Here is a 57,671-nt window from a genome sequence, read left to right as displayed (position 1 = left end):
CAGCCCTGGATGTCGCCGATCGCGTAAGTGGCCATGGCCTCCCGAGCTCAGAGGTTGTGAAGGAATCTACTGCGCGGCCAATCTGCGGCTTTGCTCAGTCGCTCGCCCGACGGTCGGCTTTTCCCTGCTGGCCAGCTGCAGTGGCGCGCAGCATGCTGCCCGAAACCCCGCCTTCGCCCTGGCCCATCCGTTTGACAGGTCTCGTCGTTCGCTCCCGGAGGGAAAGCAAGGGACCGCCCCTTCCATCGCGCCTGGCCTATCGGCCTGCTCGTGACGATGTCTGTACGACCTGTCAGCCGGCCGACCGTTGCTGCCAGCGCCAGGTGTCGCTGCACATTTCGTCGATGCCGCGGTGTGCCCGCCAGCCGAGCAGAGCGGAAGCCAGTCGGGGGTCGGCGTAACATTCCGCGACGTCGCCTGGCCGTCGCGGGGCAATGACACAGGGTATCGGCCGGCCACTGGCCGCAGCGAAGGCACGAACCATCTCGAGCACCGAATAGCCGCGACCGGTTCCGAGGTTTACGCTCAGCAGCCCCCCCCGGTCGAGCAGGTAATCGAGTGCCGCGAGGTGGCCTTCGACGAGGTCCATGACGTGGATGTAATCACGGACACCTGTGCCATCGGCAGTCGGATAATCGTCTCCGTAAACGTTGAGGTGCGGGCGTCTGCCTTCGGCTACCTGGGCAATGTAGGGCATGAGGTTGTTCGGAATTCCGTTGGGTTCCTCGCCGATCAAACCGCTGTCGTGCGCGCCGACCGGGTTGAAGTAGCGGAGGCGGGCGATTCGCCAGTCACGGTCGGCCGCGGCGAGGTCGGCGAGCATCTCCTCGATCATCAGCTTGCTCGCCCCATAAGGGCTGGTCGCCGAACGTGGAAAATCCTCGCCGATCGGCACGCTCGCCGGATTGCCATAAACCGTTGCCGATGAACTGAATATCAGCGTCCTGACGCGGGCTTCGGCCATCACCGTGCACAGCGCGATCGCTCCGCCGACGTTGCAGTCATAATAGCGCAACGGCTGTTCCACCGACTCGCCGACAGCCTTGAGGCCAGCGAAGTGGATTACCGCGTCGATCGCCGCCGCGGCGAACACGCTGCGCAGCAGCGAACGATCGCGAACATCACCCTGGCAGAAGCTCGGGGCTTTTCCGGCAATCCGCTCGATGCGCTCGAGTACTTCGATGCGGCTGTTCGAGAGGTCGTCGACGATGGTTACCTCGTGGCCCGAAGCGAGCAGTGCGACGCAGGCATGCGAACCGATGTAACCCGTGCCGCCGGTTACCAGGATGTTCATGGGCTGAATGAGCCTTCACTGCGGCGCTTCAGGTCACGACATGCGCCGGACCTGAAGCGCCGCTAATCGACAGGGCTTGTCCGGGGCCTGGCCGCGCGCGACAAGGCTCGGCCAGGCAGCTAGACGAGGAATTCGTCGCGTGTCCGCCCGGACGCCTCGAGACTGGTCAGCCAGTTCGGCGCCTTGCCGCGACCCGACCAGCTCTCACCATTCGGCCCTCGATACTTGATCGCCACAGCCGTGCGCGCCTTGGTTGCCGGAAGCAAGCCGCCAGTCCGGAAGCCGAGGTCTGCCGCAGTCAGTCCGTGTTCGGCGATCAGCCGCTTTGCCTGGGCGATGGCCTCGGCCAGTTCAGCCTTGCGTGCCTCTTCTATTTCTTTTTCGAGCATTGCCCGCTGGGCAAGCAGCTCCTTGTAGGTGGCCATACGCTTCTCCTTGAAGAAAGCCGCTTTATACACCAAAAACTGATAATTGCAAGATGCCGCCGAGCCGCTGCCCGGATCGCCGATCGGGGAGTAAACAGGGATTATGGTGGTTTTCCGGATAACCGATCGGAAAGCCTGTGACAAACGCTCCGGGACGAGGCGGAGTATCCGTCGGGATGGGCCCGGCGCTGGCCGGTGGCGCGTTCGGCGAACCGCTCAGCGGTTATCGGCGCGCAGTTCGCGATAACGCCCTCCGTGGAAGACGAGCGGCTCGCTGGTCGCCCCGCGGGCAAAGCGCTCGACCTCCCCGACGAAGATCAGGTGATCGCCTCCGGGGTAATGAGCCGCGTTGCGGCATTCGAACCACGCTGCGCAGCCGTCGATCAGCGGCAGTCCGCTGCGTCCTCTGCTGATGCGGACCTCGTGAAAAAGCTCGTGGTCGCGGCTCGCGAAACAGTCGGAGATCCAGGCCTGGTCGAGGGCCAGGACATTCACCGCATAATGGCTGGCCTGGCGGAAGGCCGCGAAGCGTGGCGAGGCCAGGGACAGGCTCCAGAGAATCAGTCTGGGGTCCAGGGAAACCGAGTTGAACGAGCTGATCGTCACGCCGATCAGTTCCCGGCTTGCCGTGCTGGTGGTGACCACGGTGACCCCGGTGGCAAAGCTGCCGAGGGCATCGCGGAAGTCGCGACCGGGGAGTGTCTCGATCAGGCGCTGCGCAGCACGGTCGGGAGCCGCCTCGCGAGCGGCCAGAGCGTCCGCTTCGACAGCGTCGGGTGCATCGAGAGGAGGGCGCATCAGCGACTCCTGAAGTGCGCTGCGCCGCTGGTAGAATTCATCGTCAGCAATGATCGGCGAGTGGAACGATGGTCGGTGAAGCTTCGGTATCCGGCAAAGACCTCGCGCCGCCTTGTTCGCGATGCCCCGTCGCTTCCGTTCTGGCTTGCTGAAGGGTGGCGCCGGGGACGGCGTCCAGGAGACCGTCGAGCGAACGATTATCGCTGTCCGGTCAGCACCTGTCGAGACCGTCAGCCCGCAGGTCGGCGACGAGTTCTCGAAGCGGGTGATCGTCTGGCAAAAGGCCCATGGCCGTCACGACCTGCCCTGGCAGGGAGTCGGCGACGCCTACCGCGTCTGGCTGTCCGAGATCATGCTCCAGCAGACGCAGGTGCGGACGGTGATTCCTTATTTCCTGCGCTTCATCGAACGTTTTCCGGATCTCGAGACGCTCGCTGCGGCGCCACTGGAGGGAGTTCTCGAAGCGTGGGCAGGACTCGGCTACTACGCCCGGGCACGCAACCTGCACCGCTGTGCGCAACTGCTGCTCGTTCACCGGGAAGGAAAGTTCCCGGCTGATCCACTGGACAGCGCGGCCCTCCCCGGAATCGGCCGCTCGACCGCGGCAGCGATCAGCATCTTCGCCTTTGGCCGCCGGGCGGCGATCCTCGACGGGAACGTGCGGCGCGTGCTGGTGCGCTGCTTTGCCCGTGAGGGAACGGGGACTTCTCGGGGGCCGGGTACGCGGGAGCTCTGGGCGCTCGCCGAAGCGCTCTTGCCCGTCGACGACGTCGCAGCCTACACGCAGGGCATGATGGACCTCGGGGCGACGATCTGTACCCGCCGCAGACCACGTTGTGGCGTCTGTCCGCTGAGTGACCAGTGCGTCGCGGCCCGCGAGGGCCGGCAGGAGGAGTTGCCGACGCCTGCGCTGAAGCGATCGCGGCCGCTGCGCACGTCGCGCCTGTTGCTGCTCACCGATGGCCGGGCTGTGCTGCTCGAGCGACGTCAGCCGAGCGGGGTCTGGGGCGGCCTGCTGAGCCTGCCCGAGGCGGTCGCCGGCGAATCCGAAGACAGCTTCGTCGCGCGCCAGGGTTGCCGTCTCCTCGAATCCCGGACGCTGGCGCCGATCAAGCACGACCTCAGCCACTTTCGCCTGTGCCTCGAGGTCGTGCTCTGTGCAGTCGAACGGCTCGGGTCATCGGTCCGGGAGACCGGCGGCGAGTGGGTCGACCTGGCAGAAATCGACGGAGCGGCGCTGCCGGCACCGCTCGGAAGACTCCTCGCGTCGCTGTTTCCCGACTGCCGGTCGACTGCTTCACCGGGCTGACGCCGGCAGGGCTGCACGATTCGCGGGTCACGGCCACCGCGGCCATTCCGCTGATGGCGGATGGTCCGGACGGGAGAATCTTTGGCCAGGGTGCGGAGGGCTGCCCGAGCGCCGCCTGCGCGCGCTCCCGATGCCCTCGGCGAGGGCCACGCAGCGACGATCGAGCATCGTCGGCCGCGCACTTCGCCTTGCCCGGCGACGAGTCAGACGCGGCCCAGCGCAGGTCGCCGGTCGCTGCGGCCGATCGCCCACCGTCCGAAGCTCACGCCACAGGCCAGAGAGACGAAGCCGGCCGCCCACCCGGCCGTGAGGCTCCGGCCGAAGAGGTCGAGCGCCAGGCCGAAGGCCACCGGTCCGATCAGCGCGCCGATGAAGCCGACCGAAGAGTATAGGGCGAGCGCCGTGCCGCGCTTTTCGTGTGGCGTTTCGGTCAGCAGACCGGCGGTCAGTGCAGCCGAGTCGAGATTCATGCTTGCTGCGTAAACGAGGAGCAGTGGCACGAGCAGCGCGCGCGAGAGGTCTGCCGACAAGCCGACGGCCAGCGCCAGCGCCGCCGACAGGGGCATCACGCTGCACAACCAGCGACGACGTCCCCAGCGCTGCGCGCCCTCGTTGCCGAGGATACTCGCCGGGACGGCCAGGAAGGTCGCCGCCGCGGCGATCAGCCCCGGCAGCGCCGTCAAGGCATCGGGGGATCTCGCGTGCGTCCAGCTGACATAGGCGACGAGCCATGCCCGAAAGCCGAAGAGTTCCCAGTTGTGACCGAAATAGCCGCCGCAGTAGGCGAGGGTCCGGCGGTCTCCGAGCACGCTTCGCCAGCGGCCGCGCGGCACCCCGTTCTTGCCCGGAGACCCGAGGGGCGCGACTCCGAGCCAGATCAGGGCGACCGACAGAGCGGCGCAGACAGCCGCCGCGGCGAACAGCCAGCGCCAGGGCAGGAGCGCCCTGGCCAGTTCGATCCACAGATACGACGCTCCCGCACCGACCCCGAAGGTCGCCGTGTAGAAGGCCGTTCCGCGTGATTGCCGGGCTATCGGCAGCCGGTCGGTCAGTGCTTTCAGCCCGGGCATGTAGGTGCCGGCCAGGCCCAGACCGGCCAGCCACCACCAGGCCAGCGCCAGGGCATAGCCGTGGGCACCGGCGGCGAAGCCGGCCAACGCCAGGCCGGTCAGCGCGGCACTGGCGAGGTGGATCGATCTCGCGTCGACCCGGTCGGTCAGGCCGACCAGCAGGGGTACGGCGAGCAGGTAGCCGAGAAAGAAGATCCCGCCGAGCCAGCCGGCTTCGGTTGCCGAAAGCGCCCATTGCTCGGCAAACTGCGGGAGCAGCGAGGGAACGAGCGCGAAGCCAGCCATCGACAGGGCTTCGGCGCAGCAGAAGATCAGTACCAGGACGGCCGGGGAGCGCGCAGCAGACATATGCAGGAGGGGCACAGCGGGCACGCGGGATCATTCTCCGGGCAGCCTGGCGAGTCCTCGATCATTGTCGTATTCCGGACGGGTGTCGGCAGTCGACGCTGGCGTGCAGCAGGCGCAGCACGTCGACGAATCGCTGGCCCCTGATCGTCGTCGTGCGAAAAACGACGAGGTGCCGCACCTTGCCCGGTTGTCCAGCGTGCTCGATCGTCCGGATTGCACGGCCGATCTCGCTGCGCTCCATCGAGGCAGGAACCAGGGGATCGGCACACAGCTGCTCGAGGACGTCAGCGAGGGTTTTCGCGGCCGAGCGCGCGAGCGGCTCGCCCGAGTGTCTCGCAGTCCACCGCAGGATCAGTCGATAATCGTTCTCGGCGGCAGCCGACAGGCGAAGCGTCCACGGCGTGCCACCCACTATTCGCCGAGCACTCCGGAGGCGACCGTAGCCAGATGCTGAGCAAGTTCCGGCGCAGAGTCGAAGGCATGCAGGAAGCCAGCGTCGATGTCGGCGATGCCGATTCCGATCGCCAGGCGCAAGGCGGCGAGTCTTGCTTCGTCTTCCTGCTCTCGGCGCTCGACGAGCCGCAGACCTTCGCGCAGAACCTCGTCGGCATTGTGGTAGCGACCCGAAGCGACGAGTCGCTCGACGAAGCGCGCCTGATGTTCGGTGAGCACGATCTGGCAAACGGGCATGGGTGCATCGGGACGCGGACGATTTCCTTCGGCCAAGTATGCCACAAGCCGATTGGGACAGGCCTGAGACGCTTCCCGCTCGGCCGCCGGACGGCTCACTGGCGGATCAACGACAGGTGCTCCCTGAGCCAGCCGGCCAGAGCCCGGAGACGCACGAGCGGATCGTCGATTTCGAGAAGCTTCTGCCGGCTTTCGGCACTCATCGGGAGAAGTTCGGCCAGGCGATAGCCGACCCACGCTGCATCGTCGAAGGCGTGAGGCTCGGGGAGTGGCTCGGGCGCCATTTCGTCGGCCAGAGCCTGGAGCAGTGAGCGCAGCCCTGCTTCTTCGGGAGGCACGGGCTGCACCTGTGTTTCGTCGAGAATCCGCAGATCGCCGTGCTGCAGCCCGCCGCGGCCGACCGTCCGTTCGGCGATGCGGAAACGGCGGCCGCCGCGCACGGCGACGACCATGATGCCGAGTTGGGGGACATCGACATCGACGATGTGAGCGAGCGTGCCGACCGGATGGGGCTCCGCAGGCGGGCCGACTTCATTGCCGTCGCGGATCAGGCAGACGCCGAAAGGCTGATCGGCCCGCAGTCGTTCGGCGACCATGTCCAGGTAACGCTGCTCGAATACTTTCAGCGACAGGCGGCTACCCGGAAACAGCACGGTGCCCAGGGGAAAGAGCGGGATGCGGTTCATTGCCGGTCACTCTGCCGATCGCCCCAGCGCGGGACCAGCGAATGGGGAAGCCGCAACTGGTCGAGGATGCGGGCGACGACGAAGTCGACGAGTTCCTCGACACGCTGCGGGCGGTGGTAGAAGCCCGGGCACGGCGGCAGGATCAGCGCGCCGACCCGGGTCAGGCGGAGCATGTTCTCGAGATGGATCGCCGAGAGCGGCGTTTCCCGCGGGACCAGGATCAGCCGGCGACCCTCCTTGAGCACGACGTCCGCGGCGCGCTCGATCAGCGTCCGCGACAACCCCTGGGCAATCGCCGCGAGGGTGCCCATCGAGCAGGGACAGACGACCATCGCGTCGGGGGGGCTCGAGCCGCTGGCTAGCGGTGCGAACCACTCCTCGCGGCCGTGGACGGCGAGGACTCCGGGCCGGTTGCCAAGGCGTTCGCCGAGCAGCCGACGCGCGTCGCTGGCCCGCGAGGGCAGGTCGAGGTCCATCTCCTGCCGGGCGACGACCTGTGCAACCTGTGAGTAGAGCAGTTCGACGCGGCAGCCGGCGTCGAGGAGGCATTCGAGCAGCCGCAAGCCGTACGGCATTCCCGAGGCGCCGGTCAGCGCCAGGCAGACGGTTTCAGCCATGGATCCTTTCGTTGGCCCGGGCTGGCAGGCCCGAGAAGGATGGCGAAGAAATCGCGGCGAGCAGCCCCGCAGGGTCGGCCGCGCCGTCGATTCAACAATCTATGCCGAGCAGTCGCGCGGCGATCAGCCCGTTGATGATACCGAAAACGAGGGCTGCCGCCGCGAAAACCGGCACGAGGAGAAAGAGCGCGTCGTGGGGAATCAACCACCATCGGGCGAGTATCAACTGCCCGGCGATGTGCGCCAGAGCGGCGACGATGCTCCAGCTCACCGGCCCGAAGAACCGCGTCGGCAGGCGTGCGGCGACGGCCAGCGCCAACAGGCTGCAGACGGCGCCAGTCAGGCTCAGGAAGAACCCCGGGGCCAGGAAGTGCCCGAGCACCAGTCCACCTGCGAAAATGCGCAGCCCGGTGACCCAGGCGGCGGCCGTCCAGCCGTGTCGGGCGAGAACGACCAGCGTGACGATGTTCGCCAGGCCAGGTTTGACCCCTGGCAGGGGCATCGGGATCGCCGCGTCGATCAGCGATAGGGCGATCGCCGCGGCGGCCAGTCGGGCGATCCGCAGGTCGTCACGGGTTGCCGTCAGGCGGATCGACGGCGGGTCCGTCGCGGCCGGTGAGGCCGTGGCTCCCGGTTCGGGATGCAGCGGAGCAGCCCGCGGGTCCGGCTCCGACGAAGCAGGCGAGCGGGCGGCCAACCCGGCGTGTGTCTTGCGCGCTCCTGGCACGCTGGTCTGCTCGCGACCGCTTCCTGGCAAGTTCTCAGGGCTCCGAGATCGCCCGGCCACGAGAAATGAAGGCCACCGAGTAGCCCGCCTGGAAGCGGGAGTGGAGGGCTTCGATCTGTGGCGGCGAGACCGCGCTGTCGGCTTCCCAGCGTATCGCGTAGTTGGCACCCGAACCGCCGATGTTCTCGCGCGTCTCGATGAACAGTTCGAAGGTCCCGAACGGCGGGATGCTCGTCGGCCGGGTCACCGAATTGCGGATCAGCCGACCATCGGTGCCATAGTAGGGTGCAGCGACCACACGGATCTCGTTTTTCGGATCGGTGTTCCGGACGCTGACCAGAACCGAGAGCAGCGTATTGTCCGACTTGCCCGAGGAGCCGATGTTGCCGTGCCGGATTTCCGAATAGATCGGCACGTAGACCGTCTGTCCTTTCGAGGAGGGTTCGATTCCTTCGCCGAGTGTCGGCGTGAAGGCACCGGCCAGAGCCAGCGCGACGACTGCCTGGCGGGTCGATCCGGCGATGACGGTCGGCGAGGGAGGGGCGATGTGCCTGAGACTCACTGGGGCTCCTTTGCTGTCGAGGTTGGAATACGTTCCGTCGTGCGCTCGCGTCGGGCATATCGGCCAGCTCACGACGATGTCTTGACGCGCTCTCAGACGATACGCGCGATCAGCTCGCCGAGGCCGGCGACGCCAGCCTCGATCTGGTCGCCTCGGGCCAGCGTGGACACTCCGGCCGGCGTGCCGGTGAAGATCAGGTCGCCCGGAGCGAGAGTGACCAGGCCCGACAGGCGCGCGATGACCTCGGCGACGGACCACGACATCTGCCGGAGGTCGCCGTTCTGCCGCAACTCGCCGTTGACCCTGAGCCAGATCGCGCCGCTGGTTGGATGACCGGCGATCGACAGCGGATGGATCGGGCCGATCGGCGCACTCTGGTCGAAGCCCTTGGCCATGTCCCAGGGATGTCCCTTCTCCTTGGCCGCCTGCTGCAGATCGCGTCGGGTCAGGTCGATGCCCACCGCGTAGCCGAGCACCAGGTCGAGCGCGCGGGCGACGGGGACCTCGCGACCCCCGCCGGCGAGCGCAACGACCAGCTCGACCTCGTGCTGCAGGTTGGCCGTCGCCGGCGGATAGGCGACGGTGCCGCCGCCGGGGACCAGCGCATCGGCAGGCTTGCCGAAGAAGAACGGAGGCTCGCGAGTGTCGGCGCCCATTTCAGCGGCGTGATCGGCGTAGTTGCGCCCGACGCAATAGACCCGGCGGACGGGAAACAGGGCATCGCTGCCGGCCAGAGCTACGGCGACAGTCGGGGGTGGCTCGAAAAGATAGGACATGGCGGGTTCCTGATTCTCACCGTCACTAGACGGGGTTGTCGATATCGACGAACTGGCAGTCGAGGCCAAAGCGTTCCGCGAGATGTCCGGCCAGCGCCAGCACGCCGTAGCGCTCGGTGGCATGATGTCCGGCGGAGAGATAGGCGACTCCCGACTCGCGCGAGAGATGCACGGTCTGCTCCGAGATCTCGCCGCTGAGGTAGAGGTCGACACCGCTCGCGATGGCCTGTTCGAACAGCCCCTGCGCCGCCCCCGAACACCAGCCGACGCGGCTCACCGGGCGCTGGCGGTCGCCGACCAGCAGTGGCTCTCGGCGCAGTGCGCCGGCGACGCGGTCGGCGAGTGCTCCGACCGTGGTCGGCTGGTCGGGACGACCGAGCCAGCCGAGATCCTGCTCTGCGAAGCGGCCATCGGCGAGCCAGCCGAGTCGTCGTGCGAGTTGGGCATTGTTGCCGAATTCCGCGTGGTCGTCGAGCGGCAGATGATAGGCGATCAGGCTGATCTCGTCGCCAAGTAGCGTCTGCAGGCGGCGCTTGCGGATTCCGGTGATCCGGCCATCCTCGCCACGCCAGAACCAGCCGTGGTGCACGAGGATCGCGTCCGCGTCGCGGTGGACGGCCTCGTCGAGCAGCGCCTGGGTCGCCGAAACGCCGGCGACGAGGCGCCGCACTTCGCGGCGTCCTTCCACTTGCAGGCCGTTTGGGCAATAATCGCGGAAGCGTCCAGCGTCGAGCAGCTGGTCGAGATAGCGTGTCAGTTCCTCACGTTCCATTTGCCGGCTCCGGTTGAGTTCATGCGCAGGCTGTGGCTGATTTTTGCACAAACGGTGACCATCAGTCTCGCCGTCGTGTTCGTCGTGAGCACGCTGAGACCCGAGTGGCTCGGCAAGCCTTGGCCGGGTGGGGCGAGCGTCGTGGCCGTTCAGGAGTCGCCGGTCGAGGCGCCGGCAGCCGCCGCTTCCGCCGCGCCACCGTCGTTCCGCGAAGCCGCGCAGAAGGCGCTGCCGTCGGTGGTGCACATCTTCACTTCGCAGAAGGTCAGGGCGCGGCGCCATCCGCTGCTCAACGACCCGGTATTCAGGCACTTCTTCGGGGAAGGCGGCGAAGGGCAGCGAACGGCCGGTCTGGGCTCCGGGGTCATCGTCAGCCCGAGCGGTTACATCCTGACCAGCCTGCACGTCGTCGAGGCTGCCGACCAGATCGAGGTGACGCTCAGCGACGGTCGCAACCTCAGCGCGCGAGTCGTCGGCAGTGATCCCGAGTCGGACCTGGCGGTGCTGCAGATCGACGAGCCGAGCGGCAAGGATCTGCAGCTGCCGGCGATCACCCTTGGCCGGATGGACAACGTCGGCGTGGGCGACGTAACCCTGGCGATCGGCAATCCCTTCGGGGTCGGGCAAACGGTCACCATGGGAATAATCTCGGCTCTGGGACGATCGCACCTCGGCATCAATGCCTTCGAGAACTTCATCCAGACCGATGCGGCGATCAACCCGGGCAATTCGGGGGGCGCCCTGGTGGACAGCCAGGGCAACCTGATCGGCATCAACACGGCGATCTACTCGCGCTCCGGCGGATCGCTGGGAATCGGTTTCGCGATCCCGATTTCGACCGCGCGCAACGTGATGGAGCAGATCATCCTCAACGGGTCGGTCACGCGCGGGTGGATCGGCGTCGAGGCGCAGGAGATAACCGTCGACCTCGCCGAGTCCTTCGGTCTTCCGGACACCCGCGGTGCGCTGATCGCAGGCGTCCTGCGCGGCAGTCCGGCCGACGCGGGCGGCATCAGGCCCGGCGACATCCTGCTCGCGGTTGCCGGACAGCCGGTCAGGGATCCGCAGGCGATGCTCGATCTGATTGCCGGCCAGACCCCCGGCGAGACGATCGCCTTCCGGCTGCGCCGGCAGAACAACGTGCTCGAAACGACGGTCAGGATTGGCAAGAGGGCGCCCCAGCGGCGTGAGCGCTAGCGGGAGTGCAGCGATGTGTCAGTTGCTGGCGATGAACTGCAACGTGCCGACTGACGTCTGTTTCTCCTTTGCCGGGTTCCAGGCCCGCGGCGGCGCAACCGACGTGCATGCCGACGGCTGGGGGATCGCCTTCTTCGAGGATCGTGGTGCGCGGGTCTTCCTCGACCCGCAGCCGTCCTGCGTATCGCCGGTCGCCGAACTGGTGCGCAACTACCCGATCCACTCGAAGAACGTCGTCGCGCACATCCGCAAGGCGACGCAGGGAGGCGTCGCCCTCGAGAACACGCATCCGTTCATGCGCGAGCTCTGGGGTCGTTACTGGATCTTTGCGCACAACGGTCACCTGCCCGATTTCGTTCCGGTGCTCGATGGGCAGTTCACACCCGTCGGCGAGACGGACAGCGAACGTGCGTTCTGCTGGCTTCTGCAGAGCCTCCATCGGCTTTTCGGCCGACAGCCGCCAGCCCGGGAGGCGCTGTTCGACGCGCTCCATCGGTTGAGCCTCGACCTCGGCGCGCGCGGCGTGTGCAATTTCCTGCTCTCGAACGGTGACTGCCTGGTCGCCCACTGCTCGACGCGCCTGAGTTACATCGTCCGCCAGGCGCCGTTCGCCGTGGCGCACCTCTGCGATCAGGATTTGAGCATCGATTTCCGCGAAGTGACCAACCCCGACGACCGGGTGGCCGTCATCGCGACCGTGCCGCTGACCGACAACGAGCGCTGGGAAGCGATGCCCCGCGGGAGTCTCTGGCTGTTCCACGACGGGGCGCCGGTACGCCAGCAGGCGACCGTGGCTGGCCCGGAAACGCCGCCGACCTGAACCCCGGGCGAGCGTTCTCCGGTCCGACGCCAGGCGGACCTGAGGCAGCGGGCGGGTCGCTCAGATGACTCCGGCGGTGCGCAGCGACTTGATCTCGCTCTCCGAGAATCCGCTTTCGCGGAGCACTTCCTCGCTGTGCTCGCCGGCACCCGGGGGTGGCAGTCGGGCTGCGAAGGACAGTTCGCTGATCCTGAAAGGCGGCGCGAACTGCCTGACCCCGTCGACTTCGACGATCATCTGGCGGGCGAGCAGGTGTTCGTTAGCCAGGCTCTCCTCGAAGCGCAATACCGGGCTGACGCAGCAGTCGGCCTCGTCGAACAGCGCCGTCCACTCGGCGAGGCTGCGCCCGGCGAATGCCGCTTCGAGTTCGCGGCGAACCCGCCGGCCCTCGTCGCCCGTGGCGAAGGCAAACGGCCTGAGTTCCGGGCGGCCGAGCACCGAGCAGAGCGTCTGCCAGAACTTGGGCTCCATCGCGCTGACGGCCAAGTGTCGGCCGTCGCCGGTGGCGTAGACACCGTAGCTGGGGATCCCTCCGGAGAGGAGGTCGGTGCCGCGTGGCAGGACCTGTCCCAGTCCAAGGACGGCGAGCAGCGGGAAGATCGTGTGCGCGAATACGGCGTCGGTCATCGCCACGTCGACGTAGCGGCCGCGGCCGCTCTGGCGTGCGTCGACGACTCCGGCGAGGATGCCGACAAGGGCGGTCAAGGACCCGCCGAGCAGATCACCGATCTGGAAGTTGGGTATCGCCGGGGCTTGGCCAGCGGTTCCGATCTGGTCGAGCAGTCCGCAGCAGGCCAGATAATTCAGATCGTGTCCGGCGCGGTCGCGGTAGGGCCCATCCTGTCCATAGCCGGTTATCGCGCAGTAGACGATCCGCGGATTGACGGCACTGACCGCCGCATAGCCGATGCCGAGCTTGTCGACCACGCCCGGGCGAAATCCCTCGAGGATCACGTCGGCGGTGCTCGCGAGGCGCATGAAGGCGTCGACTCCGGCAGCCTGTTTGAGGTCGAGTCGCAGGCTGCGCTTGTTGCGATTGACCAGCTGGAAGTAGCTGATCGAGCCGTGCACTGCGCCGGCGTCGCGCGCGTAATCGCCGGGGCCGGTGTCCTCGATCTTGATGACGTCGGCGCCGAGGTCGGCGAGGTGCATGGTGGCCATCGGGCCAGGCAGGAGACGCGTCAGATCGAGCACGCGCAGGCCGGCGAGGGGAGGAGAACGCATCGGGGTCGCTTTCGGAAAGGGTTCTTCGAGGAGATCGCGGCATCGGCCGATCGCGGATTAGTCTGGTGCGTGCCTGGCCGCGGCCACTGCACCAGGCATTGTAGACCTGCCCGTCGCACTTCGGCGAGCGGGGCGACTGCGCGGAAGCACGCGCGGCGGCGCTACCCGGGGCATGATTTCATGGTCCGGCGAGTCGGCGAGTGGTTGACACGTCGGGACGGCGTGCGGATAATTCGGCTGCTCGTGGAAGCGCCGCTCCGGGCGGTACCGGTCAAGTGGCGTTTTCCTGCATGACGGGCGGCAATAGCTCAGTTGGTAGAGCGATACCTTGCCAAGGTATAGGTCGAGAGTTCGAGACTCTTTTGCCGCTCCAGCCTGTGAAGGGAAAGGGCCGGGAAGGCCCTTTCCCTTCTTCCATTTTGGGGCGCGTATAATGGTCTGAAACCGCCCGGATGGCGAAACAGGTAGACGCAAGGGACTTAAAATCCCTCGGCCTCGCGGCCATGCCGGTTCGATCCCGGCTCCGGGTACCCTTGCCAACCACCACGAGCTCCGCGCTCCGGCCGCAGATGATCATTTTCGACCTTGCCTGCCCGCTTGGCCATCGTTTCGAAGGCTGGTTCCATTCCCGCGAGGACTTCGACAGCCAGCTTGAACGCCGCCTGATCAACTGTCCGCACTGCGCTTCGCTCGAGGTCCGCCGCGTGCCTTCGAACGTTCACCTGAGCCGCCAGGCGGCGACTCCGGCGCCGGTCGAAACGGCCGATAGCGAAGCGGCGGTCGTGGACCTGCGCGCCGGGGTACTCAACGCGTTTCGTCAGCTGACGGAAATGCTGCTCGCCCGCTGCGAAGACGTCGGCGAAAACTTTGCCGAAGAAGCGCGCCGGATACACTACGTCGAGGCGCCCGAGCGGTCGATCCGCGGCGTGGCGACCAGCGAGGAATACGAGTCGCTGGTCGAGGAAGGCATCGAGGTGTTTCGCATCGGCCGGCTCAAGCCCGGCGATCTCCACTGAGCGGTTTCGGCGGAGCGATCGACGGCCGGGTTGCTCCGGGAGCGCGGTCGTGCGGGGCGTCCTCGGGGTAGAGCGGGTGATCAGCGCGCGACGACGACGCGATTGCGCCCCGCCCGCTTGGCCTCGTACAGTGCCGCGTCGGCCGCCTTGATCAGCGCCTGGCTGTCCGGTTCGTTGCCGACGTTGGCGACTCCGATGCTCAGCGTGACCGGAATCGACTTGTCTTCCCACAGGAAATGATAGCGTTCGACGACCGAACGGATTCGTTCGGCGATCTGCGCCGCGGCGCGCGCGTTCGCGTTCGGCAGGACGGCTGCAAATTCTTCGCCACCATAGCGGAAGACCATGTCTTCGACGCGCGAGGCGCGCTTGAGGAGATCGGCGAGCTGGCGCAGCAGCGCGTCTCCTGCAGCGTGACCGTAGCCGTCGTTGATCTTCTTGAAGTGGTCGACGTCGAGCAGCAGGCAGGCCATCGGCAGGCTGTTGGCCTGCGCAAACGCCCATTCCGAGGCCAGAAAGTCGAGGCCGTGCCGGCGATTCGGGAGTTGCGTCAGGGCATCGGTCAGGGCTGCCTGCAGCAGTCGGCGGTGGGCGACCGCGAATTCGTCGGTGGAGCGCATGATGCCTCGCCGTTCGCGCTGGATTTCCTCGCGCAGCAGGAGCATGCGCGTCGCCGTATTCAGACGGACGCGCAGGGTCTGGATGTCGAGAGGCTTGACCAGGACGTCGTCCGCGCCGGCGTCGATCGCTTCGAGGATCAGGCTCTCGCTGCCGGGTGAGGCGAGCAGCAGTGCATAGCTCTCCTTGCCGGCCGGTGTCTGGCGCAGGATCCGGCAGAAGCTGGCGGGCGTGAGGCTTGGCGTGGCGAGATCGGCGATGACGATCTGCGTCGGCTGACGCAGCGCGTGCCGCAGCGCTTCCGGGCTGCTGTCGACGAGTACCGGCAGGTGTCCGAGACTCTCGATCTGCTGCATCAGCGTCGGCAAGTCGGCGAGCGGGATGCCGACCAGCTGGACGTGCAGCCGAGGGGCGGCAGCCCTGCCGTTCTGCTCGAGGTTGGTCGTACTCACCCGGCGGCTCGGCGGGCTGGCAGCGAGGATTTCAGCGAACGGCGGGATCTCCTGCGTGCGCACCTGGAGCATCGCCCCCCATTCGCGCCAGCGGCGGACCATCCGGTCGACGGTGTCGTTGAGCGCATCGCCGCTGATCCCGAGGCGCGCCGCCCGGGTCAGCAGGCCCGGCAGAAGACTCCAGCGCGCTTCCTCGTTGGCCATGCAGATCTCGGCGAGCGAGCGGGCAAAATTCAGCGAATGGGTCAGCGTCTGGACCCGCGAGCCGTCACGAAAGCCGGCGAGGTCCGGCTGCTCGTGGTGGTAGGCTGCCTGGATGAGCATCTCCGGCATCCCCCACTCGGCGAGCATCGTCGCGCCGAGCTGCTGGTGATCCATGTCGAAGGCCTCACGTTCGCAGGCGCCGATGTCCTGTGTCTCTTCCCGGGCGCGGCGCAGCACTGCCGCGTACTCGCCGGGAAACAGCGAAGCCATCGCCAGTTCGCCGACTCGGGCGAGCAGCCCGAGGGTAAACAGTTCCTCACTCGATATCTGCGCGAAATGGGCCAACTCCTGGCAGGCGATGCCGGTGGCCAGCGAGTGTCCCCAGAAAGCCCCGTAATCAAACTCCTCGCATTGCCCGCTGGTGTGGCTGTGCATGACCGACAGTCCGATGACCAGATCGCGGACGCGGAAAGCGCCGAGCGCGACGATCGCCCGCTGCAGCGAGACGATCGGCCGCGCGCGTCCGAAAGCCGCGGCGTTGGCGAACTTCAGCAGACGGCCGGCGATGGCCGGATCGGACTGGACCAGCTGGACGAGTTCCGAGACACGGAAGTCGTCCCTTTGCAGCAGCTTGATGATCGAGAAGGCGACGCCCTTGGGCGACGGCAGTTTGCCCGTCGCCTTCATCGCCCGGTAGCGGTCTGGATCGACGAAATGGATCAAGGGAAGTCCCTGGGCTTCGGTATCCTCGCGATTATGCTACAAAAAGGCGTGGGAATACGGGCCGCGGCGGTGTGCCCTTCAGGCGCTGCCCCGGCCCGTGGCCCGTGGCCCGTGGCCCGTGGCCCGTGGCCCGGCCGCTCGCGTCAATCGCTGCCCGATCGGTACGCGGCTTCACAGCAGGTCGGTGTCGTCGTGGCGGTACGCCGGACTGCAGCAGCAAAGGATGTGCAGGGGCTCGGTCCCGGTCGCCGTGACGCAGTGGGCCGTTCCCGGGGGGATCAGCACGGTGTCGCCGACCGCGATGGCCAGGGTCTCGTCGCCGAGGATCATCAATCCACTGCCGTTCGTGACGTGATACAGTTCCTCGCTGAGCCGGTGGCGGTGCAGCAGCGTCCGTTCTCCGGGCGAGATCACGGCTTCGGCGAGGCTCTGCATGCGGCTGCCGTGCGCCGCCGGGTGCAACAGTTCGCGGATCGTCGAGCCGTCGCGCGTCGTATAGGCCTCGATGTCGCGATAGCACGTCTTCATCGGTGGAGGTCGTCCAGTGGCTCGATCAGGCCGGGATCGTCTTCGCTGACCCGGCCGACCCTGCGCGCGACCGACCAGACCTGCAGGGCTGCATCGAGACCAGGGCGGATCAGCTGTGCAGCCTGATCTGCGGGCGCGGCGAGCCATTGTTGCCAGTCGTCGGGGGCGAGAATCAGCGGCATCCGGTCGTGGATCGGGCGCATCAGCTCGTTGGCCGGGGCGGTGACGATGCAGCAGCTGCGCACGACCTCTCCACTGGGCGAGGTCCACGATTCCCAGAGGCCCGCGAAAGCCATCGTCTCTCCCGAAGTCAGCGAAACGTAGTAGGGTTGCCTGACCTCCAGCGAACCCTTTCCCGGAACGCGCTGCCATTCGTAGAAGCCGCTCGCCGGGATCAGACACCGGCGGCGCCTGAAGGCGTCGCGAAACGACGGCTTCTCGTTCACCGATTCGCCGCGGGCATTGATCAGCCGCGCGCCGATCGCCGGATCGCGGGCCCAGTGCGGTACCAGGCCCCAGCGCAGGAGGTCGAGCGTACGCTGGCCGATCGCTGACCGGCGGACGACCGCGATCCCGGTTCCCGGGGCGATGTTGAAGCGAGCCGGAAGCGCCGGGCATTCGGCAAGCTGGAATCGCCAGGCGAGCTGCGCGTGGGGAGCATCGAGCGCATAACGTCCGCACATGTGACAAGTCTAGCGCAAGCGGCGGCGGTGAGTGCTGGCCGCCGGCAGGGACCGGCCAGGCCCGATGGTTCTGGCGCGACGCCGGTGTCGCCGCTTCGGCCCGGTCGATCGGTCGACGAAAAAAGGCCTGCCGCGCCCAGGCGCGGCAGGCCTCCGTGCTCGGCGTCGGGGCGACCGGCGATCAGGCCTTGTGGCCCAGCGCGCGCTGGATCTGCGCGAGCGCCGTCGGATCCTCGATCGTCGTCAGGTCGCCAGGGTCGCGACCTTCGGCGAGGGCCTGGATCGATCGCCGCAGAAGCTTGCCCGAGCGGGTCTTCGGCAGCACGGTCAGGAAATGGACGCGGCTCGGACGGGCGATCGCGCCGAGCGTGTCGTCGACCTGCTTCATCACCTCCTTCTCGAGCCTGGCGGCCAGTTCGGGGGTGGCGATGTGCTCCGCGTTCTTGACCACGGCGAAAGCCATCGGCATCTGGCCCTTGAGTTGGTCGGCGACGCCGACGACCGCGACTTCGGCGATCGCGCTGTGTCCCTGGATCGCCTCCTCGATCTCGCGCGTACCGAGGCGGTGTCCGGCGACGTTGATCACGTCGTCGGTGCGGCCGAGGATGTAGTGGTAACCGTCCTTGTCCTTGATCCCCCAGTCGAACGACGAGTAGACCTGCGGCTCGCGGAACAGCGAGAAGTAGGTCGATACGAAACGCGCGTCGTCGCCCCAGACCGTCGACAGGCAGCCCGGTGGCAAGGGCGGCAGGATTCCGACTATCCCCTTCTCGTCGACGTCGCAGATCGTTCCGTCCTCACGGAAGATCTTGAGGTTGTAGCCGTACACGGGGAAGCTCGGTGTGCCGTAGCGAATCTCCGTCTTCTCCACGCCGGGCATCGACGAGAGGATCGGCCAGCCGGTCTCGGTCTGCCAGTAGTTGTCGATTACCGGCAGACCGAGTTCGCCCATGATCCATTCGTGGGTCGGCTGGTCGAGCGGCTCGCCGGCGAGGAACAGGTGCTTGAGGCTCGAAAGATCGTACTTGTGCATGTACGCCGTGTCGTGCTTCTTGAGGACCCGAGCCGCGGTCGGCGCCGAGAACATGACGCTGACCTTGTACTTCTCGACGATCTGCCACCAGATCCCGGGGTCGGGGCGGATCGGCGTCCCTTCGTACATGATCGTCGCCATGCCGGCGATCAGCGGACCATAGACGATGTACGAGTGGCCGACGACCCAGCCGATGTCCGAAGTCGCGAAGTAGGTTTCACCCTCTGCGCCGCAGTAGATGTTCTTGATCGATGCAGCGAGCGCGACGGCATAGCCGCCGGTGTCGCGCTGGACTCCCTTCGGTTTGCCGGTGGTTCCGGAGGTGTAGAGGATGTACGAAGGCTCGGACGACTCGAGCCAGGTCACCGGAACGTCGGCGTCGATGTGCTGCGCGCGCAACGTCGCGTAGTCGACGTCGCGACCTTCGACTCTGTTGAAGCCCTTGTCGAGCCCGCGGTCGACCATCAGGACCTTGGCCGGTTTGTGCTGCGCGAGCTCGATCGCCTCGTCGAGCAGGTGCTTGTACGGGACGGCCTTGCCGGCGCGCATCCCGGCGTCGGACGAGACGACGATCTTCGGCGTTGCGTCGTCGATGCGTGTGGCCAGCGAACCCGAGGCGAAGCCGCCGAAAACGACCGAGTGGATCGCGCCGATGCGTGCGCAGGCGAGCATCGCGAACATCGCCTCGGCGATCATCGGCATGTAGATCAGCACTCGGTCACCCTTGCCGACGCCAAGGCTTTGCATGATCGCCGCCATGCGCATGACCTCGGCCTTGAGTTCGCTGTAGGTGTAGACCTTCTCCTGATCGGTCTCCGTCGAGATGAAGACCAGCGCGCGGTCGTTCGGCCGCTTCTCGGCGTGCCGGTCGACGGCGTTGTAGCAGAGGTTCGTTTCGCCGCCGACGAACCACTTGGCGAACGGCGGGCGGGAGAAGTCGAGCACCTTGGTGAACGGCTTGTGCCAGTGCACGAGTTTTGCTTCCTCGCCCCAGAAGCCTTCCGGATCCTCGATCGATTTCTTGTGAAATTCTTTGACTGTGGTCATGAGACTCCCTCTTCCAGAATGTGAAACACCCACCTGCACCCGTGGGATCTATGCCTGCCGAGTGTCCTTGACTGCCTGCTCCCGGTCAAGCAACCGTTTTCGAATACCTGCCAGCGGCAGGTCCAGCTTCAACTCCCTGTCCAGCAAGTCGAGAAAAGGGAGCATTTCGTTGACCAGGCCGGCGAGATGCGGAACCACCGCGTCCGCGTGCCCGCTGCGAATCAGATCGAGCGCGTGACTCAACCGCGGTGCCGGAGCTCCTGCTGACGCCTTGTCGGCACAGGCGAGAACCCGGTTTCCGCCAGCGAGCTGGGCAGTCCTGAGTCGATCCGCGGCGAGCTCGAGCATCTCGGCGGCCGATCCGACCCGATCGACCGGCGTATTCACGACGCCCACACTGATCAGCAGCTCGAGGCGTTGTCCGTGAAGCGCGATGTTGGCCACCGCGAAAGCCTCGCGAAGGCGGTTCGCGAAGGCCTCACAGGCCGGATAGGGCGTTCCCGGCGAGACGACGACCAGCTCGCTCTCCGAGAAATGACCGAGGATGTCTTCCCGGCGAACCTTCTGCGCGAGCATGCTGGCGAGGCGCTTCTGCAGTCTGGCGAGAACCTCGCTGCCGTGTTCCTCTCGCAGGGCAGCGTAACGATCGAAGCTCATCACCAGGACGCTGACCGGACTGTCCTGTCGCAACGCCTCCGCGAGCGCGCGCGCGGCGCGCATGGTGACCTGCTGGCGGGTCATCAGACCATCTTCCTGATCGCGTAGCTGGCGATCGCCGCCTTGCGCGAGTTCGCTCTGTATCTGCGCGACCTGCAGCAGCGAGGCGATGCGCGTGAGCAGTTCGCTGGATCCGGCCGCCCGGCCGACGAAGTCCGATGCACCGAGCGCTCGGGCGCGCGCGTTGGCTTCCTCATCGTCGCCGGCGATGACCAGTACCGGCAACTGCCGGATGCGCGCGAGTTTCGAAGACCGGATCCTGCCCAGCAGGCCGTCACCGTCGAGTATCGGCATCGACAGCGAGCAGATCACCAGCTGAATCGAGTGATCGAGAACCAGCGCTTGCCAGCCCGCCTCGCCATCGACCTCCTCGCGGAAATTGTAGTGATCACGAACGCGCTTGATCAGTGTCGCGCGGGCCATCCGTGACTCGTCGACGATCAGGATGCGCGGTCTCCAGTCGGCGTCTGGCATTACCCCAAGTGACCCGTATCAGGCGCAGGTCCGGTTCACCCGCCGGCCACATCGACGACCACGCGGCCGTGGGCGCGGCCCTGAATGAAACCGTCGAACAGACCGGGCAATTCTTCGAGACCCACGGTCCGGACCATGTCCCGCAGGTGACGCGGGCGCAGGTCTGCGGACAGGCGTTGCCAGACACCCTGGCGATAGGGATCGCCGATGTAACCCGAGTCGATGCCGAGCAGCGAGGCTCCGCGGAGGATGAACGGCATGACCGTCGTGTTCAGGGTCGGGCTGGCGGCCAGGCCAATGCTGGCGACCGTCCCGCCTTGCCTGAGGGTGCTGAGGATCCAGGCGAGCACCTCGCCTCCGAGGTTGTCGACGGCTCCGGCCCAGATTCCCCTGTCCAACGGTCTGATGCGCTTGAGGTCGAGGGCCGAACGGGAGATCACTTCGGCCGCACCGAGCTGCTCGAGATACCCGGTCTCGCCGTCCTTGCCGGTCAGCGCAGTGACCTGATAGCCGCGTCCCGCAAGGATGTCGATCGCCAGGCTGCCGACTCCCCCGGTCGCCCCGGTGACGATCACCGGGCCCTTGTCGGGCGTCAGTCCGTTTTCCTCCATGCGCACGACCCCGAGCGCCGCGGTGAAGCCCGCGGTACCGAGGGCCATTGCCTCGAGCAGCGACATCCCGGAAGGCAGTGGCACCACCCAGTCTGCCGGGATGCGCGCGTACTTGGCGTAGCCGCCGTGATGCGCGACGCCGATGTCGAAACTCGTCGCGATGACCTCGTCGCCGGCCCGGAAGCGCGCATCGGCGCTGGCCTCGACGATTCCCGACAGGTCGATGCCGCCGACGCAAGGGTAACGCCTGATGATCTTCCCGGTACCCGTCGCAGCCAGCGCATCCTTGTAATTGACGCTCGAGTACGAGACCCTGATCGTCACTTCGCCCGGATCGAGCTGTGCTTCGTCCATCATCACGAAGCGTCCGCGGGCCTGTCCTGCCTCTTCCTCGATCAGATAAGCCTTGAAAGGTCTCATGTTCTTTTCGTCCGGTGGATCGGAGCGCCTGGCTGCTCGCTCAATGATGTGATGGCGGGCGGGCTCCGGCTCGCCGATTATAAACACAATCTCCCCGGTTTTCCTTCGCTGGCGCTCGGCGCGGCGTACCGCCAACCGGCGTGCGCTCGTCGGCGGAGCTGGCCGCGGCGGCCTGGCCGGCCTCCGCCAGCGGTCCGCTGTGCACGGCAGCATCCTGTCCCTGGCTCGCCGGATTGGTGATTTTCCGCTTTAAGTTAGAACCTTGCTGCAGCAAGCTGGAGTGCCGTGTGCAGAGGCCGTTGTCCGGCAGGGGGTTTACAGTGTGACATTTTTCACATAAATTTCGGCCCCATGGTCAAAAAACACATCCTCAACTGCGTTTTCAGCGCCGCTCTGACGATCCTTCCAGGGCTGGCTCCGGTCCACGCCAACGAACAGCAGCAGGCAGTCGAAGAGCCCTCGCTCATCGAGCGCTACACGAGCAGCGCGCAGGATCTGATCCTCAAGGGCTTCGAGCTGATCGGCATCAACTATCGCTTCGGCGGAACGAATCCGGATACCGGTCTCGACTGCAGCGGCTTCGTGCAACTCGTGTTCAAGGAGACGATGGGCATCCTCCTGCCCCGGAGCGCTCGCGAACAGAGCGAAATCGGTGCGGTCATCGACCGTCACGAGCTGAAGGCTGGCGATCTCGTTTTCTTCAACACGATGCGCAGGGCCTTCTCGCACGTCGGCATCTACCTCGGCGACAACCGGTTCCTGCACGCGCCGCGCACGGGTGCGGAGATCCGCGTCGACGACATGCGCCAGAGCTACTGGATCGAGCGTTACAACGGGGCACGCCGGCTGCTCTCACGCTGAATCGGGTCACGCGACGAGCAAGCGACGCCGCTGAGCGGCGTCGCTTGCCGGCGTTTAGCAATAACGATTCTCATCTGCGGGAGGCGCGTTTTCGGATATGATCGCCGGTCAGGAAGACTGTCTCGCTGACCTGACCGGAGGATCATCATGAAGCACCGCTGGGCCTTTCGCCTGCTCGGCCTGTTCATCGCTGCGCTTTGGGTCAGCGGGGTCCCCGCCGAGGAGAAGGTTCTCAACCTCTACTCGGCGCGCCACTACCAGACCGACGAAGCTCTGTACAGCGAATTCACGCAGCGGACCGGGATCACGATCCGGAGAATCGAAGGCAAGGAAGACGAACTGCTCGAACGGATCAGGAACGAGGGCGCGAACAGCCCGGCCGATGTCCTGCTGACCGTCGACGCCGCTCGCCTGTCGGCCGCGCACGAGATGGGTCTTTTTGCGCCAGTCAAGTCGGCCGTTCTGGAAAGGCGTATCCCGGCCCATCTGCGCACCGGCGACTGGTTCTCGTTTTCGATGCGCGCGCGGGTGATCATCTACGCCAAGGGGGCGGTCAGGCCCGAAGAGTTGCGGACCTACGCCGATCTCGCCGACCCACGGCTCAGGGGCAAGGTCTGCTCGCGTTCGGCTTCTCACCCCTACAACCTTTCGCTGCTCGCCTCGATCATCGCCCACGAGGGCGAAGCCAGGGCCGAACAATGGGCGAGGGGCGTCGTCGCCAATCTGGCTCGCTCGCCTCGGGGCGGTGATACGGATCAGATTCGTGCCGTCTCGGCCGGTGAGTGCGCGGTGGCGCTGGCCAATACCTATTACCTGGCCCGGATGATGCGCTCGGAAAAGGCCGAGGATCGCAAGGTGATCGAACGGATCGCCGTCGTCTGGCCGGATCAGCAGGGCAACGGCGCGCATGTCAACGTCTCCGGGGGCGGCGTTCTGAAGACCGCGCCGCACCGTGAGGCAGCGGTCAAGTTCCTCGAATACCTGGCCAGTGACGAGGCGCAACGCTACTTCGCGGACGGCAACAACGAATGGCCGGTCGTCGCCGGGGTCAAGGTCGCCAATCCGGCGCTCGAAGCTCTCGGAAAGTTCAAGGCTGACAGCCTGCCCGTCGGTTCGCTGGGCACCTATCGCGCCAAGGCCCAGATCATCTTCGACCGGGTCGGTTATCGTTGACCGGCCGCGCGGCCGGCGGTGGCGATTGCCGATTCAGCGGTGACTACGCGCGATCTGGCGGCCGAGCACGATCAGCGGCAGCAGGCCGACGACGACGATCGCCAGCGAGACCGCCGCTGCTTCGCCGAGGCGTTCGTCCGAGGCGAGGGTATACGCCTGGGTGGCCAGCGTGTCGAAGTCGAACGGGCGCATGACCAGCGTTGCCGGCAATTCCTTCATCACGTCCACGAAAACCAGCAGGCCGGCGGCGAACAGGGTGCCGCGCAGGATCGGCAGGTGTACCCGGCAAAGCGTCGGCCACTGGGCGAGCCCGAGGCTACGCGCGGCCTCGTCCATGTGCCTGGTGATCCTGGCGAGCCCGGTGCCGACGGTCTGCAGGGCGATTGCCAGGAAGCGCACGAGGTAGGCGTAGACGAGCGCAGCGATCCCGCCGGTGAGCACCAGGCCGGGGTTTTCTCCGGTCCACTCCTGCCATTGATTGGCCAGCCAATGATCGAGGCGGGTCACCGGAATCAGCACGCCGACGGCGATCACCGAGCCCGGAACCGCGTAGCCCAGGCTGACCAGGCGATTGAGCAGCCGTGCGAGCGGGCCCTTCGCGAGTCGTTCCCCGTAGGCGAGCAGTACCGCCAGGACGAGTGCGGTCAATGCCGTCACGCTGGCGAGGACCAGACTGTTGCGCGCGAGGACGAGGAAATGTCCGGCGAAAGGGCTCGCCTCGTGCTCGCCGAGCGCGAGGCGCAGCAGCAGATACGCCGGCACGACGAAGCCGACGGCCAGCGGCAGTGAGCAGGCGGCAACGGCCAGGATTGCCTGGCCGCCTGGCAGGCGCTGGCCCGACCTGCGCTGACGGTGCCCACCGGTGTTCTGGAAGCTCGCGCGACCGCGCGAGAGCTGTTCGACGGCGAGCAGCACGACGACGAAGCCGAGCAGCGCGGCGGCGAGTTGCGCAGAAGCCAGGCGATCGCCGAGCGAGAACCAGGCCCGGTAGATTCCCGTGGTGAAGGTCTGCACGGCGAAGTATGAAACCGTTCCGTAGTCGGCGAGCGTTTCCATCAGCGCCAGCGTGGTTCCGGCGACGACTGCCGGTCTGGCCAGAGGCAGCGATACGCGGAAGAAGCTCCGCCACGGGCCGAGTCCAAGCATCCGCGCCGCCTCGGCGAGGCGACTCGCACGCTCGAGGAACGCCGTTCGGGCGAGCAGGTACACGTAGGGGTAGAGGACGAAGACGAACATCGCCACCGCGCCGCCGAGACTGCGCACTTCCGGAAACCAGTAATCGGACCGGTCCCAGCCAAAAGATTCGCGTAGAGCGCTCTGCAGCGGTCCGACGAACTGGAGGAAATCGGTGTACACGTAGGCCATCACGTAAGCCGGCATGGCCATCGGCAGGACCAGCGCCCATTCGAAGAAGCGCTTTCCCGGGAACTCGTGCATCGCGGTCAGCCAGGCGGTGGTGACCCCGACCAGGACGACGCCCGATCCGACACCGAAGCACAGCAACAGCGTGTTGACCAGGTACTCGGGAAGGACCGTTGCTGCAAGATGCGACCAGGTTGCCCCGGTCCCGCTACCAAGGATGCCACCGAGGAGGCTGGCTACCGGCAGCCCGACCAGGACGGCGACGCCGATCGAGACGACGAGCAGGGGATTTGTACGCTGGGCGGTCATGGGCTGGACGGTCGAGCACCCATTATAATGGATACGCCCGGCCGCTCCGCCGGCGCCTGCCGCCGGCCTTGCCTGGGAACGCCTGGGCCTGGACTCTGGCATACACGACGAGCGCTCGCGATGGCCCAACTCGAAGTCTCCGGTATCGTTCACCGCTACGGAAGCCACACGGTCGTCGACGGCGTCAGTTTCGGTGTCGACAGCGGGACCATCGCCTGCCTGCTCGGGCCCTCGGGTTGTGGCAAGACGACGCTGTTGCGCTGCATCGCGGGTTTCGAGGATCTCGCGGGTGGTGAGATCCGTCTGCAGGGGCGACGCGTGAGCAGCCCGGGCCGCCGCCTGCCGCCCGAGCGGCGGCAGATCGGCATGGTCTTTCAGGACTATGCGCTGTTCCCGCACCTCTCCGTCGAGGCCAACGTCGGCTTCGGACTGGCCGGGTTGTCCGGCGACGAGCGGCGCCGCCGGGTCGGTGATCTGCTCCAGACGGTTGGCCTGAGTGGTCAGGGCCAGCGCTATCCGCACGAACTTTCCGGAGGACAGCAGCAGCGTGTCGCCCTGGCGCGCGCGCTTGCCCCGAGACCACAGCTGATCCTGCTCGACGAACCGTTTTCCAATCTCGATGTCGATCTGCGTGAGCGGCTGTCACTCGAGGTCCGCGAGATTCTCAGGAGTCAGGGAATCACCGCGGTACTCGTCACTCACGACCAGCACGAGGCGTTCGCCATGGCCGACGAGGTCGGCGTCATGGCCGGTGGCACGATCCAGCAGTGGGACACGCCTTACCGCGTGTACCACGAGCCGGCGAACCGCTTCGTCGCCGACTTCGTTGGCCAGGGAGTCTTCCTGCCGGGGGTCGTACTCGACGAGCGGCGCGTCGAGATCGAACTCGGTGTTCTCCAGTCGCGCCTTCCGCTCGAATGCAGTCCGGGCTGTGCGGCCTGTGGCAAGGGTTGCGGGGTCGAGGTCCTGCTCAGGCCCGACGACGTCGTTCATGACGATCGGGCGACCCTGTCCGGCGAAGTGCGCAGCAAGGCCTTTCGCGGGGCCGAGATTCTCTATACCCTGCGCCTGCAGAGCGGCGTCGAGGTCCTCTCGCTGGTTCCGTCGCATCACGATCACGCGATCGGCGAAATGATCGGCATTCGTCTGGACGTCGATCACGTCGTCGCCTTCAGGAGCACGGCGCCCGAGCCACGTGGTTCGGCAAGGGCGATCCGCCTGCACCGATGATTCCGTGGATCGAAGGCGCAATGGCCTTCCCGCCCGTCGAGACCGCGCTGCGCGACCCCAACGGCCTGCTCTGCGCTGGCGGCGACCTTTCCCCGCGGCGGCTTATCGAGGCTTACCAGCGGGGCATCTTCCCCTGGTACTCGAATGGTGATCCGATCCTCTGGTGGAGTCCCGATCCGCGGATGGTGATGTTCCCGGCCGATTTCCGCGTTTCGCGCTCGCTGCGCCGGATCCTCCGCGCAGGGCGTTTCGAAGTCAGGCTGGACAGCAGCTTTCCGGCGGTGGTCCACGCCTGCGCCGTGACCCCGCGCGCCGGACAGCGGGGCACCTGGATCACTGGCGAGATGCAACTCGCTTACCAGCGGCTGTTCCGCCTGGGGATCGCGCATTCGGTCGAGACCTGGGACGGAGAGCGGTTGGTCGGCGGTCTCTATGGTCTGGCGATCGGCCGCGCCTTCTTCGGCGAATCGATGTTCTCGCTGGTCAGCAACGCCTCGAAAGTGGCTGCCGCACACCTTGCCCGTTTCCTTGAAGCCGAGGGCTACGGCATGATAGATTGCCAGATGAGCACCGGGCACCTCGCTTCTCTCGGCGCGCGGGAGATCCCGCGCGAGGCTTTCGTCGCCCGCTTGCGCACGCTCCTCGCCGTCGCCCGGGAACCGGGAAGATGGCCGAGCGATGGCGCAGGCCAACCCTGGACCTAGGCGCATGTCGCGACTCAACGATTCCGGGCTGCCTTTCTCGCTGCTGCAGTTCTACTCCACCGCGCCGTACGCCTGCAGCTACCTGCCCGAAGAACGAGCGCGCTCGCAGGTGGCCACGCCGAGCCATCTGATCAGCAGCGAAGTCTATGGCGAACTCGTGCGCAGCGGTTTTCGGCGCAGCGGCGTGTTCACCTATCGCCCGAAGTGCGACAGCTGCCAGGCCTGCGTTCCGGTGCGCATCCCGGTCGAGCGTTTCGCGCCCAATCGCAGCCAGCGGCGAAGCGTCCGCAGGCACACGGCCTTGCAGGCGCGCGAAATGCCGCTCTGCTTTCGCGAGGAGCATTACCGGCTCTATCTGCGCTATCAGTCGGCGCGGCACGCCGGCGGCGGGATGGACCAGGACAGTCACGAGCAATACACGCACTTTCTGCTCCAGAGCCGTGTCGATACCCGGCTGATCGAGTTTGCCGAAGACGGCATGCTGCGCATCGTCAGCATCATCGACGTCCTGCCCGACGGACTGTCGTCGGTCTATACCTTCTACGATCCCGACGAGCACGGCGCGAGTTTCGGCACCTACAACATCGTCTGGCAGATCGCCCAGTGCGCCGCCAATCGCCTGCCGTACCTGTACCTCGGCTACTGGATCCGCGACAGTCGGAAAATGTCCTACAAGGCCAACTTCGGGCCGGTCGAAGGGCTCGTCGATGGCCAGTGGATCGAACTGCCCGACTGAGAGGTCGTCAAGAAATCGTCGCGGGCAGGCCGGGATGCCCGGCTTCAGGGAAGGGGAGGGTCTCTTCCCTCATGCAGCGAACGACGGGACCGATCAGATCGATAGGCGAGGGCGAAGGCGGGGTTTCGCGCAGCATGCTGCGCGCCGCCGCCGCCGGCCGCCTGTGCAAGGCCGGCCGTTGGGCGAGCGAGTGGGCAACCGCGCAGATTGGCCGCGCAGTCGATTCATTCACGACTGCCGAGCACGCGACGCCCCGCCGGCGTCGCCGAGCGGATCAGGCACCGCTCGTGCCGGGAACGGTGGCTGCGCCGACTGCCCGATTCCCCAGACGTCGTCGTCAACTGGCTCGCCGCCTGTCCTGGGCAGTGTCGTCGTCGCCGACCGCTTCGAGGAGCGCGACCATGGCCTGCAGCGAGTGCTCGATAGTCCTCGCTTCGTCTGCGCCGATCCTGCTGCCCGTGGAACTGAAGCGCTGGGCGAGATCGGCGATGCGCCGAGCGTGATCGACGGCGTGGCTGCGGATCGACCGCAGTTGCTGGAGCATCGCCGAGACTGCCCAGCGAAGTTCCCGGGTCGCTTGATCGCGGGTTGCGTCGTCCTCGGCGGCATGCAGATCACGTGCCGCAGCGAGCTCGCCCATCGATGCCTTCCACCAGCCCAGGAAGTTGGCCCGGTGGTCGATCAGCGCGTTCAGCGACTGGCCCATCGCGTTGATCTCGTCGCGGCCGTCGGCGACGGTGTCAACCCGGCCGGCTGGCGAGCCGTAGGCGAGATCGTCGAGCAGTCCGGCCATCTGACGAACCGGGCGGACGATGCCGATGGTGATCAGCGTCGCGACGGTGAGGCCGGCGGCGATCGCGCAGAACAGGACGATCAGGTCCACGCGCACGGCGGCCCGTGAGGACTCGCCGATCGTGGCGACCCGCGAGGCCATCGTCCGGTTCGCTTCATCGACGTTGCGCTGGATCAGCGGCGCGACGCGGGCCGCGGCAGAGTCCATTTCTTCGCTCAGCTCGCGGATCCTCGCATGCTGCGAGACGAGGACCAGGAAGCTTCGCTGATAGTCGCGCAGGAGGCCGAGAAGGACGGCCTTGTCTGCGGCCGGAATCGCCGACTCGCTGATCCGGGCGCGGAGCTCGCGGGCGAGCTCGACGACCATCGGCGGGTACGACTCGTCACCACGCAGCAGGAAGTCCTTCTCGCGGCGGCGCAACTGCAGCACGCCGGTTTCGAGGTTGGCGACGTGATAGGTGTCGAGCAGCGCCTCGATGCGTTGCGCGGCTTCGCGGAACGGCCCCTTGCCGCCATCCGCCTGGCCGGTCCGGAGCACTCTGTCTGCGTACTCGTCGAAGCTTCGCGCGTAGGCTGCGAGGTCTGAGCGCAGCCTCTGTCGGGTTGCCTCGGGCAGCTCGGAACTCTCGACAAGTTGCCGGAACTCGGCGGTCAGCCGGCGCACCCGATCGCGGTAGGCCGGGTCGAGGCGCAGCGCGAGATCCTTTTCATTGCGCCGGATCTGCAGAAGAACGGTATACAGCTGGTCGATGTTGTATTGCGCGGAAAGTTCGTGCAGGCGGTGGATCTTCTGCCGGAAAGCGCCCTGGATTCCCGAGTTCTCGTCGAGGCCCATGCTCCTCCAGGCGTCGGCGAGCGCAGCGAAGCTCCGCTCGTAGGCGGCGAGCAGCGCGGACAGTTCCTCGGCAGTCCGGCGGGACGGCTCGTCGATCGCGGCAAACGCGCCGACCTTCTCGCGCAGCACCTCCAGGTGTCTGGTCACTTCTTCGGCGAAACGCTCGCGGCGCAGGAGCAGGAAGTTCTTCTCGGCGTCGCGGGCGGCGGCCATCTCGATTTCGATCTCCAGAGCGAGCGACTTCCTCGCCTCGTGGACGGTCTGCAGCTGCTGGTAGTCGCCGAGCAGCGAGTGCAGCGTCTCGTGGAAGTGCCAGATGACCCCGGCGAAGAGCAGCCCGACGAGCGCGAAGCCCAGGCCGATTTTTTCGCCGATCCGCAGTTTGCTGGAAAGCTTGCCCACATCAGGCTCCGGGGACAGTGGCCAGGTGCTCGCGCAGGCCAGGTGCTCGCGCAGGCCAGGTACGCCGATCGGCAGGCACGACAGACGGAGCGGCGGCCAGACGGGACCGGCGGTGGCGAGGCGTTGCCGGGAAAGTATATCTGCTGCCCGGGCGGGCTGTCGAATCGGCCGCCGCCAGGGCTTCGGCGCGTCGGCCTGCTGGTCGTTGCGGCGCCGTGGGCGTAAGATTCGCCCCGGCGGCGGGTGCCGTCGGGCGACGCTGCCGGAGGTCTCCGGACCTGGCTGTTCGACGGCGTTTCCGCGACCCCGATCGCCGGCTTCCGCGCGCCGTCGGAGTCCAGTATCGGCGAGCCGTTGATCGATCGAGTCCCGAGTGGCCACAGTCCAGCCTGAACCCGGCCTGATCCTCGTCCATGGCAATCGCGCCGAGTCGCTGCGCGACCTGGTCATCGCCTGGATGAAGCGGCAGCCGCTGGCCCCGCTGGACAACGAGGTCGTCCTCGTGCATAGCAACGGCATCGCCCAGTGGCTGCGGATCGCGCTCGCAGCCGACCCCCGGGGGGCCGACGGCGGTTGCGGAATCGCTGCGGCGATCGAAACGCTGCTTCCGTCGCGCTTCGTCTGGCGCGCGTACCGCGCACTGCTCGGCGCCGGCGCAGTTCCCGAAACCTCGCCGTTCGACGAGGCGCGGCTGGTCTGGCGGCTCCTGCGTCTGCTTCCCGAACTCGCCCACCAGCCCGAATTCGCCGCGCTGCGCGCCTTTCTCAGCGACGACGACGATTCGCGCAAGCGCTTCCAGCTCGCCGGGCGCCTGGCCGATCTGTTCGACCAGTACCAGGTTTACCGTGCCGACTGGCTCACCGCCTGGGCGGCCGGCCGCGACGTGCTGATCGACGGCCAGCACCGCGAGCGCGCTCTCGACCCCGGTCAGCGATGGCAGGCGGCACTCTGGCGGGCGCTCCTTGCCGACGTGCGCGTCAATCACGGCCCGCGCGACGAGGCGGCGAGCCGCGGCCGGGCTGCCGTTCATGAGGCCTTCGTGCGCTGCGCGCGCAGCTGGCCGTCGGGCGAAAGACCGGCCGGCCTGCCGCGAAGGCTGATCGTCTTCGGCATCTCCAGTCTGCCCGGGCAGTCGCTCGAGGTGCTCGCGGAGATCGCCCGCTGGACGCAGGTGCTGGTCTGCGTGCCCAACCCGTGCCGCCATTACTGGGCCGACATCGTCGCCGCTCGTGACCTGCTGCGCCCGCGGGACGTGCGCCAGCGACGGCGGGTGCCCCGCGAGATACCCGAAGAGCAGCTTTACCTGCACGCGAACCCGCTGCTCGCCGCCTGGGGCAAGCAGGGACGCGACTTCATCGGGCTGCTCGACGAGCACGACAGCGATCTGGCGCAAGCGCGCCTTTTGCCGCAGCTCGCGGCGTTCGGGCAGCGCGTCGATCTCTTCGAGCCCTCGGGCGGGCGCACGCTGCTCGAGCAGCTCCAGGACGACATACTCGAGCTGCGCCCGGTTCATGAGAGCCGCGAATGCTGGCCGCCGGTCGACGTCGAGCGCGACGTCTCGATCCGCTTCCATGTCGCGCACAGCGCGCAGCGCGAAGTCGAAATCCTTCACGATCAGCTACTCGCCGCGTTCAACGACGACCCCGGCCTCGCCCCGCACGAGGTCATCGTCATGGTGCCGGACATCGACCGCTACGCACCGCACGTGCAGGCGGTGTTCGGACTCGTCGACACCGGCGACCCGCGCCACCTGCCGTTTGCCCTCGCCGACCGCGGGCGGCGGCAGGTCGAGCCGCTGCTCAACGCGCTGCAAAAGCTGCTCGACCTGCCGCAGTCCCGGCTCGCGGTCAGCGACCTGCTCGACCTCCTGGAAGTGCCTGCGCTGCAGCGGCGTTTCGCCATCGGCGCAAACGACCTGCCGCGCCTGAGGCGGTGGATCCGCGCGGCCAACGTTCGCTGGGGCCTGCACGACGAGCAGCGCGCAGGCCTCGGTCTGCCGGCGGTGGGCGACGAACCGGCGCGCAACACCTGGCTGTTCGGCCTGCGGCGGATGCTCCTCGGCTACGCGGTCGGCGGAAGCGGCGGCGCCTGGCAGCAGATCGAACCGTGCGACGGGATCGGCGGGCTCGAGGCGGCGCTGCTCGGCACGCTGGTGCAACTCGTCGAGCGCCTCGACGACAACTGGCGAGCGCTGCGCGAGCCGGCCACCGTCGACGTCTGGTGTGTTCGCCTGCGCAGGCTGATCGCCGACTTCTTCGTCGCCGCCGAAGGCCGCGACGCGCTGACCCTGCTGCAACTCGATGAGGCGCTGCAGGCCTGGCAGGCAGCCAGCGCCGAGGCCGCTGTCGAAGAGCCCCTGCCGCTCTCGGTGGTCGCCGAGAACTGGCTGTCCAGCCTCGACGACGGCGGGATGACGCAGAGCTTTCTCGGCGGAGCGATCACCTTCGCGACGCTGATGCCGATGCGTGCGATTCCCTTCCGTTACGTCTGCCTGCTCGGAATGAACGACGGCGACTACCCGCGCAGCCGTACGGCGATGGACTTCGACCTGATGGCCGACGAGCATCGTCCGGGCGACCGTTCGCGGCGCGAGGACGACCGCTATCTGTTCCTCGAAGCGCTCCTCTCGGCCCGCGAGCGGCTGCACGTCTCGTGGATCGGGCGCAGTGTGCACGACAACCGGCCGCGGCCACCGTCGGTGCTCGTCGGCCAGCTCCGCGATCACCTGGCCGCGGGCTGGACACGCTCAGGATACCCGGGTCCGGGCAGCGGCGAGGCCCTGCTCGCCGGCCTGACCACCGAGCATCGTCTGCAGGCGTTCAGCGCCGACTACTTTCCGCGCGATCCCGAGAACTCGGTGTTGTTCTCCTATGCGCATGAGTGGCGGCCGCAGGCCGCCGGCAGTGCTCACCGGCGAGCGGCCCGGTACGAACCGTTGCCCGTTGCGCTGCGCGACGAGCCATTGTCGCTCGACGATCTCGGGCGATTCCTCAGCCGGCCGGTACGCGCCTTCTTCGAGCAACGGCTCGGCGTTTCCTTCGTGGGCGAGGATCCGGCGAGCGAGGACGTCGAGCCGTTTGGCCTTGATGGCCTGACCCGATGGACGCTCCAGGACGAACTGATCCGCGCTCAGGCCGGCGCACTCGCCGCCGGACTCGATCCGGCTGAGGCCCGCGAAGCCCGGCTCGGTGCATTCCGCCGGCGCGGCGACCTGCCCGCCGGCGCCTTCGCCGACGTCCTGGCGAGCGAGCTCGTCGCGCCGATCGACGACCTGTTCGCCCGTTACGGCGCGGCGCTCGCTCGCTGGCCGCAAGAGGTCGACCGGGCCGGAGAGTTCCGCTTCGCCGCCGACCTCGCCGGCCAGCGCGTCGAAGTGGTCGACCGGCTCGGCGGGCTGCTTGGCGACGCCGCCGGGCGGCTCGGCCGGGTCGAGCTCGAAAGCAGAGACCTGATCCGCAAGCGCCGGTACCGGGGCGAGGTCGTCGTCGCTCACTGGGTCAGGCACCTCGCGCTCCAGCTCTGCGCCGGCCGTGTGACCACGATGCTCGTCGGCAAGGTCGGCGACGTCGAGCTGCCGCCGTTGCCGGCCGAGCAGGCGGCGGCGCAGTTGACCGACCTGTTGCACGCCTGGCAGCAGGGCATGTGCCGACCGCTGCCGCTGGCCGTGAAGACCGGCTTCGCCTGGCTCAGGGAGGGCCGCGAAGCCGCGCGCAGCGCGTACGAGGGGGGCTTTGGCGTCGCTGGCGAAGTCGGCAACGATCCGGCCCTGGCGCTGGTCTATCCCGATTTCGCGGCGCTCGTCGCCGGCGGCGAGTTCGTCGAGTTCGTCGACCGCCTTCTTCGGCCGATTCACTCGGCGGTGCACGGCGGGACAGAAGCAGGCGGCGTGCCGGTCGACGCCGGAAAGGATCCGTGACCGGCGTGCCGCTGGCTGGCGACGGGCCGGTCGAACTCGACCTGCTGCGCTTTCCGCTGCGCGGCAGCCAGCTGATCGAGGCGGGCGCCGGTACCGGCAAGACCTTCGCGATCGCCGCGCTGTACCTGCGTCTGGTTCTCGGGCACGGCGCAGCGAACGGCTGGCGACCGCTCGCGCCGCGCGAGATTCTCGTCGTCACCTTCACCGAGGCGGCGACCGAAGAGCTGCGCGAGCGGATTCGCCGCCGGCTCGCGGAAGCGGCGACGCGCTTCCGCGAGATCGCCGACGATCGACCGGCCGCCGGAGCCGGCGAAGACCTGCTCGACGATCTGCGCGGGCAGTACGCAGCCGATCAATGGCCGGCCTGCGCGCGCCGGCTGCAGCTCGCCGCCGAGGCGATGGACGAAGCCGCGGTGTGGACGATCCACGGCTGGTGCCAACGGATGCTCCGCGAGCACGCCTTCGACAGCAACAGCCTGTTCGTTCAGACGCTCGAAGCCGATCAGGAAGATCTGCTCGGAGAAGTCGTCCGAGACTACTGGCGCAGCTTCGTCGTTCCCCTCGACGCCCAGTCGCTCGGCGAGCTGATGCCGTGGTGGGCGGATCCCGACGGGCTGCGCAAGGCGCTCGGCGGGCTCGTCGATCATGCCGGCTCGCTCTGCGCAGCGGAGTCGCCCGCGCTCAGTGTGCCGCGCGCGCGCACGGCGCGCGAACAGCGCCTGGGCGAGCTCAAGGCGCCGTGGATCGACTGGGTCGACGAGCTCGAGCAACTGCTCGACGAGGCCGTCGCGCGCCGGCAGGTCGACGGGCGCCGGCTGCAGGCGCGCCATTACCGGAACTGGCTCGCCGCTCTGCGCACCTGGCGGGACGACGCCGGGAGCGTTTCGCCGAACCTCGGCAAGGGCTGGGAGCGGCTCGCTTCGCCGGGGATCGCCGAACTCTGGAGGAATGGCTGTCCGCCCGCGCATCCGGGCTGGCAGGCGATCTCCGGTCTCCAGGCCGCGCTTGCCGAGCTGCCCGACGCGCGCGCCGAAGTGCTGCGTCACGCGGCCCGCTGGGTTGCCGAGCGTCTGGCTGCCGAGCAGCTGCGCCGCGCGCGGATGGGTTTCCAGGACCTGCTGACCCGACTCGACGCGGCGCTGCACGGCCCGAGCGGTGAGCGGCTCGCAGCGGTGATTCGCGCGCAGTTCCCGATTGCACTGATCGACGAGTTTCAGGACACCGACCCGCTGCAGTACCGCATCTTCGACGCCATCTACCGTGTCGAGCGCAACGACCCGGCGACCGCGCTGGTGCTGATCGGCGACCCGAAACAGGCAATCTACGCGTTTCGCGGCGCCGACATCCACACCTACCTGCGCGCGCGGAAGGCCTGCGCCGGCCGTCTGCACACGCTGAGCACCAACCACCGTTCGACGCGCGCGATGGTCGAGGCAACCAACCGCTGCTTCGCTTTCGCCGAACAGCGCCGGGACGGGTCTGGTGCGTTCCTGTTCAGGGGGGCGGGCGGCAACCCGTTGCCGTTCACCGCTGCCGTTGCCCGAGGTCGCGACGACGTGCTCGTCGCGGAAGGCGTCGAGCTGCCCGCGCTGACCGCCTGGTGGCTGCCGCCTGGCGCCGACGGCGGAGAACTCGGCAAGGAAGCGTCCCGCGAGCAGATCGCCGCAGCCTGCGCGAGCGAGATCGTTCGCTTGCTCAGGCTCGGTGCCGCAGGGCAGGCGGGCTTTACGGGCAGCGGACGGATGCGGCCGCTGACCCCAGCCGACGTGGCCGTGCTGGTCAACGCGCGAGTCGAGGCCGACACGATCCGCAAGGCACTGGGCCAACGCGGCGTGCGCAGCGTCTATCTGTCCGAACGCGAGTCGGTCTTTGCCAGCGGCGAAGCCGCCGAGCTGCAGAACTGGCTCGCTGCCTGTGCCGATCCCGACGACCCACGCTGTCTGCGCCGGGCGTTGGCGAGCCGCCTGCTCGCCGTGGACTGGCGCGAGCTCGACGTGCTCGAAGACGACGATCGGACCTGGGAAGCGCGAGTCGAGCAGTTCCGCGCGTATCGCGAGTGCTGGCGCGGCCAGGGTGTCCTGCCGATGCTGCGTCGCCTGCTCAACGATTTCGCAGTGCCGCTGCGTCTGCTCGATGACAGCGACCCGGCGCGCGGGGCGACGAGTGGGGAGCGGGTGCTGACCAATCTGTTGCACCTCGCCGAGCTGCTGCAGCAGGCGAGTGTCCTGCTCGAAGGCGAGCACGCGCTGATCCGCCACCTGGCCGAGCAGAGGCACGATGCTTCGGCCGGCGTTGGTGGCGACGTGCGCCAGTTGCGTCTCGAAAGCGACGAAGGACTCGTCCAGGTGGTCACCGTGCACAAGTCCAAGGGACTCGAATATCCACTGGTCTTCGTGCCCTTCGCCAGCAGCTGCCGGCGGATCGACGGCGCGAAGGACCTGCCGCTGAGGTGGCACGACGACGCGGGCGAGCTGCAGCTCGCGCTGGTCGCCGATCCGTCGCTCGTCGAGGGTGCTGACCGGGAGCGCCTCGCCGAGGATATGCGCAAGCTATACGTTGCGCTGACCCGCGCGCGCTACGCCACCTGGGTCGGTTTTGCGCCAATCGCCGACCTGGCGCACAGCGCAGCGGGCTACCTGCTCGGCGCTGGCGAAGAAATCGCAGCGTCCGACCTGCCGCGCCGGCTCAAAGAGCTGCGCGGCGGTCTGCCGCAGATCGTCGTCGCACAGGCGCCAGAGGCCGGCGACGAGCGTTTCTCCGGACCGCTGGCGCCGGCTTCCGGGTCGGGTCAGGCACGGATTGCGCGGCGCGCCGTGCGCCAGGCCTGGGGCATCGCCAGCTACTCGTCGCTGCGCGTCGCGGGTGACAGCGTCAACGACTTCCCGGCGACTCCCGCCGAGACGCCGGTCGCCGCTCTGGTGCAGGAGACGCTCGCGGGGGTGGTTCCTGGCGAGCTCGCCCTGCCGCCCTCCGGCGAGCCGCGCGGAGCAGGGCGGCCGACCCGCCCGCTGCTCGTCGGAGCGCTGCACGACTTCCCCCGCGGTGCCGAGGCGGGAACCTTTCTTCACGGGCTGCTCGAAGCGGCGGCCGGCCACGCCTTCTCGTGGCACGATCCGGCGCCGCTCCGTGAGCGGATTGTGCGCAACTGCCGTGCGCACGGCTGGGATCGCTGGATCGAGCCGCTCGCGGTCTGGCTCGAGCATTTCCTGAGCACGCCGTGGCGTTTGCCGCCCGAGCCCGGTCGGCCGGCGCACGCAGTGCGGCTCGCCGAACTCGGCGCTTCGGCTGCCGAAATGGAGTTCGCGCTGACCACCCGCGCGGTGGACACCGGGCGCATCGACGAACTCGTTTGCCGGCACACACTCGCCGGAGCGCCGAGACCGAGACTGCCTGCACGGCGGCTCGACGGTCTGCTCAGGGGATTCATCGACCTGGTCTTCGAGCATTGCGGTCTCTACTACGTCGCCGACTGGAAGTCGAACTGGCTCGGTGCCGAAGACGCCGCCTACACCCCAGAGGCGATGCGCGGCGCGATCCTCCACGCGCGCTACGACCTGCAGTACGCACTCTATCTCGTCGCCCTGCACCGCCTGCTCAAGCTGCGGCTGCCGGACTACGACTACGACCGGCACGTCGGCGGAGCGGTGTACCTTTTCCTGCGCGGCAGCTTCGCTGCCGGCCAGGGAATCCACTTCGAGCGCCCGCCGCGCCAGCTGATCGAAGCGCTCGATCAGCTGTTCTCCGGCCAGAGCGCGGAGCAGAGCGGGTGAACGGCCGGCTGATCGACAGCCGGCGGCGCCTCCGGGCGCTGCTTGGACGCTGGTCGGCGAGCGAATGGCTGCGGCCGCTTGACGTCGCCTTCGCCGACTTCCTCTGGCGCGAGGTTCCCGAAGCACCGCCGCTGCTGCTCCTCGGCGCGGCGTTGGCCAGCCATCAGCTCGGGCGCGGCCACGTGTGTCTCGACCTCGCGGCGACGCTTGCCGAACCCGAGCGGGTTCTCGCGCTCCCCCCGGAGGCGGCGGATTCGGCGCCGCCCGGCGGCCGGTTGCCGGTGCCTGCCGAAGTGCTCGCCGGGCTGAGCCTCGCCGAGTGGCTCGCCGCGCTCGACCGACCCGCGCTGGTCGCGCGCGGCGCCGGCAACACGCCGCTGGTTCTTGCCGGAGGACGCCTCTATCTGCGCCGCTACTGGCAGTGCGAGCAGGACGTGCGCCGCGCGATCGCCCAGCGCCTGGGCGCCACGGCAGCGCCGGCCGTGGCGTTGCGCGCTGCACTCGACGGCCTTTTCCCGGCGCCAGCGGCCGGGTTGCCCGGTCCCGACTGGCAAAAGGTCGCCTGCGCGCTGGCTGCGCGCAACGCCTTCGCGATCATCACCGGCGGCCCGGGGACCGGCAAGACGACGACGGTCGTTCGCCTGCTGGCGCTGCTCCAGGAACTTGCGCTCGGCGGATCGGCTGCCGACCAGCAGACCGGTGCGCTGCGCATCCGCCTCGCCGCGCCGACCGGCAAGGCGGCGGCGCGGCTCAACGAGGCGATCGCCGGAGCGCTGGCCAGGCTGCCGCTGGGCGGCCTGGCGCAGGGTGAAGCGCTGCGCGGGCTGATCCCGGCGACCGCGACGACGGTCCATCGCCTGCTCGGCAGTCGTCCCGAGACGCGGCGCTTCCGTCACCATTCGGGCCATCCCCTCGCCGTCGATGTGCTGGTCATCGACGAGGCGTCGATGGTCGACCTCGAGCTGATGGCCGCGGTTTTCGCCGCGTTGCCGCCTGCTGCGCGGCTCGTGTTGCTCGGCGACAAGGACCAGCTGGCGTCGGTCGAAGCCGGCGCGGTCCTCGGCGAACTCTGTCGCGGCGCGGCCGAAGCGCATTACCTCCCGGAAACCGCAGAGTGGATCGGCGCGGCGACCGGTCAGCCAATCGGGCCGGAGTGGGTCGATCCCCAGGGCCAGGCGCTCGACCAGACGATCGTCATGCTGCGTCGCAGCCACCGCTTCGCTGCGGAGAGCGGCATCGGTCAGCTCGCCGAAGCGGTCAATGACGGCGACCCCGAGCGCGTCGTGGCGATCCTCGAAGGGCGTCACGCCGACCTGGCGTTCGTTCTGCCGACCGCCGGCGAGCAGACCGCGCTGGACCGGTTGGCCGTCGACGGCTGCGCCGGCGAGCGGCCCGGCGCGGCGGCGACGCCGCAGAGGCAAGGTTATCGCCACTACCTCGAAACGATGCACCGGCGACAACCGGCGCCGGACGCCGGGAAGGCCGAGGTCGATGGCTGGGCCAACGAAGTGCTCAGCGCCTACGCGACATTCCAGGTACTCTCGGCGCTGCGCCGCGGGCCGTGGGGCGTCGAGCGGCTGAACCGGCAGATCGCTCGCGTGCTCTGCGCAGCAAGCCTCATTCCCGAGAGCGACGGCTGGCATCCGGGCCGTCCGGTGCTGGTCACGCGCAATGACTACGGGCTCGGGCTGATGAACGGCGACATCGGTATCACGCTGGCGATCCCCGCGGGTCCCGATCGGGGCACGCTGCGCGTCGCTTTCGCCAGCGGAGACGCCGGTCGCCCGGTCCGCTGGGTGGCCCCGGTCCGTCTCCAGGCCGTCGAGACGGCCTATGCGCTGACCGTGCACAAGGCGCAGGGCTCCGAGTTCGGCCACGTGGCGCTCGTCCTTCCGGAGACGGCGAACCCGGTGCTGACCCGCGAACTGCTGTATACCGGGATTACCCGCGCACGTTCTTTCCTCAGCGTAGTCAGCGCCGGCGGTCTGCAACTCGTCCGTGACACTGTCGCCAGGCGCGTCCTACGGGCCAGCGGGTTGTCCGGCGAAGCGGTCCTGCCGAGCGACCGATCGTCCGGCTGATGCCGTCGCCTCAGGCTGCGCATCGGCCGGACGCGGTCGAGCTGCGCTACACTGAAAAGATCGTGGCGCGCGGTGCTCAGCGCGTCCGTGGCCGCCGCAGGGACCGATCGTGACCTGGGCCGAGGAGAGCATGGACAACCCGATTCCCGAAATCTACGTCCTGTGGCACCCCCGCTGCGCGCTCGGAGAAGTTCTCGCGCGGCGTATCCACGGCTGGCTGCGGCCGGGCAACGGTCTCGGACCGCAGGTCTTCTACCGCAGCCTGCCGGCGCCCGACGCGCCACCCGGGGGGCTGCCGTCGCCGTTGCCCGGCGAGTTCCGGCCTGGCCAGCCGGCGGCGAGCGGATCGCGGCTGGCCAACCTGCAGATCGTGCTGCTGCTCATCGACGAACAGATGATCGCCGATGCCAGCTGGCGTTTCTGGATCGCTCAGCTGGGCTCGGCGGGCCAGCCGGCGACGAGCCGCAAGTTCCTGCCGGTGGCCCTCGATTCGACCGCTTACAACGCGCCCGAAGCGCTGCGTGCGCTGAACTTCCTGCGGCCGGCCGGCCTGCCTTTGCCGGCCGACGAACAGCCGGGGAGCGGGCCGGCGACCGAGACCGTCGTCCGTTCGCTGCTCAAGCAGCTCACCGAGGCGCTGTGCCGGCTGATGCTCGGGCGGGCGTCCTCGCCAGCGGCACAGAACCCGGCCGGCGAGCCCGGGCAACCGAAAATCGTCATCTTCCTGAGTCACGCGAAGGTCGATGGCACCGTGCCGGCCAAACGCATTCGCGACTACATCTACAGCCAGACGCAGCTCGGCGCCTTCTTCGACGAGAACGACATCCCCTTCGGATCGGCGTTCGGTCGCGTGCTGCAGAGCAACGTCGAAAGCGAGCAGACCGCCGCGCTGATCGCCGTGCGCAGCGCACGCTACGCCAGCCGCCCGTGGTGCCGGCGCGAGCTTGCGCTCTTCCGCCGGCCGCTGCAGGAGAGCGGGACTCCGCCGGGGCTCGGTGAGCGCTGGCGGCTCAACCCGGTCGTCGTCGTCGACGCACTCGAGGGCGGAGGCCGGACCTCGGGTATCCCCGAGCTCGGCAACGCGCCGCTGATCCGCTGGGCCGAAGAGGTGCCCGACCAGGAAGAGCAGGTGGTCACGACGCTGCTCCGCGACGCGCTGCTCGCCGCGTTTCACAGCGCGGTCGGGCGGACGCTGTCGGGTGCGCCGGACGTGATCGTCGTCAACTGGTTGCCTGACCCGACGACGCTGCTGCACATTCCGCGCGTTCGCGAGGCGAAGGAGGACCTGCGCGTCCATTATCCGGGCCGCGGCCTCTCCGGTCTCGAACTCGACATTCTCGACGAGTTCTTCCCGCGGCTGGCCTTCCACAGTTTCGAGGCGACGACGTCATGACGAGCAGTAGCAAGTACCGGTCGCGGATGATCGCCAACACGGTCATCGACCTGTCCATCTCCTACCAGCGCGAGAACCTGCTCGCCCGTGGGCTCGGTCTCGAACATCTGCGCGAATTGCTCGTCCGCCTCGCGCGGCCGCTGCTCAGGCAGGCGGCGAGCCTTGCCTACGGTGGACGCTGGAAGGAAAGCGAGGACAACTTCACCTTCGACCTGCTGCGCCTGATCAGCGCCGAACAGGAGGACAACAGCCTCGGCGGTCCGGATACGAACCTGAGCATCGGGCGGCTGGTCAGTCACTGTCCGTGGCCCGAGTACCTCGAGGTCACCCCGCGGATCGAGGCGCAGTGGATCAACTGCTGCCGGATCGTCCGCGTCACGCAGCAGGATGCCGGGATCGGTGCGCCCGACCAGGTTCCAGACGGCGAAGCCGGCAACGGCTCCGACCGGGCCGTGTTCAACAGCGCATTGACGCTCAGCGCGATGCGCCGGCTGGCGATGGACGGAATGACGATCGATCTGCCAGGCCTGGCGAGCCCCGAGTTCGTTCCGCCGATCATGGCCCGCGTCGTGCTGGGCGGCAAGACGACCGGTTTCCACGGCTTCCTGCCGGGGATTTTCGAGGAAGCACTCGTCGCCCTCGAAAGACGGCGGCCACTGTACGTCCTCGGCGGGTTCGGCGGCGCAGCCGAAGTGCTCGCCGGGGCATTGCTCGCCCGGGGACCGGATCGCCCGCAGGCGCTCGTGCTCGACGCGCTTCGTGCGGGGAATCCGGGTCTCGACAGACTGATCGGGCTGGCGACGCGCTTTGCGCTGCCGGCAGGGGGGCGGGCGAGCGCCGAGGCGCTCGACGCCCTGTTCGCGCTCGTCGATAAGGCGCGCGGCAACCTGCCGGCGGTGCTGAACACCGGTCTCGACGAGATCGAGACGCGCGAAATGCTGACCACGTGCGACGTTTCCCGCGCGGTCCAGCTCGTGCGCAAGGGTCTGACCGCGACCCTCGGCCTCGGTGCCCTCGCCGAATGACGCGCCGCCGCGCGGCCTTGGCCCTTCGCCAGTTGCCGTGAGCGCGCGACTCCGCCGATGAACGAGGCCAGCGGATTGCCCGAAGCGGCGCAGCGGGTCGCCGATCTGCTGCGCCGAATCGGTCACCGCGAATCGCCGGTGCTGCTTCCGGCGACCGGCCGGACGGCCGCCGAGGCAGCGGCAGCTCTCGGCTGCAGCGTCGCCGAGATCGCCAAGTCGATCGTCTTCCGGCGGCTGTCCGACGATCGTGCGGTGATGGTCGTGGCCAGCGGCGCCAACCGGGGCGACGAGACCAAGCTGGCTGCAAGGGTCGGTGCGCTCGGCAAGGCCGACGCGCGTTTCGTCCGCGAGCACACCGGCTATGCGATCGGTGGCGTTTGTCCGCTCGGCCACGCCCGAGAGGTGATCGTGCTCGTCGATCGGGACCTGCTGGCGTACGAGACCATCTGGGCGGCCGCCGGTCACCCGCACGCGGTGTTCCGGCTCTCGCCGCGCGAACTGCTCGAGATGACCGGCGCTCCGGTCGTCGACATCGCCGTTACCGCCACCCCGCACAGTGGTGTCCGGAGCGTGGGCGAGTCCTGAGCGGCCGTTGCCTGACGGCTTCGGCCGGGGTTCAGAACGCGGGTGTTGGTCCTGCTTCGCCGGCAGCCTTTCCGCCGCTTCCGGTCAGCGCGTCGGCGACGCCGACCCAGCCGCCGCCGATCGCCTTGTAGATGTTCACCGCCGAAGCGAACAGCGAACTGCGCATCGACGCGAGGCCGAGTTCGGCCGGAAACAGCGTCTGCTCGGCCTGCAGCACCGTCGAGTACGGCGCGTAGCCGCCGTCGTATTGTAGCCGGGCGAGCCGCGAATACTCGCGCAGCGCGACGACCAGACGCTGCTGCGCGGCGTACTGCTCGGCGAGTTTCTGGTTGGCGACGAGCGCGTTGTCGACGTCGGCGAAGGCGTTGCGGATCGCCAGCTGGTAGTTGAGCAGCGCCGCTCGCTGCGCTGCCTCGGCCTGCGCGACCTGGCCGCTGATCGCGCCGAAGGTGAAGATCGGTCCGACGATCGAGCCGCTGTAGTTCCACACCCGCGACGCGCCGCTGAACAGCTTCGACAGTTCGGCGCTGACTCCGCCGTACGCGCCGGTCAGCGAGATCGTCGGGAAATAGAGGGCCCTGGCTGCGCCGATCTGCGCGTTGGCCGCGATCAGCTGCTGCTCGGCCTGCAGCAGGTCGGGGCGCCGCTCGAGCAGCGCCGACGGAACTCCGGCGGGAACCTTCGGCAGCACGAGGTCGTCGAGCGAGCGACCGCGGGCGATCGGCCCGGGATCGCGCCCGATCAGCACGGCCAGCGCGTTCTGGTTCTGGGCGATCTGCGACTCGATCAGCGGGATCTGCGCCGCCGCCGTCTCGTACTGCGATTGCGCCTGGACGACGGTCATCTTGGACACCTGGCCGTAAGCGAACTGCAGTTCGAAGAGCCGGACCGACTCGACGTAGGCGGCGAGCGTCTTCTTGGCGACGACGAGCTGTGCGTCGAGCCCGCGCAACTGCAGGTAGCTGCTGGCGATCGACGCGACGACCGAGAGGATCACCCCGCGCCGCGCCTCGTCGGTGGCCAGCAGGTCGGCGCGCGCGGTCTCGGACTGGCGGCGGATTCGCCCCCAGAGGTCGATTTCCCAGCTCGCCGAGAGCAGCGCCTGGTAAGCCGTCGTCGGGTCGATGTCGCGCGGCAGCAGCCGGACGAGCGCCGGCTCGACCGACTTCTGCCTCTCGCCGGTGGCCGCGTAGCCGAACTGCGGGAAGAGCGGTGAGCGCACCTGGGTGAGTACGGCGGCCGCCTGCTCGACGTTCGCCGCGGCGATGGCGATGTTGCTGTTGTGCGCCAGCCCCTCGACGATCAGGGCGTCGAACACCGGATCGCCGAACTGCTCCCACCACCTCGTGTCGGCGGTGTCGGCGGCGTCGGTGGGCATGTACTGAAACTGCTCCGGCGCCCTCACCGGTGGCCGGTGGTAGTCGGGGCCGACCATGCAGCCGCCGGCCAGGACGGCGACCAGCGCGGGGAGCAGCAGCCGGATCATCGACGCTCCTCGCCGCCGGTCGGTTGCCCGGCGTCGCTGGTCGTCGCCTGGTCGCCGCGCGCGCGTCGCTCGGCGAGGCGGTCGAAGAGGTAGAAGAAGAGCGGCACGTAGAGCATGGCCAGCGTCGTCTCGCCGATCATCCCGCCGATGATCCCGGTGCCGATCGAGTGCCGCGCGTTGGCCCCGGCACCGAGCGCCAGAGCCAGCGGCAGACAGCCGACGGCGAAGGCCAGCGAAGTCATGATGATCGGGCGCAGGCGTTGCTCGCCGGCGAGCACGGTCGCTTCGAGGATGGACTTGCCCTGGCGGCGGAAGTCGACGGCTGCCGAGACGCGCAGCACGGCGTTCTTCGCGCCGAGGCCGATGAGCACGAGCAGGCCAATCTGGAAATAGACGTCGTTCTCGAGCCCGCGCGCCCAGTTGGTGAGCAGCGCGCCGAAGACCCCGAAGGGGATCGCGGTCATCACCGCGCCGGGCAGCGTCCACGACTCGTATTGCGCGGCGAGGACGAGGAAGACGATCAGCAATCCGAAGACGAAGGCGAGCGCCGAAGTGCCGCCGGCCTTCTTCTCCTCATAGGCGAGCCCTGACCAGGCGAAGGCATAGCCCGGCGGGAGAACCTCGCTGGCGACCTCCTCCATCGCCCGAATCGCCTGTCCCGAGCTGAAGCCCGGCGCCGGATTGCCGATCACCTTGGCCGCCGGGAAGCCGTTGAAATGCGGCAGCATGTCCGGGCCGGCCGCCCAGCTCGTGGTGACCACTGCCGAAAGAGGCACCATCCTGCCCTGGCCGTTGCGGGTATACAACCGGGTCAGGTCGCCGGGCTGCTGGCGGTACTTCGCGTCCGACTGGACGATGACCCACCAGACACGGCTGAACTGGGTGAACTGGCTGGCGGTCAGCGAGCCGAACTGCGCCTGGATCGCGTTGTAGACGTCCTGGACCTGCAGGCCGAGCAGCGTCGCCGTCTCACGGTTGACGTCGGCGCGCAGCTGCTGCGTCCGGGCGTTGAAGGTGCTGTTCAGCGCAGTCAGTTCGTGCCGGCCGCGCGCCTTGTCGAGGAAGGCACGCGTCAGTTCGTCGAGTCGCAGCGGATCGCCCGCGGCCGTGTCCTGAATCCAGAACTCGAAGCCGCCGGTCGTTCCGATCCCGGGGATCGCCGGCGGGGCGATCGGCAAGACGGTCGCGTCCTCGATCTGGCGGGCCTGTTCGTAGAGCGTCAGCAGGATCGCCCGGGCGTTCTCGAGGCGCGCGGAGTCGACCGACGCGTAGCGCTCGTCGAACTTGCCGAAAGTGACGAAGAAGGTCGCCGCGTTGGCCTTGTAGCCCTGGTCGATCAGGCTGTAACCGGCGACCATCGAACGCGTGTCGACCCCCGGGATCGCCGCCAGCAGGCGGTCGACGCGCTCGGCCGCGGCGCGCGTGCGGTCGAGGCTCGCCGACTGCGGCATGATCAGCGCGACCATCGCGTAACCCTGGTCCTCGTTGGGCACGAAGCTCGTCGGCAGGACATGGAAAAGCTGCCAGATGGCCAGGAGGAACCCGGCGAGCAGCGCGAAGGCGACGGCCATCCGTCGGATGACCCACGAGACGGCGAGCCCGAAGCCGCGCGTCACGCGCTCGACCTGCCGGTTGAACCAGGCGAAGAAGCCGCGCTCGGGGGGCGGCGTGTGCTTCAGGAGCAGCGCGCACATCGCCGGCGTCAGGGTCAGCGCGATGAAGCCCGAGAGGCTCACCGAAATGACGATGGTGATCGCGAACTGCCGGTAGAGCTGGCCGGTCGTGCCGGGCAGGAAGGCGGCCGGGACGAACACCGAGGCCATCACCAGGACGACGGCGACCAGCGAGCTGCCGATCTCGTCCATCGTGCGGAGGGCCGCCTCGCGCGGCGAGAGCTGATGCTGAGCCATGTTGCGCTCGACGTTCTCGACGACGACGATCGCGTCGTCGACGACCATGCCGATCGCCAGGATCAGCCCGAACAGCGTCAGCAGGTTGATCGAGAAGCCGAGCGCGAGCATCCCGGCGAGGGTCCCGACGAGGGCGACGACGATCGCCACCGAGCAGATCAGCGTCGTGCGCAGGCTCTGCAGGAACAGGTAGACGACGAGCACGACGAGCAGCAGCGCTTCGACCAGCGTGATCAGCACTTCCCTGATCGACAGGCGGACGAAGTCGTTGGTGTCGAGGGCGATCACCGTGTCGAGTCCTTCCGGAAGGCGCGACTGCATTCCGGCGAGCGCGTCGCGCACGGCCTTCGAGACGACCAGGCCGTTGGCGCCGGGCTGCTGGTAGATGGCGATCAGCGTCGCCGGTTCGCGGTTCAGCCGGGTGTCGGCGATGTACTGGCGCAGGCCGACTTCGGCGCGGGCGACGTCGCCGACGCGGACGATCGCGCTGCCGTCCTGGCTGGCCCGCAGGATGATCCGCTCGTACTGCCGGGGGTCGCTGAACGGGCCCTGCGTGACCACCGGGAAGCTCAGCTCGACGGCGCCGGCAGTCGGCTCCTGGCCAATCTGCCCGGCGCCGGAGAGGGTGTTCTGCGTGTTGATCGCGCTGGCGATGTCGCTGGTCGTGATGCCCAGCGAGGCCATCCGGTCGGGGTTCATCCAGATGCGCATCGCCTGGTCGGGGACTCCGAGAATCTGCGCCTGGCCGGCACCGGGTACCCGCTTCAGCGCGTCGAGCACGTACACGTTCGCGTAGTTCGCCACGTACTCGGGGCTGTAGCGGTCGCCCTTGCCGGTCACCGCGATCAGCATCATGATCGTCGACGACTTTTTCTGCACCGAAACGCCCTGCTGGGTGACCGCCGAAGGCAACTGGGGCAGCGCGAGGTTCACCCGGTTCTGGACCTGCACCTGGGCGATGTCCGGGTCGGCGTCGAGCGCGAAATACACGGTCAGAACGAGCTGACCCGACGCCGAGCTCGTCGACGACATGTAGAGCATCTTGTCGACGCCGTTGATCTGCGCCTCGATCGGTGCGGCGACCGAATCGGCGAGCGTCTTCGCGTCGGCCCCCGGATAGGTGGCCTGGACGGTCACCTGGACGGGGGTGATCGTAGGGTATTGCTGGACCGGGATGACGAACATCGACACGATGCCGGCGATCGAGACGATGATCGCGACGACCGCGGCGAAGACCGGGCGTTCGATGAAGAAGCGCGAGAACACCGTTGGCCGCGGATCAGGAACCGGCGACCGGCGTGCCGCCGCGCGGCGCGGCCGGTCCGCGGGGCGTTGCCGCGGGCGCGGCCGCGCCGGCGTCGGTCTGCTCCGTGCGGGTGGTCACCCTGACCGTCGCGCCCGGCGACAGGCGCAAGGCGCCGTCGACGACCAGCCGGTCGCCGTCGTGCAGTCCCTCGGCGACGAACCACTGCTCGCGGTACCAGTCGCCGACGACGATCGGCCGCTGCTCGGCCTTGCCTTCGGCGTTGATCAGCCAGACGAAGTGCCCGCCGGCACCCTGCTGGACTGCGCGCTGCGGGATCAGGATCGCCCGCGGCCGGACTGCGCCGGTGATTCGTGCGCGGACGAACTGGTTCGGGCGCAGGACTCCGTCGGGGTTGTCGACGGTCGCGCGGATCTGGAAGGTGCCCGTCTGCGAGTTGTACGAGGGATCGGCGAAGGTGATCGTGCCGGTGTGCGGAAACGGCGTCCCGTCGGCGAGCTCAATCTCGACGACGAGGCGGTTGCTTGGCGGCAGCCGGAGCAAGCCCTTGCCGATATTCGTGCGCAACCGGTCGACCTCGTTTTCCGAAATGCTGAAGTTGACCCATATCGGCGAGAGCACCGAGACGGTGGTCAGCTGACTGTTCTGCGAGCTGACGTAGGTGCCCTCGGCGACCGCCGAATAGCTGGTAACGCCGTCGACCGGCGAGGTGATCGTCGTGTACGACAGGTCGAGCCTGGCCGATTCGAGCTGCGCCTTCGACTGTGCGACCGCGGCCGCCGCCTGCTCGTACTGCCCCTTCGCGTCGTCGAGGTCCTTCTGCGACAGCGCGTTCTGCTCGACGAGCGGCCGCGTCCGCTTGAGGTTGGCCGTGGCCACCTCGAGCGCCGCCTGATTGCGCTGCAGCGCCGCCGCCGCGCCATCGACCTGGACCTTGAACGGCTTGGGATCGATCTGGTAGAGGACCTGCCCTTTCCTGACCACCGCGCCTTCGGTATACACGCGCTTGTCGAGGAAGCCCGAGACGCGCGCCTGGATGTTGACCGCCTGCGAACTTTGCGTCTGTGCGACGTAGTCGGCGGAGACCGGGACGTCGTGCGCCTCGATGGTCAGCGTCGTGACTTCGGGTGCCGGCGCTCCCGGCTTCGGCGTCTCGCGCCCACAGCCGGTGAGCACGGCCAGAGCCAGCAGGGCGAGCCCTGCCTCGCGCCACGGGCTGCGCGTCGATTCAGGGCTTCGAGGCAATCGGAACAGGGGCATGGACTCCTCGTTGCGCAGGCCGAATCGGCCGGAAGATCACGGCGACCGTTGCCGGACGAGTATCTGCGGGCGGCGCAGCGCTGTCAATTCACCCGCAACGCTTCCAAACACCGTCAGCTACGCGAGAACGAAAGCCGGAAGTCCTCGACGCCGTCGATCCTGGCGACTTCGCCGGCCAGGTCGGCAATCGACATCGCCACCCGGCGATCGACCACCGTGGCCACGAAACGCCATTCGGCGAGCCCGCCCGCGCCGGCGATCGTCAGGCTTCCCTCGGCGATCTCGTAACCCCATTGCCGCGTCCAGCTGCGCAGCGAGTCGAGCGAAGGCGACGAGTTCCTCGTGAAGCGCAGGCTGACCGACACCGCCGGGTGTGAAGGCAGCCATTCGGCGATGCGCGTTCCCCACATCATGCTCGCCGCCGAGAGGCAGGTGAGCAGGATCGCCGCCGTGTAGAAGCCGACACCGACGAGGACGCCGATCGTCGACGATGCCCAGATCGACGCCGCCGAGGTCAGGCCGCTGATCGTCAGGCCATCCTTGACGATCACGCCGGCACCGAGGAAGCCGATGCCGGCGACGATGCCCTGGATCACCCGCGTCGGATCGGCGAGCGCGACGGCCCCGGCGTGGCCGCCGTACCAGTAGTTCGGGTAGCCGGTGACGACGACCAGGGCCGCCGAGGCCATGCACACCAGGCCATAGGTGCGCATCCCGGCGGCACGCCCGTGGTACGAGCGCTCGTAGCCGACGACGAGACCGAGCAGCAGTGCGCCGACGATGTTCATGAAAATGACGACGTTGGCCGACACCTCGTCGGGAGACCAGTACGCGGCGAGCGACTCCAGGGAGAGCGTGTTCATCGGTTTCTGCCTCGTCAGGTCGGGCGATCGGGGAGGGCATGGTGGCCGGCGGAATGCCGGCTCAACGCGCCGAGATCGCCGCCGCGATCGTGCACAAGCCGAGCGCGAGGTTGACCGCGACCAGGCGGCGGATGCCGTTCAACGCCTGCCCGGCAGCCGGCCACGATGCCGCCGCGCAGTGGGTACGCAGCCGTGGGTAGAGAACCAGGTGCACGTAACCGTAGATCGCTGCCATGACCAACCCGAGGGCGAGCATGATGTGCCAGCCGAGTGGAGCCTTGTGAAGGCCTATCGGCAGCAGCATCGCCAGCCCGCTGGCGACGATCACGCCGACGGCGACGGCGACGGCGCGCAGGAAGCGGGCGAACGTCTCGGCCCAGAGAGGCAGGCGCTGCGCAGGTTCGAGAACCTCGATCGCCGCCGGGCGAAGGAAGAAATAGGCGAAGGACATGCCGCCGATCCAGACGATGACGCCAAGCAGATGCAGGTAGATCAGGAACTGGCGAAACATGGCGAGGGTTCCCCGAGTGGAATGCGGCGCCGCCGCCGAACGCGCGTGCTGCCGGCCGAATAGCGCTTCCCGATCGGCCGAATCGGTAGGGTCAGCCAACCGACCTGCCTGGTCCGAGGACGATTCTATGCCAGAAGCCGTCGCCGGGAAACCCACGTCGATCGATCCTCGGTGGTTGCCCGAGATGGCTAGGGTTCCGAAGACCGGCGATCAAGGCGCTCAATCGTCGCAGAAGCCGAAGAACTCGCGCATCTCGGGATGCGCGAGCATCTGGCCAAGGCCTTCCTGCTGCAACTCGAACAAGCTTGCCCGGGCCGGCAGAGACCCTCCTCTCACGCGCCGCCCCCATCCCGGCAGCGCAAGCAGCGCTTTCCGGCCAACGGGTCCGATTCGACCCGGTCATTCGTCAGTGCGGGCTCCTTCCAGAGCCTGGCGACCCCTGTCACCCCGGCCGGTGATACTCTTCCGGACCGGGGATCGGGGTGCGGGAGCGTCGCGGCAGCGCCATGTCTCGATCGGAAAGCTCGCCAGCGAGGGCAGCGCCTAACGCTGCGCCGGGTCGGTGGCCGACCCTCCGATGTCTGCCGCGCTCCACCCTCCACCCAGGGCTTTGTAGAGGGAGACGAGGCTGGTCAGGCGGTTCGCTTCCGACTGGCTCAGACCCCGCTGAGCGCTGTACAGGGAATTTTCCGCCGTCAGCACGTCGAGAAAGCTCGTCAGGCCCCTGCGGTAACGCTCGTTCGCCAGTGTCACCGCCATCTCGTTGGCGCGCACGGTGTCGACCAGAATGCCGCGCCGCACCTGTTCGGCGTAATAGCCAGCCAGGGCGTTCTCGACGTCCTGCAGCGCATTGTTGAACGCCGATCGATATTCGGCCAGGGCTTCGTCGTAGGCGGCGTCCTTGGCGGTTATCGTCGCCCGCGTGCTTCCCGCATCGAATAGCGGCAGCGAGACGCCCGGAATGATCGACCAGTAGCGGCTCGACGCTTCCGCGAACCTGGCCGCGCTGTTGCTCTGCAGGCCCAGCCCCAGGGTGAGATCGAACCTGGGATAGAGCGCGGCCGTGGCGACGCCGATGTCGGCCGACGCGGCGGCGAGTTGCCGTTCGGCCCAACGCAGGTCCGGTCTGCGCAGGAGCAGTTCGGACGGCAGGCCGATGGCGGTCGCGCGGTCGGGCCGAGGGAGGGGACGTGGCGCCGACAGCTCGGCCTGCAAGGCCTTCGGCTCCCTGCCGAGAAGGACGCCGAGACGATGGATCGACTGTTTGATCGCAGCCTCGAGCGTTGGCACGTTGGACTCGGTCGCAGTCTTCTGCGCCTCGGCCTGGACCACGTCGAGATAGCTGGTCAGTCCGAGCCGATAGCGCTCGCGCGTCACCTCGACCGTCTGCTGCTGCGCCTGGACGTTGCGCTGGGTGATCTGGATCTGATCCTGGTTGGCGCGGAGTTCGACATAATTCCTGGCGACATCACCGAGCAGCGTCACCAACGTGGCGCGCAGATCCTCGACGCTCGCCTCGAGTCGCGCCGTCGCGCCCTCGACGCTACGCCGAACGCCGCCGAAGACGTCGATTTCCCACCTCGCGTCGAAGCCTGCCAGATAGATGTTGCGCGGAGACCCCGTGGGTGCGAGCTGGGATGGAAGCGCGGCGTTGCGGCTGCCCTGGGTGCGCGTCGCCGAGCCCGAGACGTTGAGCGAAGGCACACCCGCCGCCCCGGCCACGACGACCCCGGCTCGCGCCTGGACGATTCGCGCCCGGGCCTTGGCGAGGTCGAGGTTGCTCATCGCCGCCTGTTCCATCAGATCGTCAAGCAGCGGGTCGTCGAATGTCTTCCACCAGGCGACCTTCTCCAGCGCCGTCGCCGTCTCTGCTTTGCTCTGCGCTTCGCCCCATTGCGCCGGTGCGGTCAGGACTGGGCGCTCGTAGTCCGGGCCGACCGCGGCGCAGCCGCCCAGGAGGCCGGCGACCAGCGCGGCCTTCGCGGCCGGCCCCCTCACTTGCTGTCCTCGGATTTTGTCGTCGAGACGTCGGTCGCCGATGCGACGGGCACCTCGGACGTCTCGATGAAGACGTCCATCTGCTGCCCGACGTAAGCCGGAAGCGCGTTGCGGCTGAAACTGTAGATGACCTGCAGGACCCGGGTGTCGACGCGCTCGCTGCTGCTGCCGGTGAGCGAAACCTTCGGCGTCACGAACGGCTCGACCCGCACGAAAGCAATTTCGGTCTTGAGGTCCCGGTTGCCGCGCAAGTAGGCGACGCCCTTGGTCAGCGGCCTGAAGCGCCAGGCGTCGTTCTCGTCGATATTCACCCGGATGTACAGCAGGTCGAGATTGCCGAGAATCATCAGCGGCGTCGCCAACGCTCCGGTCTGGGCGTATTCGCCGGGGCGGATGTTGACCTGCAGCACTTCGCTCGGGATTGGCGCGCGCACCGTCAGGCGATCGATCGACGTCTGCGTGGATTTCACCTCGGCCTCGGCCGCGGCCACCGCCGCGACGGCGCTTTGCAGCCGGGCGCCGGCCAGCAACTCGGCATTGCGGCGCTTCTGGATGTCGTCGACGCTGACCGCTCGTCCGGCAGTGGCACCCCGCACCAGGGCGTATTGCGATCGGTAGTCTTCCAGTGACGCCCGGGCTTCCTCGACGGCGGCCTTGGCCTTCGCCAGATTCGCCTGTTTCACCAGCAGTTCGGCGCGCAATTCCCGGTCGTCGATGGCGAACAAAGGATCGCCGGCATCGACCTTGTCGCCCACCTTGACCGACACCGTCCTGACGATTCCCGGCAGCGAGGTGCCGATGTTGATGTTGTTGCTGCTCGCTTCGACCAGGCCGGAACCGCCAATGTAGGACTTGAAGGGCGCCTGTGCCGGCTGGGCGATCGGCTGGGCCGGTGGCGACCTGTGCTCGGTGCGCGCGGCGACGACGATCGCGATCACCAGCCCGAGCGCGGCGATTGCCGGAAGGATCCTGTTCTTGAGCACGACGGTGTACCGCCTCGAGGTCAATGGTTGTGGTCGATTCCGACAATGCGGCCGTCGTCCATGTGGGCGATCCGATCGGCGAACTCGAAGATGCGCGCATCGTGCGTGACGATCACCAGCGCCCGGTCCGGGCCGACGGCCACGCTCTTGACGACTTCGAGCACGCGCTTCCCGGTCTCGGCGTCGAGTGCGCTGGTCGGCTCGTCGCAGACGACGAGTCTGGGGCTGTGCACCACCGCCCGCGCGATCGCCACCCGCTGCTGCTGGCCGCCGGAGAGTTGTCCCGGCAGCGAATGCTCGCGTCCTTCCAGTCCGACGCTGCGCAAAGCCTGGACAGAGCGGGCGAGTGCCTGTTCCATCGCCATGCCGTTGATGAGCAGCGGAATCGCCGCGTTTTCCGCGGCGCTCAAGGTGGGGATCAGGTTGAAGGCCTGAAACACGAAGCCGACGTTCCTGCCGCGGTACACGACACGCTCGTTCTTCGCCAGCCGGCGCACGTCCTGGCCGAAGAGCACGCATTCGCCCTCGTCCTGATCGAGGATGCCGGCGATGACCGAAATGAGCGTGGTCTTTCCGCAACCGGACGGACCGACGAGCATCAGCAATTCGCCGGCGCGCACCTCGAGATCGATGCCCCGCAGGGCGTGGACGCGCGCTTCTCCGCTGCCATAGGCTTTCATCACTCCGCTGCAATGCACGGCGAGGGTCGGCGCGGCAGCCACGATCAGCTCTTGAAGACCTCGGCCGGTTCCAACTGCTTCACTCTGCGCAGGCTGATCAATGCGGCGAACAGGACGATGATGCCGACCACCACGGCACTGCCGACGAGCAACTGCCAGTCGAGGGTCATCGACAGCCCGGTGCCGCCACGCGTTGCCGCAGCGAAGATCGCGGTGACACCGGCGCCGAGGCCGAAGCCGACGAAACCGACCAGCAGCGCCTGGACCAATATCATTGCCCGCAGCATCCGGTCGGTCGCCCCCATCGCCTTGAAGACGCCGAAGTAGCGCAGGTTGTCGAGCGTGAAGTTGTAGAAGATCTGCCCGGTTACCGCCGCGCCGACGATGAAGCCGACGACGACGACGAAGCCGAAGTTGGTCAGGATGCTGGTATTGTCGATGAAGTAACGCAAGGTCATCCGTTTGAATTCGTCGGCCGAGCGCGCGGCCAGTCCCGTATCGTGCGCGATACGCTGCGCGACGGACGATGCCGACTCCCCCGGCTTGACCTTCACCAGCACGTACGACAGCAGCTTGCGTTCGGCGAGCGCATAGCTCGTGGCGCGGGTGTAGGTCGTGTAGATGATCGGCTGCGACTGAAAGGTGGCGGTTGCCCGCGCGATGCCGACGACGACGGCGCGCTGGTCGTTGATCTCCAGCAGATCGCCGACCTTGAGCGGGACGGGCTTGCCGCCGGCGGTCGCCGCGGGTCGCGCCAGCCGGCCGGTCGCCCCGGCCTGATCGACGATGACCGCGTCGGGCAGGCGTAGATCGGCGAGCCTGCCTTGCAGCATCTCTCCCGGGCCGCCAATGAGTGTGGCGTCGTCGAGGCCCAGCATCACGGCACTGACCAGCTGGCCGTCGGCCAGACGGAGCCGCTGCCCGCCCTTGTACAGCGGCACCGCCCATTGCACACCCTGAACGCCGCGCACCCGGTACAGCGCGGTGTCGAGCAGCGGCTGCGAGTCGTCGAAGTACTTGACCATCGGATCCATCACCCAGATGTCGGGCAGACCGATGTCGGTTATGAAACTGTAAGTCCGCGAGAAAATGGAAATCATGATCCCCGGCTGCTGGATCATCAGGACCGAGGCAAGCGCGATTCCCGTGACGATGCCGAGGTATTTCCCACGGTCGCCGAAGAGCATCTTGAGCGCGATCCGGATCATCGTATGTGCTCTTTCGTGATTTGCCTTGGCGTTCTCCTGCGCCGCCCCGGAATACTGGATGCCCGGTCACGCACCGTCCTGGCGTGCGGCTCCGCCTCCGACGCTTCCGTCAGCACAGCGACGCGGCACAAGGATCAGAGGACCAGTATTCCAGCGGCCGCTAGTATCCCGCCCCCTGCCCGCGACGGTCAATACGGGGTACCGAGCCAGGGCCCGATCCATCCCTGGAATCACCACCCGATCGCTTCCTCGGGCCAGCCGTGCGGTCGGCGTTGGCCAGTCGGCCGATCCCGGGCGCGAGTTGCTTGATGACCAGCCAGAGCGGACGGCGATGCCGGCTGGTCTGGTGATGGCCCGGCCGCGCGATGCGCTGATCGAATCCGTCGTCCGGCACCGCTCGTGCAGTCGGGTCGCATGGCGCCCGGTGTCGGCCCTCGCCCAGAGCTACGGGCTTGGGTCCCGGCCGATGCGTCCGGGCGTCGGCTCGCCCGGGGTGAGCACGGGCGCCGCGCGCGGCCATCGAGTCGGTGATGGAGGCGATGATCGGCCTCTCGCCGCTGCACTTTCGCAGGTTCCCCAGCGCTCGCCGCGGCATGCCTCCCAGCTTTGGGATCGGCAACTCCGCTGCGCAGTGGGCGCTTGCTCACCGACTGCGTCGTCGCCGTGCAGTTCGTGCGCGAGACCAAGCTCCGGGTGAGTCCTCCCCAAGGACACGGTGCACCGGGGTGCCGGTCCGGCGGGCGGTGTCAGCGCCGTGCCGGCCCGCTTGCCGGAAGCCGTCGGGCGGCTGGTGTTGAAGGCGATCTACGGGGGCGAGGCGCGCCATGGGTGGGCGCTTCTCGGCACGCTCGGTTTTCGCTTCGCTGGCACTCGCCGCGCCGCCGACCCCGGCCGTCGATTGCCGGGGAGCCATGCCTTGGTCGATCAGTGCAGACAGCCGGCCGGCCTCCGCTCGGGCAACGGTGAGCAGCCAGTCGCGAACGCCGACTATCGTCGTGCGGGTGTTTCGGTGGGCCAGTTTGACCTCGAATATGAACGTCTGTACGCAGCCGGGTGTCGCTCGCACCCCTGGCGACGAACCTCCGCCATCCCGGAGAAAAGAGTCCCGCGTGCCTGGCGCCCAGACGAAGCGGGGATGCGTTGAGCGGTCAAGCGTTCGCGCTGCGCACTGGCTCGCCTCCGGTCGTCCGTGTCGCCACGGCGTAGCTTAGCTCGGGCAACTCGACTGAAAGCGACGGCATACGGCGCAAATGGAAGATCCGCGGGCGGATCAACGATCCCCAACCCGGATGTCGCGGGAAAACTCGTCATCCATTGGTCGAGGGTTCGAGTCCCTCCCGACCCACCAGACAACGAAGCCCCGGCCGTTCTCGGTCGGGGCTTTTTTGCGCCATAAGCGCATGTTTTCGCGGCATTTTTTCAGGATGCGTTGGCTGCTGGCCCCGCCGGAGGCCAGCTTTCGCGACCCGCAGGGCGCAAATTCCTCTCTTTTCTCCGTCTGACCATTGGGCGACCAATGCATCCGATCGTTGATTGCATTGCGTTTTTGGGTGGTCAGTTGTGAAATTGTATCGCCCTACCAAGCGAAATACGAACTCGATTAGGGGTTTGAAGCGAAGTCGGTGTATGGGAGGTTTTTGGCGGGCTCGGGAGGACGCCAGCGGGTGAGGGAGCCGGGCTCTCGGCGGCGCCTGCGGGGTCGCACGGATACCCGAGCTGCGCAGTGTGGTCGACTGCGCCTTCCCCCGTGGGCTGGGGAAGAAAAAAGTGGACGCTGGAGGCCGGCCTATCGTCTATATTGGTGTTGTGTCTTCCGGTCTGCCGGGAGCTCAATCCGCCACGGGTTATCGAGGGCCAGTGCGTTTGCGCCTGGACGGGATGTTCCTCGCGCTGCGGTTCAAGACTATGCCCTGGACATTGGAATCCCCACCATGTCATGCGCCTCGCGCGAATCGAGAGCTGCCGCCGTTGATCTAGGTTCAACGGATCGAGATGCGGCTGGGGTTGGCCAACGTCGCGGCGGCACATCTTCTTCCACCGTACGTCCCCGTAACTCGCTTCCAAGCCTGTCAGCCACGAGGGACGTGTTGTCGGCGGCGAGGAACCGGCGATACCTGGCGGACAAGAGCGCTGGTTGCTATGGCTGTCGGCAGCAAGATGCCCGCGCACAGCCACGCCCCAGGCTATCCGTCCTTTCGCCGCGTCGACGGTTCGCTACGCTGGCCTCTGCCCCTTCTCCGCTCTGGCAATCCTTTCGGGTGACCTCCTCTGGGGGGCTAGGCTCGGGCGGCTATTGGCCGTCCCCCTCTCCCAGGTGGTCGGAGATCGATCCGCCAGGAGCAACAACGGCAACAAGTCACTGGGGTTCGGCGGGGATTCCGAGCGCAGCAGGTGGACGGAAGGCCTCGGTCGGTCAGGAACGCGGAGTCCGGAAAAACGGGTCTATGTCGTTTCGTGTGGAAACGGCGTATGCGGAGGGGCATCGAGGGTACG

At 67.8% G+C, this 57,671-nt stretch carries 46 protein-coding genes and 2 tRNA genes (1 of these 48 running past the window's edge); 17 read left to right on the top strand and 31 right to left on the bottom strand.

Going from position 1 to position 57,671, the window contains the following annotated elements:
• The 4 genes from NFW05_RS16240 to NFW05_RS16225 form a co-directional block, all read right to left on the bottom strand.
• On the bottom strand, positions 1-35 hold the 5' end (the start) of the coding sequence (locus NFW05_RS16240) for a symmetrical bis(5'-nucleosyl)-tetraphosphatase (RefSeq protein WP_295309327.1). 784 nt of this gene lie to the left of the window's left edge; 35 of the gene's 819 nt are visible here — the first part of the coding sequence; it begins with the start codon at positions 33-35; its stop codon lies beyond the left edge, outside the window.
• A gap of 257 nt (positions 36-292) precedes the next feature.
• A complete protein-coding gene (gene galE / locus NFW05_RS16235; protein ID WP_295309324.1) occupies positions 293-1,294 on the bottom strand; it encodes a UDP-glucose 4-epimerase GalE in 1,002 nt (333 codons plus the stop codon).
• A gap of 119 nt (positions 1,295-1,413) precedes the next feature.
• The gene (locus tag NFW05_RS16230) at positions 1,414-1,719 is read right to left on the bottom strand and encodes an H-NS histone family protein (protein WP_295309321.1); all 306 of its coding nucleotides are present in this window, start codon (positions 1,717-1,719) and stop codon (positions 1,414-1,416) included.
• A gap of 216 nt (positions 1,720-1,935) precedes the next feature.
• Entirely contained in the window at positions 1,936-2,517 is a 582-nt protein-coding gene (locus NFW05_RS16225; RefSeq protein ID WP_295309318.1) for a flavin reductase family protein, read from the bottom strand.
• Between the two features lie 121 nt (positions 2,518-2,638).
• Here NFW05_RS16225 and mutY point away from each other — a divergent pair, with 121 nt between their 5' ends.
• Positions 2,639-3,826, top strand: coding sequence for an A/G-specific adenine glycosylase (gene mutY, locus NFW05_RS16220; protein WP_295309315.1), 1,188 nt, complete (start codon positions 2,639-2,641; stop codon positions 3,824-3,826).
• 203 nt (positions 3,827-4,029) lie between these two features.
• On the opposite strand, the gene NFW05_RS16215 is transcribed toward mutY, so the two are convergent.
• From NFW05_RS16215 to NFW05_RS16175, 9 genes are all read right to left on the bottom strand, one after another.
• Positions 4,030-5,244, bottom strand: coding sequence for an MFS transporter (locus tag NFW05_RS16215; protein WP_295309312.1), 1,215 nt, complete (start codon positions 5,242-5,244; stop codon positions 4,030-4,032).
• Positions 5,245-5,305: 61 nt separating this feature from the next.
• Positions 5,306-5,656, bottom strand: coding sequence for a type II toxin-antitoxin system RelE/ParE family toxin (locus NFW05_RS16210; RefSeq protein WP_295309309.1), 351 nt, complete (start codon positions 5,654-5,656; stop codon positions 5,306-5,308).
• Positions 5,656-5,934 (bottom strand): type II toxin-antitoxin system ParD family antitoxin, encoded by a 279-nt coding sequence (locus NFW05_RS16205; protein ID WP_295309307.1) that lies wholly within the window; start codon positions 5,932-5,934, stop codon positions 5,656-5,658. The genes NFW05_RS16210 and NFW05_RS16205 overlap by 1 nt, the downstream gene beginning before the upstream one ends.
• Positions 5,935-6,029: 95 nt before the next feature.
• Entirely contained in the window at positions 6,030-6,620 is a 591-nt protein-coding gene (locus NFW05_RS16200; RefSeq protein ID WP_295309304.1) for an LON peptidase substrate-binding domain-containing protein, read from the bottom strand.
• Positions 6,617-7,237: a flavin prenyltransferase UbiX gene (locus NFW05_RS16195; RefSeq protein WP_295309301.1), complete on the bottom strand. Its 621-nt coding sequence runs from the start codon at positions 7,235-7,237 to the stop codon at positions 6,617-6,619. Before NFW05_RS16195 ends, NFW05_RS16200 begins: the two co-directional genes overlap by 4 nt.
• 91 nt (positions 7,238-7,328) lie before the next feature.
• Entirely contained in the window at positions 7,329-7,829 is a 501-nt protein-coding gene (locus NFW05_RS16190) for a Gx transporter family protein (RefSeq protein ID WP_295309351.1), read from the bottom strand.
• Between the two features lie 169 nt (positions 7,830-7,998).
• Positions 7,999-8,526 carry a DUF3124 domain-containing protein gene (locus tag NFW05_RS16185; protein WP_295309298.1) on the bottom strand — a complete coding sequence of 176 codons (528 nt, stop codon included), beginning with the start codon at positions 8,524-8,526 and terminating at the stop codon, positions 7,999-8,001.
• A gap of 92 nt (positions 8,527-8,618) precedes the next feature.
• On the bottom strand, positions 8,619-9,302 hold the full coding sequence (locus tag NFW05_RS16180; RefSeq protein WP_295309296.1) for a fumarylacetoacetate hydrolase family protein: 684 nt from the start codon (positions 9,300-9,302) through the stop codon (positions 8,619-8,621).
• A gap of 25 nt (positions 9,303-9,327) precedes the next feature.
• Positions 9,328-10,074, bottom strand: coding sequence for a Nif3-like dinuclear metal center hexameric protein (locus tag NFW05_RS16175; RefSeq protein ID WP_295309293.1), 747 nt, complete (start codon positions 10,072-10,074; stop codon positions 9,328-9,330).
• Between the two features lie 21 nt (positions 10,075-10,095).
• On the opposite strand from NFW05_RS16175, the gene NFW05_RS16170 reads away from it, so the two are divergent.
• Both NFW05_RS16170 and NFW05_RS16165 read left to right on the top strand, forming a co-directional pair.
• On the top strand, positions 10,096-11,271 hold the full coding sequence (locus tag NFW05_RS16170) for a trypsin-like peptidase domain-containing protein (protein ID WP_295309291.1): 1,176 nt from the start codon (positions 10,096-10,098) through the stop codon (positions 11,269-11,271).
• Between the two features lie 13 nt (positions 11,272-11,284).
• Positions 11,285-12,091, top strand: a complete 807-nt coding sequence (locus NFW05_RS16165; RefSeq protein ID WP_295309289.1) for a class II glutamine amidotransferase — start codon at positions 11,285-11,287, stop codon at positions 12,089-12,091.
• Between the two features lie 60 nt (positions 12,092-12,151).
• Here NFW05_RS16165 and NFW05_RS16160 read toward each other — a convergent pair whose 3' ends face one another.
• On the bottom strand, positions 12,152-13,315 hold the full coding sequence (locus tag NFW05_RS16160; protein WP_295309286.1) for a CaiB/BaiF CoA-transferase family protein: 1,164 nt from the start codon (positions 13,313-13,315) through the stop codon (positions 12,152-12,154).
• A 297-nt stretch (positions 13,316-13,612) separates the two neighbouring features.
• Between NFW05_RS16160 and NFW05_RS16155 the strand changes: the two genes are divergently transcribed.
• From NFW05_RS16155 to NFW05_RS16145, 3 genes are all read left to right on the top strand, one after another.
• Positions 13,613-13,688: transfer RNA gene (locus NFW05_RS16155), tRNA-Gly, on the top strand.
• Positions 13,689-13,761: 73 nt separating this feature from the next.
• Positions 13,762-13,845 (top strand) — tRNA-Leu (locus NFW05_RS16150).
• 39 nt (positions 13,846-13,884) lie between these two features.
• The gene (locus NFW05_RS16145) at positions 13,885-14,331 is read left to right on the top strand and encodes a DUF1178 family protein (RefSeq protein WP_295309283.1); all 447 of its coding nucleotides are present in this window, start codon (positions 13,885-13,887) and stop codon (positions 14,329-14,331) included.
• An 80-nt stretch (positions 14,332-14,411) separates the two neighbouring features.
• Here NFW05_RS16145 and NFW05_RS16140 read toward each other — a convergent pair whose 3' ends face one another.
• From NFW05_RS16140 to NFW05_RS16115, 6 genes are all read right to left on the bottom strand, one after another.
• Positions 14,412-16,328: an HDOD domain-containing protein gene (locus NFW05_RS16140; RefSeq protein ID WP_295309280.1), complete on the bottom strand. Its 1,917-nt coding sequence runs from the start codon at positions 16,326-16,328 to the stop codon at positions 14,412-14,414.
• 171 nt (positions 16,329-16,499) lie between these two features.
• Positions 16,500-16,856 carry a cupin domain-containing protein gene (locus tag NFW05_RS16135; RefSeq protein ID WP_295309277.1) on the bottom strand — a complete coding sequence of 119 codons (357 nt, stop codon included), beginning with the start codon at positions 16,854-16,856 and terminating at the stop codon, positions 16,500-16,502.
• Positions 16,853-17,539, bottom strand: coding sequence for an SOS response-associated peptidase (locus tag NFW05_RS16130; RefSeq protein ID WP_295309274.1), 687 nt, complete (start codon positions 17,537-17,539; stop codon positions 16,853-16,855). The genes NFW05_RS16135 and NFW05_RS16130 overlap by 4 nt, the downstream gene beginning before the upstream one ends.
• 181 nt (positions 17,540-17,720) lie before the next feature.
• Positions 17,721-19,619, bottom strand: coding sequence for a propionate--CoA ligase (locus NFW05_RS16125; RefSeq protein WP_295309271.1), 1,899 nt, complete (start codon positions 19,617-19,619; stop codon positions 17,721-17,723).
• Between the two features lie 48 nt (positions 19,620-19,667).
• Complete coding sequence (locus NFW05_RS16120) at positions 19,668-20,810, bottom strand: diguanylate cyclase (protein WP_295309268.1); 1,143 nt, start codon at positions 20,808-20,810, stop codon at positions 19,668-19,670.
• Between the two features lie 35 nt (positions 20,811-20,845).
• Positions 20,846-21,841, bottom strand: coding sequence for an oxidoreductase (locus NFW05_RS16115; protein WP_295309265.1), 996 nt, complete (start codon positions 21,839-21,841; stop codon positions 20,846-20,848).
• A 351-nt stretch (positions 21,842-22,192) separates the two neighbouring features.
• Between NFW05_RS16115 and NFW05_RS16110 the strand changes: the two genes are divergently transcribed.
• Entirely contained in the window at positions 22,193-22,702 is a 510-nt protein-coding gene (locus tag NFW05_RS16110; protein WP_295309263.1) for a C40 family peptidase, read from the top strand.
• Between the two features lie 147 nt (positions 22,703-22,849).
• Complete coding sequence (locus NFW05_RS16105) at positions 22,850-23,875, top strand: Fe(3+) ABC transporter substrate-binding protein (RefSeq protein ID WP_295309261.1); 1,026 nt, start codon at positions 22,850-22,852, stop codon at positions 23,873-23,875.
• A gap of 33 nt (positions 23,876-23,908) precedes the next feature.
• On the opposite strand, the gene NFW05_RS16100 is transcribed toward NFW05_RS16105, so the two are convergent.
• Complete coding sequence (locus NFW05_RS16100) at positions 23,909-25,546, bottom strand: iron ABC transporter permease (protein WP_295309258.1); 1,638 nt, start codon at positions 25,544-25,546, stop codon at positions 23,909-23,911.
• Between the two features lie 120 nt (positions 25,547-25,666).
• Between NFW05_RS16100 and NFW05_RS16095 the strand changes: the two genes are divergently transcribed.
• Genes NFW05_RS16095 through NFW05_RS16085 form a run of 3 tightly spaced genes read left to right on the top strand, consistent with a single transcriptional unit; the run spans position 25,667 to position 28,216 of the window.
• Positions 25,667-26,776: an ABC transporter ATP-binding protein gene (locus NFW05_RS16095; protein WP_295309255.1), complete on the top strand. Its 1,110-nt coding sequence runs from the start codon at positions 25,667-25,669 to the stop codon at positions 26,774-26,776.
• Positions 26,773-27,480 (top strand): leucyl/phenylalanyl-tRNA--protein transferase, encoded by a 708-nt coding sequence (gene aat / locus NFW05_RS16090; RefSeq protein ID WP_295309252.1) that lies wholly within the window; start codon positions 26,773-26,775, stop codon positions 27,478-27,480. The genes NFW05_RS16095 and aat overlap by 4 nt, the downstream gene beginning before the upstream one ends.
• A gap of 4 nt (positions 27,481-27,484) precedes the next feature.
• The gene (locus NFW05_RS16085) at positions 27,485-28,216 is read left to right on the top strand and encodes an arginyltransferase (protein WP_295309248.1); all 732 of its coding nucleotides are present in this window, start codon (positions 27,485-27,487) and stop codon (positions 28,214-28,216) included.
• A gap of 337 nt (positions 28,217-28,553) precedes the next feature.
• Here NFW05_RS16085 and NFW05_RS16080 read toward each other — a convergent pair whose 3' ends face one another.
• Positions 28,554-30,245, bottom strand: coding sequence for a hypothetical protein (locus NFW05_RS16080; protein WP_295309245.1), 1,692 nt, complete (start codon positions 30,243-30,245; stop codon positions 28,554-28,556).
• Between the two features lie 373 nt (positions 30,246-30,618).
• Between NFW05_RS16080 and recC the strand changes: the two genes are divergently transcribed.
• The 6 genes from recC to NFW05_RS16050 all read left to right on the top strand — a co-directional run bounded on the left by recC (position 30,619) and on the right by NFW05_RS16050 (position 43,015).
• Positions 30,619-34,161 carry an exodeoxyribonuclease V subunit gamma gene (recC, locus tag NFW05_RS16075; protein WP_295309242.1) on the top strand — a complete coding sequence of 1,181 codons (3,543 nt, stop codon included), beginning with the start codon at positions 30,619-30,621 and terminating at the stop codon, positions 34,159-34,161.
• Positions 34,158-37,931 (top strand): exodeoxyribonuclease V subunit beta, encoded by a 3,774-nt coding sequence (gene recB / locus NFW05_RS16070; protein WP_295309239.1) that lies wholly within the window; start codon positions 34,158-34,160, stop codon positions 37,929-37,931. The genes recC and recB overlap by 4 nt, the downstream gene beginning before the upstream one ends.
• Positions 37,928-40,012 carry an exodeoxyribonuclease V subunit alpha gene (gene recD, locus NFW05_RS16065; protein WP_295309236.1) on the top strand — a complete coding sequence of 695 codons (2,085 nt, stop codon included), beginning with the start codon at positions 37,928-37,930 and terminating at the stop codon, positions 40,010-40,012. Before recB ends, recD begins: the two co-directional genes overlap by 4 nt.
• A gap of 109 nt (positions 40,013-40,121) precedes the next feature.
• Entirely contained in the window at positions 40,122-41,405 is a 1,284-nt protein-coding gene (locus tag NFW05_RS16060; RefSeq protein WP_295309233.1) for a TIR domain-containing protein, read from the top strand.
• Entirely contained in the window at positions 41,402-42,430 is a 1,029-nt protein-coding gene (locus tag NFW05_RS16055) for a hypothetical protein (RefSeq protein WP_295309230.1), read from the top strand. The genes NFW05_RS16060 and NFW05_RS16055 overlap by 4 nt, the downstream gene beginning before the upstream one ends.
• Positions 42,431-42,487: 57 nt before the next feature.
• Entirely contained in the window at positions 42,488-43,015 is a 528-nt protein-coding gene (locus NFW05_RS16050; protein WP_295309227.1) for a YbaK/EbsC family protein, read from the top strand.
• Positions 43,016-43,046: 31 nt separating this feature from the next.
• On the opposite strand, the gene NFW05_RS16045 is transcribed toward NFW05_RS16050, so the two are convergent.
• The 9 genes from NFW05_RS16045 to NFW05_RS16005 all read right to left on the bottom strand — a co-directional run bounded on the left by NFW05_RS16045 (position 43,047) and on the right by NFW05_RS16005 (position 55,178).
• Positions 43,047-44,501, bottom strand: coding sequence for an efflux transporter outer membrane subunit (locus NFW05_RS16045; RefSeq protein ID WP_295309224.1), 1,455 nt, complete (start codon positions 44,499-44,501; stop codon positions 43,047-43,049).
• Positions 44,498-47,677, bottom strand: a complete 3,180-nt coding sequence (locus tag NFW05_RS16040) for an efflux RND transporter permease subunit (protein WP_295309221.1) — start codon at positions 47,675-47,677, stop codon at positions 44,498-44,500. The genes NFW05_RS16045 and NFW05_RS16040 overlap by 4 nt, the downstream gene beginning before the upstream one ends.
• A gap of 13 nt (positions 47,678-47,690) precedes the next feature.
• A complete protein-coding gene (locus NFW05_RS16035; protein WP_295309219.1) occupies positions 47,691-48,935 on the bottom strand; it encodes an efflux RND transporter periplasmic adaptor subunit in 1,245 nt (414 codons plus the stop codon).
• Between the two features lie 113 nt (positions 48,936-49,048).
• Positions 49,049-49,798, bottom strand: coding sequence for an MgtC/SapB family protein (locus NFW05_RS16030; protein WP_295309217.1), 750 nt, complete (start codon positions 49,796-49,798; stop codon positions 49,049-49,051).
• Positions 49,799-49,859: 61 nt separating this feature from the next.
• Entirely contained in the window at positions 49,860-50,309 is a 450-nt protein-coding gene (locus NFW05_RS16025) for a CopD family protein (protein ID WP_295309214.1), read from the bottom strand.
• Positions 50,310-50,852: 543 nt separating this feature from the next.
• Positions 50,853-52,307, bottom strand: coding sequence for an efflux transporter outer membrane subunit (locus NFW05_RS16020; protein WP_295309211.1), 1,455 nt, complete (start codon positions 52,305-52,307; stop codon positions 50,853-50,855).
• Positions 52,304-53,290, bottom strand: a complete 987-nt coding sequence (locus NFW05_RS16015) for a biotin/lipoyl-binding protein (protein WP_295309208.1) — start codon at positions 53,288-53,290, stop codon at positions 52,304-52,306. Before NFW05_RS16015 ends, NFW05_RS16020 begins: the two co-directional genes overlap by 4 nt.
• 20 nt (positions 53,291-53,310) lie before the next feature.
• On the bottom strand, positions 53,311-53,970 hold the full coding sequence (locus NFW05_RS16010; RefSeq protein ID WP_295309348.1) for an ABC transporter ATP-binding protein: 660 nt from the start codon (positions 53,968-53,970) through the stop codon (positions 53,311-53,313).
• 44 nt (positions 53,971-54,014) lie between these two features.
• The gene (locus NFW05_RS16005; protein WP_295309205.1) at positions 54,015-55,178 is read right to left on the bottom strand and encodes an ABC transporter permease; all 1,164 of its coding nucleotides are present in this window, start codon (positions 55,176-55,178) and stop codon (positions 54,015-54,017) included.
• Positions 55,179-57,671: the final 2,493 nt, after the last annotated feature.

It is taken from the genome of Accumulibacter sp. (assembly GCF_023806625.1).
Taxonomy (GTDB): Bacteria; Pseudomonadota; Gammaproteobacteria; order Burkholderiales; family Rhodocyclaceae; genus Accumulibacter.
Note: the sequence above shows the minus strand (reverse complement) of the source record. Positions and strands in the feature narration are given on the sequence as shown.

Coding starts and splice junctions, on each gene's coding strand:
- NFW05_RS16165 (WP_295309289.1), top strand. CDS start 11,285: ATGTGTCAGTTGCTGGCGATGAACTGCAACGTGCCGACTGACGTCTGT.
- NFW05_RS16030 (WP_295309217.1), bottom strand. CDS start 49,798: ATGAACACGCTCTCCCTGGAGTCGCTCGCCGCGTACTGGTCTCCCGAC.
- NFW05_RS16025 (WP_295309214.1), bottom strand. CDS start 50,309: ATGTTTCGCCAGTTCCTGATCTACCTGCATCTGCTTGGCGTCATCGTC.
- NFW05_RS16100 (WP_295309258.1), bottom strand. CDS start 25,546: ATGACCGCCCAGCGTACAAATCCCCTGCTCGTCGTCTCGATCGGCGTC.
- NFW05_RS16010 (WP_295309348.1), bottom strand. CDS start 53,970: ATGAAAGCCTATGGCAGCGGAGAAGCGCGCGTCCACGCCCTGCGGGGC.
- mutY (WP_295309315.1), top strand. CDS start 2,639: ATGCCCCGTCGCTTCCGTTCTGGCTTGCTGAAGGGTGGCGCCGGGGAC.
- NFW05_RS16145 (WP_295309283.1), top strand. CDS start 13,885: ATGATCATTTTCGACCTTGCCTGCCCGCTTGGCCATCGTTTCGAAGGC.
- NFW05_RS16175 (WP_295309293.1), bottom strand. CDS start 10,074: ATGGAACGTGAGGAACTGACACGCTATCTCGACCAGCTGCTCGACGCT.
- NFW05_RS16095 (WP_295309255.1), top strand. CDS start 25,667: ATGGCCCAACTCGAAGTCTCCGGTATCGTTCACCGCTACGGAAGCCAC.
- galE (WP_295309324.1), bottom strand. CDS start 1,294: ATGAACATCCTGGTAACCGGCGGCACGGGTTACATCGGTTCGCATGCC.
- NFW05_RS16180 (WP_295309296.1), bottom strand. CDS start 9,302: ATGTCCTATCTTTTCGAGCCACCCCCGACTGTCGCCGTAGCTCTGGCC.
- NFW05_RS16230 (WP_295309321.1), bottom strand. CDS start 1,719: ATGGCCACCTACAAGGAGCTGCTTGCCCAGCGGGCAATGCTCGAAAAA.
- NFW05_RS16225 (WP_295309318.1), bottom strand. CDS start 2,517: ATGCGCCCTCCTCTCGATGCACCCGACGCTGTCGAAGCGGACGCTCTG.
- NFW05_RS16055 (WP_295309230.1), top strand. CDS start 41,402: ATGACGAGCAGTAGCAAGTACCGGTCGCGGATGATCGCCAACACGGTC.
- NFW05_RS16195 (WP_295309301.1), bottom strand. CDS start 7,237: ATGGCTGAAACCGTCTGCCTGGCGCTGACCGGCGCCTCGGGAATGCCG.
- NFW05_RS16035 (WP_295309219.1), bottom strand. CDS start 48,935: ATGCCCCTGTTCCGATTGCCTCGAAGCCCTGAATCGACGCGCAGCCCG.
- NFW05_RS16120 (WP_295309268.1), bottom strand. CDS start 20,810: ATGCCAGACGCCGACTGGAGACCGCGCATCCTGATCGTCGACGAGTCA.
- NFW05_RS16200 (WP_295309304.1), bottom strand. CDS start 6,620: ATGAACCGCATCCCGCTCTTTCCCCTGGGCACCGTGCTGTTTCCGGGT.
- NFW05_RS16110 (WP_295309263.1), top strand. CDS start 22,193: ATGGTCAAAAAACACATCCTCAACTGCGTTTTCAGCGCCGCTCTGACG.
- NFW05_RS16160 (WP_295309286.1), bottom strand. CDS start 13,315: ATGCGTTCTCCTCCCCTCGCCGGCCTGCGCGTGCTCGATCTGACGCGT.
- NFW05_RS16130 (WP_295309274.1), bottom strand. CDS start 17,539: ATGTGCGGACGTTATGCGCTCGATGCTCCCCACGCGCAGCTCGCCTGG.
- NFW05_RS16135 (WP_295309277.1), bottom strand. CDS start 16,856: ATGAAGACGTGCTATCGCGACATCGAGGCCTATACGACGCGCGACGGC.
- aat (WP_295309252.1), top strand. CDS start 26,773: ATGATTCCGTGGATCGAAGGCGCAATGGCCTTCCCGCCCGTCGAGACC.
- NFW05_RS16085 (WP_295309248.1), top strand. CDS start 27,485: ATGTCGCGACTCAACGATTCCGGGCTGCCTTTCTCGCTGCTGCAGTTC.
- NFW05_RS16205 (WP_295309307.1), bottom strand. CDS start 5,934: ATGCCCGTTTGCCAGATCGTGCTCACCGAACATCAGGCGCGCTTCGTC.
- NFW05_RS16170 (WP_295309291.1), top strand. CDS start 10,096: ATGCGCAGGCTGTGGCTGATTTTTGCACAAACGGTGACCATCAGTCTC.
- NFW05_RS16215 (WP_295309312.1), bottom strand. CDS start 5,244: ATGTCTGCTGCGCGCTCCCCGGCCGTCCTGGTACTGATCTTCTGCTGC.
- NFW05_RS16125 (WP_295309271.1), bottom strand. CDS start 19,619: ATGACCACAGTCAAAGAATTTCACAAGAAATCGATCGAGGATCCGGAA.
- NFW05_RS16045 (WP_295309224.1), bottom strand. CDS start 44,501: ATGATCCGGCTGCTGCTCCCCGCGCTGGTCGCCGTCCTGGCCGGCGGC.
- NFW05_RS16005 (WP_295309205.1), bottom strand. CDS start 55,178: ATGATCCGGATCGCGCTCAAGATGCTCTTCGGCGACCGTGGGAAATAC.
- NFW05_RS16105 (WP_295309261.1), top strand. CDS start 22,850: ATGAAGCACCGCTGGGCCTTTCGCCTGCTCGGCCTGTTCATCGCTGCG.
- NFW05_RS16115 (WP_295309265.1), bottom strand. CDS start 21,841: ATGAGACCTTTCAAGGCTTATCTGATCGAGGAAGAGGCAGGACAGGCC.
- NFW05_RS16050 (WP_295309227.1), top strand. CDS start 42,488: ATGAACGAGGCCAGCGGATTGCCCGAAGCGGCGCAGCGGGTCGCCGAT.